This window comes from Pseudomonas sp. GW822-FHT01E03 (assembly GCF_058802985.1).
On the sequence record NZ_JBXAOQ010000010.1, the window covers coordinates 227380 to 283707 of the forward strand.

57 protein-coding genes (2 of these 57 cut by a window edge) are annotated in these 56328 nt (G+C 60.5%); 10 read left to right on the forward strand and 47 right to left on the reverse strand.

Going from position 1 to position 56328, the window contains the following annotated elements; translation table 11 throughout:
* Both AC1RP7_RS20910 and AC1RP7_RS20915 read left to right on the forward strand, forming a co-directional pair.
* Positions 1 to 961 carry the 3' portion of an MFS transporter gene (locus AC1RP7_RS20910; RefSeq protein ID WP_493181068.1) on the forward strand. The gene continues 245 nt to the left of window position 1, outside the view, so the window shows 961 of its 1206 coding nt (coding positions 246–1206); its start codon lies beyond the left edge, outside the window; the stop codon is at positions 959 to 961.
* An 81-nt stretch (positions 962 to 1042) separates the two neighbouring features.
* Positions 1043 to 1366, forward strand: a complete 324-nt coding sequence (locus tag AC1RP7_RS20915; RefSeq protein ID WP_150812216.1) for a hypothetical protein — start codon at positions 1043 to 1045, stop codon at positions 1364 to 1366.
* A gap of 146 nt (positions 1367 to 1512) precedes the next feature.
* Here the strand turns inward: AC1RP7_RS20915 and araH are convergent, their stop codons facing one another.
* The 22 genes from araH to AC1RP7_RS21025 form a co-directional block, all read right to left on the reverse strand.
* Positions 1513 to 2481: an L-arabinose ABC transporter permease AraH gene (araH, locus tag AC1RP7_RS20920; protein WP_493181069.1), complete on the reverse strand. Its 969-nt coding sequence runs from the start codon at positions 2479 to 2481 to the stop codon at positions 1513 to 1515.
* 12 nt (positions 2482 to 2493) lie between these two features.
* The gene (gene araG, locus AC1RP7_RS20925; protein ID WP_493181071.1) at positions 2494 to 4038 is read right to left on the reverse strand and encodes an L-arabinose ABC transporter ATP-binding protein AraG; all 1545 of its coding nucleotides are present in this window, start codon (positions 4036 to 4038) and stop codon (positions 2494 to 2496) included.
* A 64-nt stretch (positions 4039 to 4102) separates the two neighbouring features.
* Entirely contained in the window at positions 4103 to 5107 is a 1005-nt protein-coding gene (locus AC1RP7_RS20930; protein WP_429520553.1) for a substrate-binding domain-containing protein, read from the reverse strand.
* 142 nt (positions 5108 to 5249) lie between these two features.
* Positions 5250 to 6068 (reverse strand): SDR family oxidoreductase, encoded by an 819-nt coding sequence (locus tag AC1RP7_RS20935; RefSeq protein ID WP_340313674.1) that lies wholly within the window; start codon positions 6066 to 6068, stop codon positions 5250 to 5252.
* A 272-nt stretch (positions 6069 to 6340) separates the two neighbouring features.
* A complete protein-coding gene (locus AC1RP7_RS20940; protein WP_493181073.1) occupies positions 6341 to 7216 on the reverse strand; it encodes an SMP-30/gluconolactonase/LRE family protein in 876 nt (291 codons plus the stop codon).
* A gap of 127 nt (positions 7217 to 7343) precedes the next feature.
* A complete protein-coding gene (locus AC1RP7_RS20945) occupies positions 7344 to 8060 on the reverse strand; it encodes a FadR/GntR family transcriptional regulator (protein WP_493181075.1) in 717 nt (238 codons plus the stop codon).
* A 125-nt stretch (positions 8061 to 8185) separates the two neighbouring features.
* Positions 8186 to 8746, reverse strand: coding sequence for a DUF1285 domain-containing protein (locus tag AC1RP7_RS20950; protein ID WP_493181076.1), 561 nt, complete (start codon positions 8744 to 8746; stop codon positions 8186 to 8188).
* 16 nt (positions 8747 to 8762) lie between these two features.
* Complete coding sequence (locus tag AC1RP7_RS20955) at positions 8763 to 9371, reverse strand: DUF4823 domain-containing protein (RefSeq protein ID WP_057713723.1); 609 nt, start codon at positions 9369 to 9371, stop codon at positions 8763 to 8765.
* A 168-nt stretch (positions 9372 to 9539) separates the two neighbouring features.
* Positions 9540 to 10508 carry a GTP 3',8-cyclase MoaA gene (locus AC1RP7_RS20960; RefSeq protein ID WP_090457196.1) on the reverse strand — a complete coding sequence of 323 codons (969 nt, stop codon included), beginning with the start codon at positions 10506 to 10508 and terminating at the stop codon, positions 9540 to 9542.
* A gap of 137 nt (positions 10509 to 10645) precedes the next feature.
* Complete coding sequence (locus AC1RP7_RS20965) at positions 10646 to 11284, reverse strand: TetR/AcrR family transcriptional regulator (protein ID WP_007977040.1); 639 nt, start codon at positions 11282 to 11284, stop codon at positions 10646 to 10648.
* Between the two features lie 342 nt (positions 11285 to 11626).
* Positions 11627 to 12412, reverse strand: a complete 786-nt coding sequence (locus tag AC1RP7_RS20970) for a TatD family hydrolase (RefSeq protein ID WP_492624782.1) — start codon at positions 12410 to 12412, stop codon at positions 11627 to 11629.
* 67 nt (positions 12413 to 12479) lie between these two features.
* A complete protein-coding gene (locus AC1RP7_RS20975) occupies positions 12480 to 13466 on the reverse strand; it encodes a DNA polymerase III subunit delta' (RefSeq protein WP_493181077.1) in 987 nt (328 codons plus the stop codon).
* Positions 13459 to 14091 carry a dTMP kinase gene (tmk, locus tag AC1RP7_RS20980; RefSeq protein WP_057713719.1) on the reverse strand — a complete coding sequence of 211 codons (633 nt, stop codon included), beginning with the start codon at positions 14089 to 14091 and terminating at the stop codon, positions 13459 to 13461. The genes AC1RP7_RS20975 and tmk overlap by 8 nt, the downstream gene beginning before the upstream one ends.
* 19 nt (positions 14092 to 14110) lie before the next feature.
* Positions 14111 to 15343: an endolytic transglycosylase MltG gene (mltG, locus tag AC1RP7_RS20985; RefSeq protein ID WP_493181079.1), complete on the reverse strand. Its 1233-nt coding sequence runs from the start codon at positions 15341 to 15343 to the stop codon at positions 14111 to 14113.
* Positions 15344 to 15346: 3 nt separating this feature from the next.
* Entirely contained in the window at positions 15347 to 16162 is an 816-nt protein-coding gene (gene pabC, locus AC1RP7_RS20990; RefSeq protein ID WP_493181080.1) for an aminodeoxychorismate lyase, read from the reverse strand.
* Positions 16162 to 17406 carry a beta-ketoacyl-ACP synthase II gene (fabF, locus tag AC1RP7_RS20995; RefSeq protein WP_057713716.1) on the reverse strand — a complete coding sequence of 415 codons (1245 nt, stop codon included), beginning with the start codon at positions 17404 to 17406 and terminating at the stop codon, positions 16162 to 16164. Before fabF ends, pabC begins: the two co-directional genes overlap by 1 nt.
* Positions 17407 to 17515: 109 nt before the next feature.
* On the reverse strand, positions 17516 to 17752 hold the full coding sequence (gene acpP, locus AC1RP7_RS21000) for an acyl carrier protein (RefSeq protein WP_003175607.1): 237 nt from the start codon (positions 17750 to 17752) through the stop codon (positions 17516 to 17518).
* A 196-nt stretch (positions 17753 to 17948) separates the two neighbouring features.
* Complete coding sequence (gene fabG / locus AC1RP7_RS21005; protein ID WP_090457205.1) at positions 17949 to 18689, reverse strand: 3-oxoacyl-ACP reductase FabG; 741 nt, start codon at positions 18687 to 18689, stop codon at positions 17949 to 17951.
* Between the two features lie 16 nt (positions 18690 to 18705).
* Entirely contained in the window at positions 18706 to 19644 is a 939-nt protein-coding gene (fabD, locus tag AC1RP7_RS21010) for an ACP S-malonyltransferase (protein WP_008050436.1), read from the reverse strand.
* Positions 19645 to 19769: 125 nt separating this feature from the next.
* Positions 19770 to 20780 (reverse strand): phosphate acyltransferase PlsX, encoded by a 1011-nt coding sequence (gene plsX / locus AC1RP7_RS21015; RefSeq protein WP_493181082.1) that lies wholly within the window; start codon positions 20778 to 20780, stop codon positions 19770 to 19772.
* Between the two features lie 4 nt (positions 20781 to 20784).
* Positions 20785 to 20967, reverse strand: a complete 183-nt coding sequence (gene rpmF, locus AC1RP7_RS21020; protein ID WP_003179396.1) for a 50S ribosomal protein L32 — start codon at positions 20965 to 20967, stop codon at positions 20785 to 20787.
* Positions 20968 to 20980: 13 nt separating this feature from the next.
* The gene (locus tag AC1RP7_RS21025; protein WP_007942001.1) at positions 20981 to 21508 is read right to left on the reverse strand and encodes a YceD family protein; all 528 of its coding nucleotides are present in this window, start codon (positions 21506 to 21508) and stop codon (positions 20981 to 20983) included.
* A 105-nt stretch (positions 21509 to 21613) separates the two neighbouring features.
* On the opposite strand from AC1RP7_RS21025, the gene AC1RP7_RS21030 reads away from it, so the two are divergent.
* Positions 21614 to 22192 carry a Maf family protein gene (locus AC1RP7_RS21030; protein WP_493181084.1) on the forward strand — a complete coding sequence of 193 codons (579 nt, stop codon included), beginning with the start codon at positions 21614 to 21616 and terminating at the stop codon, positions 22190 to 22192.
* A gap of 54 nt (positions 22193 to 22246) precedes the next feature.
* On the opposite strand, the gene AC1RP7_RS21035 is transcribed toward AC1RP7_RS21030, so the two are convergent.
* From AC1RP7_RS21035 to rluC, 3 genes are read right to left on the reverse strand one after another with little or no spacing between them, the layout of a single operon-like run.
* Positions 22247 to 23236 (reverse strand): S49 family peptidase, encoded by a 990-nt coding sequence (locus tag AC1RP7_RS21035; protein WP_493181085.1) that lies wholly within the window; start codon positions 23234 to 23236, stop codon positions 22247 to 22249.
* 24 nt (positions 23237 to 23260) lie between these two features.
* The gene (locus AC1RP7_RS21040) at positions 23261 to 23923 is read right to left on the reverse strand and encodes an HAD-IA family hydrolase (protein WP_493181087.1); all 663 of its coding nucleotides are present in this window, start codon (positions 23921 to 23923) and stop codon (positions 23261 to 23263) included.
* On the reverse strand, positions 23910 to 24872 hold the full coding sequence (rluC, locus tag AC1RP7_RS21045; protein WP_007977058.1) for a 23S rRNA pseudouridine(955/2504/2580) synthase RluC: 963 nt from the start codon (positions 24870 to 24872) through the stop codon (positions 23910 to 23912). Before rluC ends, AC1RP7_RS21040 begins: the two co-directional genes overlap by 14 nt.
* A 702-nt stretch (positions 24873 to 25574) precedes the next feature.
* Between rluC and rne the strand changes: the two genes are divergently transcribed.
* Positions 25575 to 28838: a ribonuclease E gene (gene rne, locus AC1RP7_RS21050; RefSeq protein WP_493181089.1), complete on the forward strand. Its 3264-nt coding sequence runs from the start codon at positions 25575 to 25577 to the stop codon at positions 28836 to 28838.
* A 187-nt stretch (positions 28839 to 29025) separates the two neighbouring features.
* On the opposite strand, the gene AC1RP7_RS21055 is transcribed toward rne, so the two are convergent.
* The 12 genes from AC1RP7_RS21055 to AC1RP7_RS21110 all read right to left on the reverse strand — a co-directional run bounded on the left by AC1RP7_RS21055 (position 29026) and on the right by AC1RP7_RS21110 (position 40486).
* Positions 29026 to 29622, reverse strand: coding sequence for a nucleotidyltransferase family protein (locus AC1RP7_RS21055; RefSeq protein ID WP_493181091.1), 597 nt, complete (start codon positions 29620 to 29622; stop codon positions 29026 to 29028).
* Entirely contained in the window at positions 29619 to 30602 is a 984-nt protein-coding gene (locus tag AC1RP7_RS21060) for an XdhC family protein (protein WP_493181318.1), read from the reverse strand. Before AC1RP7_RS21060 ends, AC1RP7_RS21055 begins: the two co-directional genes overlap by 4 nt.
* Entirely contained in the window at positions 30602 to 32923 is a 2322-nt protein-coding gene (locus tag AC1RP7_RS21065; RefSeq protein ID WP_493181092.1) for a xanthine dehydrogenase family protein molybdopterin-binding subunit, read from the reverse strand. The genes AC1RP7_RS21060 and AC1RP7_RS21065 overlap by 1 nt, the downstream gene beginning before the upstream one ends.
* Entirely contained in the window at positions 32920 to 33390 is a 471-nt protein-coding gene (locus tag AC1RP7_RS21070; RefSeq protein ID WP_015096391.1) for a (2Fe-2S)-binding protein, read from the reverse strand. The genes AC1RP7_RS21065 and AC1RP7_RS21070 overlap by 4 nt, the downstream gene beginning before the upstream one ends.
* Positions 33391 to 33631: 241 nt before the next feature.
* Entirely contained in the window at positions 33632 to 34651 is a 1020-nt protein-coding gene (murB, locus tag AC1RP7_RS21075; RefSeq protein ID WP_090457214.1) for a UDP-N-acetylmuramate dehydrogenase, read from the reverse strand.
* A complete protein-coding gene (locus tag AC1RP7_RS21080; RefSeq protein ID WP_090457215.1) occupies positions 34648 to 35112 on the reverse strand; it encodes a low molecular weight protein-tyrosine-phosphatase in 465 nt (154 codons plus the stop codon). Before AC1RP7_RS21080 ends, murB begins: the two co-directional genes overlap by 4 nt.
* Positions 35112 to 35876 (reverse strand): 3-deoxy-manno-octulosonate cytidylyltransferase, encoded by a 765-nt coding sequence (kdsB, locus tag AC1RP7_RS21085; protein ID WP_090457217.1) that lies wholly within the window; start codon positions 35874 to 35876, stop codon positions 35112 to 35114. Before kdsB ends, AC1RP7_RS21080 begins: the two co-directional genes overlap by 1 nt.
* Positions 35873 to 36058: a Trm112 family protein gene (locus tag AC1RP7_RS21090; protein ID WP_003179363.1), complete on the reverse strand. Its 186-nt coding sequence runs from the start codon at positions 36056 to 36058 to the stop codon at positions 35873 to 35875. The genes kdsB and AC1RP7_RS21090 overlap by 4 nt, the downstream gene beginning before the upstream one ends.
* Positions 36059 to 36082: 24 nt before the next feature.
* Entirely contained in the window at positions 36083 to 37093 is a 1011-nt protein-coding gene (gene lpxK / locus AC1RP7_RS21095) for a tetraacyldisaccharide 4'-kinase (RefSeq protein ID WP_493181094.1), read from the reverse strand.
* Positions 37093 to 37521 carry an ExbD/TolR family protein gene (locus AC1RP7_RS21100; RefSeq protein WP_493181096.1) on the reverse strand — a complete coding sequence of 143 codons (429 nt, stop codon included), beginning with the start codon at positions 37519 to 37521 and terminating at the stop codon, positions 37093 to 37095. Before AC1RP7_RS21100 ends, lpxK begins: the two co-directional genes overlap by 1 nt.
* Positions 37518 to 38153 carry a MotA/TolQ/ExbB proton channel family protein gene (locus AC1RP7_RS21105; protein WP_057713700.1) on the reverse strand — a complete coding sequence of 212 codons (636 nt, stop codon included), beginning with the start codon at positions 38151 to 38153 and terminating at the stop codon, positions 37518 to 37520. The genes AC1RP7_RS21100 and AC1RP7_RS21105 overlap by 4 nt, the downstream gene beginning before the upstream one ends.
* Before the next feature lie 98 nt (positions 38154 to 38251).
* Positions 38252 to 40486, reverse strand: a complete 2235-nt coding sequence (locus AC1RP7_RS21110; RefSeq protein WP_493181098.1) for a DNA internalization-related competence protein ComEC/Rec2 — start codon at positions 40484 to 40486, stop codon at positions 38252 to 38254.
* Positions 40487 to 40621: 135 nt separating this feature from the next.
* Between AC1RP7_RS21110 and AC1RP7_RS21115 the strand changes: the two genes are divergently transcribed.
* Positions 40622 to 41137, forward strand: a complete 516-nt coding sequence (locus tag AC1RP7_RS21115; protein WP_057713698.1) for a DUF2062 domain-containing protein — start codon at positions 40622 to 40624, stop codon at positions 41135 to 41137.
* Positions 41138 to 41292: 155 nt separating this feature from the next.
* On the opposite strand, the gene AC1RP7_RS21120 is transcribed toward AC1RP7_RS21115, so the two are convergent.
* From AC1RP7_RS21120 to AC1RP7_RS21135, 4 genes are all read right to left on the reverse strand, one after another.
* Positions 41293 to 42072 carry an ABC transporter permease gene (locus tag AC1RP7_RS21120; protein ID WP_057713697.1) on the reverse strand — a complete coding sequence of 260 codons (780 nt, stop codon included), beginning with the start codon at positions 42070 to 42072 and terminating at the stop codon, positions 41293 to 41295.
* Complete coding sequence (locus tag AC1RP7_RS21125) at positions 42069 to 43001, reverse strand: ABC transporter ATP-binding protein (RefSeq protein WP_057713696.1); 933 nt, start codon at positions 42999 to 43001, stop codon at positions 42069 to 42071. The genes AC1RP7_RS21120 and AC1RP7_RS21125 overlap by 4 nt, the downstream gene beginning before the upstream one ends.
* A 132-nt stretch (positions 43002 to 43133) precedes the next feature.
* Positions 43134 to 43757, reverse strand: coding sequence for a glutathione S-transferase family protein (locus AC1RP7_RS21130; RefSeq protein WP_154860330.1), 624 nt, complete (start codon positions 43755 to 43757; stop codon positions 43134 to 43136).
* Between the two features lie 43 nt (positions 43758 to 43800).
* Positions 43801 to 44460, reverse strand: a complete 660-nt coding sequence (locus AC1RP7_RS21135) for a transglutaminase-like domain-containing protein (protein WP_493181101.1) — start codon at positions 44458 to 44460, stop codon at positions 43801 to 43803.
* 249 nt (positions 44461 to 44709) lie between these two features.
* Here AC1RP7_RS21135 and AC1RP7_RS21140 point away from each other — a divergent pair, with 249 nt between their 5' ends.
* The 5 genes from AC1RP7_RS21140 (at position 44710) to AC1RP7_RS21160 (ending at position 50585) form a co-directional block, all read left to right on the forward strand.
* A complete protein-coding gene (locus AC1RP7_RS21140) occupies positions 44710 to 47157 on the forward strand; it encodes an acyl-CoA dehydrogenase (protein WP_493181102.1) in 2448 nt (815 codons plus the stop codon).
* A gap of 74 nt (positions 47158 to 47231) precedes the next feature.
* Positions 47232 to 47639, forward strand: coding sequence for a PA2817 family protein (locus tag AC1RP7_RS21145; protein ID WP_007972361.1), 408 nt, complete (start codon positions 47232 to 47234; stop codon positions 47637 to 47639).
* A 595-nt stretch (positions 47640 to 48234) separates the two neighbouring features.
* Positions 48235 to 49458, forward strand: coding sequence for a type II and III secretion system protein family protein (locus AC1RP7_RS21150; RefSeq protein ID WP_493181104.1), 1224 nt, complete (start codon positions 48235 to 48237; stop codon positions 49456 to 49458).
* A gap of 119 nt (positions 49459 to 49577) precedes the next feature.
* Complete coding sequence (locus AC1RP7_RS21155) at positions 49578 to 50291, forward strand: tetratricopeptide repeat protein (protein WP_493181105.1); 714 nt, start codon at positions 49578 to 49580, stop codon at positions 50289 to 50291.
* Positions 50292 to 50309: 18 nt separating this feature from the next.
* Positions 50310 to 50585, forward strand: coding sequence for a DUF3613 domain-containing protein (locus AC1RP7_RS21160; protein ID WP_493181107.1), 276 nt, complete (start codon positions 50310 to 50312; stop codon positions 50583 to 50585).
* Between the two features lie 199 nt (positions 50586 to 50784).
* Here the strand turns inward: AC1RP7_RS21160 and AC1RP7_RS21165 are convergent, their stop codons facing one another.
* The 6 genes in view from AC1RP7_RS21165 to AC1RP7_RS21190 are tightly spaced (at most 29 nt apart) and all read right to left on the reverse strand, a layout consistent with a single transcriptional unit that may run on beyond the window.
* Positions 50785 to 51750 carry a type II secretion system F family protein gene (locus AC1RP7_RS21165; RefSeq protein WP_493181109.1) on the reverse strand — a complete coding sequence of 322 codons (966 nt, stop codon included), beginning with the start codon at positions 51748 to 51750 and terminating at the stop codon, positions 50785 to 50787.
* 29 nt (positions 51751 to 51779) lie between these two features.
* Positions 51780 to 52766, reverse strand: a complete 987-nt coding sequence (locus AC1RP7_RS21170) for a type II secretion system F family protein (RefSeq protein WP_493181111.1) — start codon at positions 52764 to 52766, stop codon at positions 51780 to 51782.
* Positions 52763 to 54205, reverse strand: coding sequence for a TadA family conjugal transfer-associated ATPase (locus AC1RP7_RS21175; RefSeq protein ID WP_493181113.1), 1443 nt, complete (start codon positions 54203 to 54205; stop codon positions 52763 to 52765). Before AC1RP7_RS21175 ends, AC1RP7_RS21170 begins: the two co-directional genes overlap by 4 nt.
* Positions 54206 to 54208: 3 nt before the next feature.
* On the reverse strand, positions 54209 to 55429 hold the full coding sequence (locus AC1RP7_RS21180) for an AAA family ATPase (protein ID WP_493181115.1): 1221 nt from the start codon (positions 55427 to 55429) through the stop codon (positions 54209 to 54211).
* Positions 55423 to 55917, reverse strand: a complete 495-nt coding sequence (locus AC1RP7_RS21185) for a TadE/TadG family type IV pilus assembly protein (protein ID WP_493181117.1) — start codon at positions 55915 to 55917, stop codon at positions 55423 to 55425. The genes AC1RP7_RS21180 and AC1RP7_RS21185 overlap by 7 nt, the downstream gene beginning before the upstream one ends.
* Positions 55917 to 56328 carry the 3' portion of a TadE/TadG family type IV pilus assembly protein gene (locus tag AC1RP7_RS21190; protein WP_493181118.1) on the reverse strand. It continues 68 nt past the right edge of the window, so only the last 412 of its 480 coding nucleotides appear in the window; the start codon falls outside the window, past its right edge; the stop codon is at positions 55917 to 55919. Before AC1RP7_RS21190 ends, AC1RP7_RS21185 begins: the two co-directional genes overlap by 1 nt.

Sequence of the window (56328 nt, forward strand, 5' to 3'; positions counted from 1 at the left end):
TGTATTGCTGGTAGCCGCCAGCCTGGGCTTCGCCCTGACCCCGGGCTTCGGTCACCTGTTGTTGTTTTTCGGCCTGCTGCTGGGCTTGGGCTGGGGCGTGTTCTACACCCTGGGGCCGATCATCGTGGCAAGCCTGGTGACACCCGCGCAGCGCACCAGATACTTCGCCCTGTTGTCCGGAAGCATGATGACCGGGATCGGCAGCGGCCCTTTGCTCGGCCGCGCGGCGAGTGCGCTTGGCTATCCGGTGACCGCGGCGTTTTACCTGGCGGCGCTGGCCAGCCTGATCGGCGTATTGCTATTCTGGCGCCTGGATCGACAACTGAAACCGGCGCCCGCGCAATCTGGCAGCGTGTCGCGAATTTCCTGGCGTGCAGCGGGTCAGGTGCTGTCGTCCAGGGCCGTTTTCCCGATCATCATGGTTGGTCTCGGCGGCTGTGTGTTCGGTGGTCTGTCGAGCTTTCAAACCAGTTATGCCGCAGCGCGCTCGCTCGACTATTCGCTGTTCTTCCTCGGCTTCATGAGCGCGGCGATCAGCGGCCGCATGCTGGTTGCCGGTTTCGTGGTCAAGCGCGATCCATTGCGTGCATCGTGCCTGCTTTCGGGGCTGATGCTGGCATCGATCGTGATGTTCGGTTTTGTCGTCGACAGCAGCGTCAGCTACGTGCTCGCCGCAGTGATGCTCGGGATCGGTTACGGCCTGACCTACTCGGTGATCAACGGCCTGGCCGCCAATGAAGCGCCGAACGGCACCACCGCACAATCCTTGCTGCTGTTCAGCCTGTCGTACTTCATCGGCGTGTTCGGATTTCCATTGCTGGCAGGGAAAATCATCGTCGAGCAAGGCATGCCCACGCTGTTGCTCACGGTGTTGGCGGTTGCCTCGCTCAACTGGCTGATCACCGTGGGCCGCTTGATCTGGCGTAGAGCCACAGCGGTCAGGGCACTGCAGGAGGCCTGAGCCGTTCGTCGCTGACAATGCACCCATCCGGATCGAGGGCGGACTAATCAGGTAAGGACTCTACTCGCTGGAGACACCACCATGACCCTGTCCAGGTTGACCGCCCTCGTTCTCACTGCCCTTTTATCCGCCGCCTCCTTCGCCGGAACCATCGGCTCGAGCACCGGCCCGACCAATCCGGTGGAAAAACCCAGGGCTCCCGCCATCCAGAGTGCCCCCGGCATGAACACCGATGGCACGACGATCGACCATAACCTGCCGCCCGCCACCGGCACCGACCCGCGGATTCAAGGCAACGACGCGGGACGTCAGGGCGGGACGAACCTGCCCGACAAAAAAACACCCGGCAGTGGTGGCCTCGGTTCAAGCACCACCGAGGACGAGGAAAGCCATTTGAGAGAGTAATGAAGCCAGGAGAAATCCCATGCCTCGTGGAAGCAAAACCAAATACACCGCCGAGCAAAAGCGCAAGGCGGGTTAAGGCCAACTTTTTGTGCTGAAGCTGTTGGCCTCATCGCGAGCAAGCTCGCTCCCACAGGTGTAATGGGGTGTCAGCGCTGTTTCAGGCGGTCAATCACGACGGCCAGAAGCAAAATCGAACCCCGGATCACATACTGATAAAACGTATCGATGTTCTTCAGGTTCATCGCATTTTCGATGATCGCCAGAATCAACACCCCGGCGATCACGTGCCGGATCATCCCGATCCCGCCACTCAACGACACCCCGCCCAGCACGCAGGCCGAGATCACCGTCAATTCGAAACCCTGGCCGATCATTGGCTGGCCGGAGGTCATGCGCGAGGCCAGGATCACCCCGGCCAACGCGCCGATCACACCGTGTACGGCGAAGATGATGATCTTGGTCCGGTCGACATTCACGCCGGCCAGCAGTGCCGCTTCCTGGTTGCCGCCGATGGCCATGGTGTTGCGCCCGTAGGTGGTGTAGTTCAGCAGCCAGCCGAAGAACAGGAAGCAGACGATGGTGATCAGGATCGGTACCGGCACGCCAAACATCTGGCCGTTACCGAACACAAAGAACGATTCCTGGGACACCCCCACCGCTTTGCCGTTGGCGAAGATGTAGGCCAGACCGCGCACGATCTGCATGGTCGCCAGCGTGGTGATCAGCGCATTGACCCGCAGCTTGGCGATCACTATCCCGTTGATCAACCCGACGATCAGGCCCATCACCAGCGCCGCACCGACACCGAGAAACACGCTGTCGGTGTCGCGCATCACCACCGCCGCGACCACCCCGGCACAAGCAATCACCGAGCCCACCGACAAGTCGAAATGCCCGGACGCCAGGCAATACAACATGGTGCACGCAGCGATCCCGGTGGTGGAAATCGCCAGGCCCAGGCCACGCATGTTCAGCGGTGAAAGGAAGTTGTCGATCAGCAAGGTACAGGCGACAAAAATGCCGACCGCCGCCAGCAGCATCACCCAGTCATCAAGGAAGCGCCGCATGTCCAGCGGTTTGCGCGTGGTCGGCAGGGTGTTGTTTTGGGTTGTCATCATAGTCACCTCTCAGTTCGCCACGCCGTCGGCGCGTTGGCGCGGCAAAGCCAGTTGCAGCAGGTTGGATTCGTTGGCCTGTTCGCGGCTCAGTTCGCCACGCAGGGCGCCTTCGCACAGCACCAGGATGCGGTCGGAAATGCCCATGACTTCCATCAAGTCGCTGGACACCACAATCACCGCGATCCCCTCGGCTGCCAGGTTATGGATGATCTGGTAGATCTCGGCCTTGGCACCGATGTCGATGCCGCGTGTGGGTTCGTCGAGCAACAGCACTTTCATCGGCATCGACAGCCAGCGGCCGAGAATGGCCTTCTGCTGATTGCCACCGGACAGGTACATGATTTTCTGCGCCGCGTTGGGCGTCTTCACTTTCAGCGCCTTGATCTGCTGCTCGGCGTTGTCCTTTTCCCACAGGCCACGCAACAGGCAACCGAAGGTGGAGTGGGCGCCACGCGCACTGATGTTGATGTTCTCGGCGACGCTGGCCAGCGGCAGGATGCCTTCCTTCTTGCGGTCTTCGGGGCACAACAGGATCCCGGCGGCAATCGCGTCCCGGGGTGAACGCAGCTTCAGTTCATGGCCTCGAAGTTTCAGCTGTCCGGCGCTGTTGCGCGCCAGGCCACTGAGCAAGCGCAACAGCTCGGTGCGACCGGCCCCAACCAGCCCGAACAGCCCGAGGATTTCGCCTTTGTGCACCTCGAAACTCACTGGCTCGCGCAACCCCGGCCCGAGCAGTCCGTCGACCTTGAGTGCCACCGCGCCGCGCTGGCGCGGGCGGTAATCGTAGATGTCCTGGATGTCGCGCCCGACCATGCAGGTGACCAGTTGATCGTGGGTCAGTTGGCTCATGTCATCGAACGTGCGCACGTAGCGCCCGTCCTTGAACACCGTCACCGCGTTGCAGATGCGAAACACCTCTTCCATGCGATGGGAGACATAGAGCACCACTTTGCCTTCGTCCCGCAGCCGGCCGATGATCGCCATCAAGCGGTCGATCTCCCTTGCCGAAAGGCTGCTGGTGGGTTCGTCGAAGGCAATCACGTGGGCGCCACGGGACAAAGCCTTGGCGATTTCCACCAGTTGCCGCTGGCCGAGGGACAGGCGCCCGACCTTCTCCTGCGGGTCGATTTCATCGGCCAGGCCTTTGAGGCAGGACAGTGCCTGCTGGCGCAGGGTGCTGCGATTGATCAGGCCGAAACTGGCTGGCAGATGCCCGAGAAACAGGTTCTCGGCCACGGTCATTTCCGGCACCAGATGCAACTCCTGGTGGATCACCGCGACGCCACTGCCGATGCTGTCGGCGGTGGACTTGAAGTCCATCGTCCGCTCGCCGATCTGCAAGGCACCGCTGCAAGGCGTGTAGGCCCCACCGAGAATTTTCAGCAACGTCGACTTGCCGGCGCCGTTCTCGCCCATCAAGGCGTGAACCTGCCCCGGATGGGCGACGAAGCTGATGTTGTCCAGCGCATTCACCCCGGGAAAGGTCTTGCCGATCCCGTTGAAGCGCAAGCTGCCGGTAAGGCTGTGTTCGTGTTGGATTGTTTGCGCGTGCATAACCACCTCTTCACACCGATCAGGCGACCCCGCCGCCGAGGCCGCCGCTGAAGTCAAACGGCCGTCAGTTCCACAGGCCGATCTTTTCCAGTTCCTGCTTGAAGTTGTCGCGGGTGATCAGCGTCACGTCATCCATGGCGGTGTACTTCGCCGGTTCTTTGCCGGTGGTGACCCACTCGTACATCATGCTGGCGGTGTTGTAGCCCTCGATGTGCGGGCTCGGCAGCATCGAGCCGTAGAAGCCGCTGTCGGGTTTCTTCAGCTCGCCGATGGCGTCGGTGCCGTTGATGCCGATGCCGATCACGTTGGCCGCGGCGAAACCGGCGCTCTCGGTGGCGCGCACACCGCCGAGGACGGTGTTGTCGTTCATGCCGCCGATGATCAGGTTTTTCGCCGCCCCCGGCAGTTTCACCAGGGCCGAGTTGGTGGCGTCCATGCTGCCCGGCACGTCGAGGGTCTTGAGGGCCGCGAACAGGATGTGGTCTTTCGGCATGCCGGCATCCTGCAGCGCTTTCACCGAACCGTCGGTGCGCTTTTTGCCGGTGTCGAGTTCGTTGTAGGTGTTGATCACCGCATAGGTGTCTTTCCAGTCCCAGCCGCGTTTCTTCGCTTCGGTCGCCATGGCATTGCCTTGTTTCTGGCCGACTTCGAAAGCGGCCATGCCGAGGTACGGCACGTCTTCCATGAACTTGCCGCTGGCATCGACGAAACGGTCATCGACGGCGATCACTTTCAACCCGTTGAGTTTGGCCTTGGCCATGATCGCCGGGCCAAGGGACACGTCCGGCGGGCAGATCACGAACCCCTTGGCGCCATTGGCCGCGAGGCTGTCGATGGCAGAAAGGGTTTTCTCACCGTCGGGCACAGCGATCTTGATCAGGGTGAAGCCTTTCTCTTTCGCGGCCTTTTCGGCAAAGGCCCACTCGGTCTGGAACCAGGGTTCTTCGGCCTGCTTGACCAGGAAACCGATCTTCACTTCCTCGGCTGCCAGCAGCGTGTTGCTCAGGCTGAACGCCGAGACCGCCAACGCGGCACAGCACAGGGAACGGATAGCATGACGACGATTCATAAGCTGACTCCTTGTTATTTTTCTTGAGCACTCGTTGAAAGCGTTCTTTGTTAACCAACGGGCGGTAAAAACATACTGCCAATAGTCATATCGTATGATGATTGGATTTCAGGCGAAGCAAGGCGCCGGAAAGCCCGATCACTCAGTCGTGGTACATCACCGAGCGACCACCATCGATGGTGATGCACGAGGCATTGATGAACGGCGCTTCATCACTGGCCAGGAACACGGCGGTCATTGCCACTTCGATCGGCTGCCCGATGCGGCGCGGCGGGTGCAGGTCAAACGCGCGCTGGCGTTCGGCGTGGGGGTCGGCAAAACCGTTCCAGTAATCGACGTTCAACTGGGTTTCGATGTAGCCCGGCGCAATCGCGTTGACGCGCACACCCTTGGGCGCATATTCGATGCCCAGCGCGCGGGTCAGACCGAGCAGGCCATGCTTGGCCACCGGGTACGGGAAGCAGCCAGGAATGATGTGGGTGGAATGGGTGGACGCGATATTGATGATGCTGCCGACGCCCTGCTCGATCATCTGCGGCAGCACTGCCTTGCAACCGTACCAGGCACCATCGAGGTCGATGGCAAAGCAGCGACGCCAGTCTTCCTCGGTCATTTCCAGCGGATCGCGGAATACGTTGACCCCGGCGCAGTTGACCAGCACATCGATCCGGCCGTGCAGGTCGATCGCCAGCCGGGCCATGGCGTGCAGGTCCTGCTGACGCGACACGTCGGCCTTGATCGCCACCACATCGGCGCCCTGGTCTCGCCAATGCGCCGCGACCTTCTCGACTTTCTCGCCCTGAATGTCGCTGATGATCAGCCTGGCCTGCTGGGACGCGAAGGTCGCCACAATCGCTTCGCCAATACCCTGGGCGGCACCGGTCAGCAATACGACCTTGTTTTTCAGGCGTTCGCCCTTGGGCGGTTCGGGCACCGGTGGCAATGACAGTGGTTCAGCCATGAATCAAGACTCCTGTTCGAAAACACGACGAAAACCGGGCATCTGTCGATGTCCGGTCAAAAGGCGCTGGGTAGGAAACAGGTGAGCGCGAAACGTTTCAGCCTGGAAACGTTCTGAGGCACAGGCTCCGCAAGGGAGCACGGGGGAACTTCGCTGCATCACTTCACCTGTTTTGTTTTTTTAAGTGTGAGTGCATGTAACTGGTGAGGCCGACTATAAACCTGGCCTGCAATAAATCTCAATATATATATTTACATCCCATATTCTGGGATTTAACCAGCAAAGCGCGTGCAATGTTTTCCAGGCACATCTACTGCGATCGACAACACAGCCCCATCCAACGGATGGCCCAGCGGACTGGCCGCGCTGGTGATGTACAGAGTTTTGAGGTCTGAACCGCCGAACACGCAACTGGTGGGACGACTGACCGGCAGTTCGATGATCCGATCGACTTTACCGTCCAGGCTCAACCTGAGCAGGCAGCTGCCGTCCCAACGGGCATTCCAGATAAAACCTTCGGCATCCATCGCTGAACCATCCGGGCCGCCACGCTCGTGCGGACCAAACCAGACCTGCGGCGCATCGAGGGCTCCGTCGGTACGGATGAAATGTCGATACAAGGTGCCGTCGAGGCTGTCGCCGAAATACACGCTGGTGGCGTCATCGCTCCACAGCAGCGTGTTGGGAATGCCCAGATTGCGCAGCAACGGCGCAACCCGCCCGGCGCGATCGATGCGGAACAGTCCACCGGAACGGTGGACGATGGGCAGGTCTTCGCCGTTTGCGCCGATGTTGTTTTGCATGGTGCCGAGCCAGAGCCGGCCTTGGGCGTCGCAACGGGCTTCATTGGGGCGGTTGCCCGGTTGCGGATCCGCAACGCAAAACAGTGTCAGGCGCGGCGCCAGGCCCGGTGAATCGAGATCGAGCCGATACACGCCGCTGCTCAATGCCACCAGGGCATCGCCGCTTTCGCAGGGAATGAACGCCGACACGTGCTCCGGCATCTGCCAGATCTGCACGTTGGCGCCGATCAACCGCAACGCCTGCTTACCGGCGATATCCACCCAGTACAGGGCTTGGGTGGGCGCATCCCAGAATGGGCCTTCGCCCAGTTGTGCCCGATGCCCGGTAACCACGCTCCACGTCATGAAGCCTCCTGCGTTGTTCTTGTTTTTATTGTGTAGGAGCCAGCTTGCTCGCGAAGGTGTGCCAGTCAACCTGGTGGTAGCTGATACACCATCGCGAGCAAGCTCGCTCCTACAGTGGTTCGAGCTGTCAGCTGGCTTTTTTATCGGCCATGACTTGCGGGTAGTAACGCTTGATCGCAAGGGCCGCGTTATCGATCAGGGTCATGCAGGCCCAGACACCCCGGGCGGTATCCCGGGCCGCGATAGCCTCGGCCAGGTCCCGGTGAATCGGCAGGGTGCGACGCAGTTCATCCGGGTCGGCGGCGGACACTTCAAAGGCCACCGCCAGCAACGCGCCGAGGGCGGGAACCATTTGTTCAATGAATTGATTGTGGCTGGCGGCGAGGATGCACTCGTGGAAGAACTGATCGGCGCGGTTGTAATCGATGCCGCTGTCCACCGCCCGTTCCAGCGCGTTGCAGGCCAACAGGATCTCGTTCACCTGTTCGCCGGTTGCGCGCTCGCAGGCCCAGCGCACGGCCATCGGTTCGATGGTGCGGCGCAGGTCGAGCAGATCGTCGACGAAGTTTTCCGGTAAGCCGCTGCGCGACAACCAGCCAACGACTTGTGGATCGAAGAGGTTCCAGCGCCGCACTGGCAATACCCGCGTGCCGACTTTCGGCCCGACCTCGAGCATGCCTTTGGCAACCAGGGTCTTGATGGCTTCACGGATGACCGTGCGGCTCACGCCGAGTTGTTCGCCGAGGTCGGCTTCGACCTTGAGTGACTCACCTGGCTTGACCTGCCCCGTGGCGAGCCAACAACCCAGCCAGTCAACCGTCGATGCATGAAAGCTGCTGGACATGGACACCTCAATGCCGTTCGCGATGGAGGCCCACGCTAATCATCATATGATTGGATGTCAATTTGATTTTTTGAGTGTTCGCAGAAACCACTGTGGGAGCGAGCTTGCTCCCACAGGGTTATGGGTCAGGGTTCGAGACCGATAGGGAAGAACTCGCCGCCACTCCATACACCGAGCCAGCGCTGGCCGTCGATCTCGCGACTCACCGCCAGCTCCACCAATTGATAGAACACGTTGCGATGGATCAACGCTTCGAGATTGCTGCGCACATGCACGTAAGGGGCAGGCTCTTGCGTTAGCGGGTCGATGACCACACGCAGGAGGTGCTCGGCGCCGGCCTCGGTGGTTTCATCGACGTTGGTGGTAAAGCGCAACACCTGCGCCTCGCCCTCGCCTTCCACGTCCACCGCGATCGCCACGAACGGCGCATCGTCAACCTTGATCCCGACCTTTTCCACCGGAGTGATCAGGAAATAATCATCGCCGTCGCGGCGAATGATAGTGGAGAACAGTTTGACCATCGGCTTGCGCCCGATCGGCGTGCCCAGGTAATACCAGGTGCCGTCCCGGGCGATGCGCATGTCGATGTCGCCGCAGAAATCGGGATTCCACAGGTGCACCGGCGGCAAGCCTTTGGTCTTGGGGATTTGCCCCAGCAAGTCGTTGGCTTTTTGCGGGCCACTCATGGCGTTCTCCTTGAAATTACTGGTCGCTGAGCCCCAGCAGGCTGCGCGCGTATTGCTCCAGCGGCGGGCCCATCAGGTCTTCGGGTTTTTTATCGTGGAACGTCAGTAAACCGCCACGACTCTTGATGGTTGCAGTATCAATCAAATACTGGGTGCTGGTCTCGATCAACATGATCTGAATCATACCGCTGTCGATGCCGAGACGATCCAGGGCTTCCTGGTCCAGCCACTCGTCCGAGTTGCCGATACGGTCGTCAGACTTGGCAAACCGGGTGTAGAGCAGATAGTGCGCACCGGCCGCACGGGCTTCACCCATGGCCTGGTCGAGGCCTTCCGGCGTGCGAGCACGGCGGACCATCGGGAAATATTCGACGAAGCCGTCGAACGCGACTTCGGCAATCACGTTGGGCCGCGGATAAACGGCGCTGCCCGGCGGCATGAAAGCGCCCTGGGCGATGTAGACGAACGAGTCCGGCTGAATGCGCAGGTTGTTTACGCGACGGCTGTCACTGTGATCGAGCAGCCCCGCATCGCTCATATGGTAACGAGTCCCTTCGGCCATATCGCTGACGTTCATGCAGCCACCAAGTGCCAAAACGGCCAGCAGCAAAACCAGGCTACGCATCCTATCCTCCAGAGGCCGGTGTCGGAAAACCGGCGAATGGCCGTAGGATGCAGCTTTTGCGCCAGCTCATGAGCAGTGGCATCAGACAGTCCGAATCGCGAGCAAGCTCGCTCCCACAGGGAATTGCATATCACCTGTGGGAGCGAGCTTGCTCGCGATTGCGGAAGATCAGCCGCCGATAATCTTCATGACAGTCGCGCCGCCAGAGAACGCCACTTCCTGCTTGTCACCCAAGGCTTTCACCAGCAGCCGCTGCAAGGCCGGCAGGGCCTGATGGCGTGGCTTGTCCAGCAGATCACCGATGTAATGGCGATTGCTCGACGACAGGCAGCCATGCAGCCACCCGGTGGAAGACAAACGAAGTCGCGAACAGGTGCGGCAGAAAGGCACGCTCTCGTTGGCGATCACGCCGAAATAACCCTGGCCGGGAATTTCATATCGAACGGCCGTCGCATCGACCGGGGCATCGGCTTGCAGGTATTCGTAGCGCTCGCCGATCAGGCTCAGCAATTGCTGGAGACTGACGAACTGCTGCAGAAAGGCATTGGAATCGTTGGCCAGGTGGCCCATGCGCATCAGTTCGATGAAGCGCAGCTCATAACCGCGCTCCAGGCAGTAGTCGAGCAGCGGCATCACTTGATCGAGGTTCTGTCCGCGCAGCGGCACCATGTTGACCTTGATCTTCATGCCGGCCGCACTGGCCTCGCTCATGCCGTCGAGCACGGTGGCCAGGTCGCCGCCCCGGGCAATACTGCGGAACGCACTGGCGTCGAGAGTATCGAGGGAGACGTTGAGGCGCCGGATACCGGCGTTCACCAGCAGCGGCAGTTTCTTCGCCAGCAACTGGCCATTGGTGGTCAGGCTGATGTCTTCCAGGCCCATCTGCCCGACCGCCGTCATGAACGCCTCGAGTTTCGGGCTGACCAACGGCTCGCCGCCGGTAATGCGCAGACGCTCGATGCCCGCCGCTTCAATCAGATAAGCCACGCCGCGCGCCATGGCTTCGGCCGACAATTCATCCTGCGCAGCCACCAGCCGCTTGCCGTTGGGCACGCAGTAGGTACAGGCGTAATTGCAGGCAGAGGTCAGACTGATTCGCAAGTTGCGAAAACGCCTGCCTTGACGATCAACGATCATGGTCACTCCGGCGGAAGAATATCGGGCCGCTAAAACTTGACTCAGAAATCAAGTTTTAGCAAGTCCTCTACCTGAGTATATTCCTGCGCTACTGCGCCATGTAGCGAAATCATGGCGCAATAAGGCAACTGAATGGCTCAGCTGCCGGAAGTGTCGGTGTCACGCTTGCGCTTGTTGCCCATGCGCACGCCGATGTCCATCAGGAACTGGAAGAAACCTTCCTGATCTTCCAGCACATTGCTCCAGAACGGCGAGTGATACAGCGCGACGGCACCGTGCACCAGCGCCCAGGACGCGCAGTAGTGGAAGTAAGGTGGCACGTCTTCCAGCTTGCCTTCGCTGATCCGGCCCTTGATCAGCAAGGTCAGGCGTTCGAAGTTCGAGGCACGGATCTTGTGCAGCTCCTCGATCATCTCCGGCACCTGGTTGCCCTTGACCACTTTCTCTTCGAGGCGGTCGAACAGGCGATAGCGTTGTGGATCGCGCATGCGGAATTCGAAGTAGGCCCGGGACAGGGCTTCCTTGTCCTTGTCGACATCGGCCGAATGCAGCAGAGCGTTCAAATCGCGCTCGTAGTCGAGCATCAGGCGCAGATAGATTTCCGCCTTGGATTTGAAGTGCTTGTAGATCGTGCCTTTGCCGATACCGACGGCATCAGCAATCATCTCGACGGTGACACTGTCTTCACCTTGTTCGAGGAACAGCTTGAGCGCGGTATCGAGAATTTCCTGCTCGCGGCGACGGAATTCACGGACCTTACGAGGTTCTTTATGCATAAGAAAAGGTCTGTCGGGGTCAAAATTCGAAGCCGCGTATTATGCCTAACTTACGCAAAAATGCACGGATCATCCGACCATATCTGCGCTTTCTGGTCATTCCGCGTACGTTTACAGGGTGATGAGAACTCTTCCGAAGCGCACGTATTCCAAATTTGTTTAAAAACCCGGACCGGTAAACTGGACGAGGCGCAATCCTGATCAATACTTGAACTGTCGGCGGGGCATCTCCCCCAAGTGTCACGCCGATATTGGTACCAACGGACCGCGTGCCATTGTTTTACTCCTAATGGTCTTAACCCGGATTCACCCCCCAGAACCCGGGTTTTTTTTGCCTGCGATTTAACCTTTTACGTGTGCCAGCGGGAACAGTCGCTTGAAATTCGCCGTGGTTTGCTCAGCAAACCGCTCGTAGGGCTCACCGCGCAACATTGACAGAAATTCCGCAACTTCACGCACGTACTGCGGCAGGTTTGGTTTGCCGCGATAGGGGATCGGTGCCAGGTACGGCGAGTCGGTTTCCACCAGCAATCGGTCGGCCGGCACCTTGCTGGCCACATCACGCAATGCGTCGGCATTGCGAAAAGTGACAATCCCGGACAGGGAAATGTAATAGCCCATGTCCAGCGCGGCCTTCGCCATCTCCCAGTCTTCGGTGAAGCAATGCAACACGCCTGCCTGGGGCAGCGCCGCGTCCCGCAGCAAGTCCAGGGTATCGGTGCGGGCGCCACGGGTATGGATGATCACCGGTTTGCCGGTCTGCTGCGCTGCTTGCAGGTGCAGGCGGAACGATTCCTGCTGCAACTCTGCTGCTTCCGGCTCGTAGTGGTAATCGAGGCCGGTTTCGCCAATCGCCACCACCCGCGGGTGATTGAGTTCCTGCAACAGCCAGTCCAGCGCCGGCGCGCCCCCCGGCTGCACATCCAGAGGGTGCACGCCCACCGAGCAGTCGACATCGTCATAACGTTCGGCCAGGGCCTTGACGTCGGCCGCGTTGTCCGCGCTGACACCGATACACAGAAAGTGCCCCACCCCACGCTGCCGGGCAGCTTCCAGGGCAGCATCCAGGGAGCCCTCGTGGGCGGTCAGGTCAAGGCGATCAAGGTGACAATGGGAATCTACGAGCATAAAGGGCTGCAACTTGTATGGGTGGGACGGTCGGATGTTCTGATACTCAGAGTCTAGGCGCAGACAGTCATCGTTGGGCAGGCAACGACACCCATTGCACCAGCAATGCTTCCAGCAACAAGGCCGGGTTGAGGTTGGCCTTGCTCAGGACTTTCTGCCGCTGGGCGAGGATCCAGTCCTGAATATCGAGGACTTTGCCCTGGGCGCTTTTCTGCGCCAGGTATTGCACGACCTTGCGCATGTCGGTCAGGCCGAGGCCGGCTTCATCCTGAGTCAATTGATAGCGCAGGATCAGGCTCGACCAATCGCAGAACCAATCGAACAGGCGCAACATCGGAATGTTTTTCCATTCTTCGGCCAGTTGCGTCGGCGACTGCTGTTGCTTGAGGAGTTTTTTCACCCCTTCCACCACTTGCGCGCGCTGTTCACGCACGCCCTGAGCCTGGAGATTGACCGCCGCCAGCGGCGAACCGGCGGCCAGCGTCAGCAGTTCGACGCGCTCATCTTCGGAGGATTCCGGCAACGCCTGGGCCAACCACTTCAAGCTCATGGCCTCGCCCGGCAGCGGACAGGCCTGCTGCACGCAGCGACTCTTGATGGTTGGCAACAAGCGGCTCGGCTGATGGCTGACCAGCAACAGAACGGTATCGCCGGACGGTTCTTCAAGGCTTTTGAGCAAGGCGTTGGCGGCGTTGATGTTCATCGACTCGGCCGGCTCGATCAGCACCACTTTGCGCCCGCCCAACTGCGCGGTCTGCACCACGAAACCGACCAGGTCGCGAACCTGGTCGACCTTGATCGCCTTGTCGGCTTCTTCCGGCTCCAGGATGTAGTTATCCGGATGGCTGCCAGCCTTGAGCAGCAGGCAGGATTTGCATTCGCCGCAGGCTTGCAGCGCGTTCGGGCGCTGGCACAGCAAGCTGGCCATCAAGCGCTCTGCCAGTGCCCGCTTGCCGATTCCGGCGGGGCCATGCAGCAGGTAGGCGTGCGCATGCTGGGTGCGACCGGCCAGTTGCTGCCAGAGGTTTTCCTGCCACGGATAGGCCTCAGCCACGGCTCAACTCCAGCAGGCGCGGCAGCAAGGCATCCAGCGATTGCTGAACCTGTGCCAACGGCTGGGCAGCATCGACCAGCACATAACGCGCCGGATCCGCCTTGGCCCGCTTGAGGAAGGCACTGCGTACCGCGTCGAAAAAGGTCCGGCCTTCGAGCTCGAAGCGATCCAGACGACCACGAGCGCTGGCGCGGGCCAGGCCGACCTCGACAGGCAGATCGAAAATCAGCGTGAGATCCGGGCGCAGATCGCCCTGGACGAAGGTTTCCAGGGTCGCGATGCGCTCCAGCGACAAGCCGCGACCGCCGCCTTGATAGGCGTATGTCGAGTCGGTAAAACGATCACACAAGACCACGGCACCGCGGGCCAGCGCCGGGCGAATCACCTCGGCCAGATGCTGGGCACGCGCCGCGAACACCAACAGCAACTCGGTATCCGGGTTCATGACTTCATCGACCGGGGCCAGCAGCACTTCACGAATGCGCTCGGCCAACGGCGTGCCACCCGGCTCGCGGGTCAGCACCACCTCGATGCCGGCGGCGCGCAGGCGCTCGGCCAGGTATTCGCGATTGGTGCTCTTGCCGGCGCCTTCCGGGCCTTCCAGAGTAATAAACAAGCCAGTCACAGGCAGTCCTTAATCAGAGTCATTGCGGGCTTTTCGGTGCGCTTGCATCGGGTTCGGGCGTTTCAGGGGCTGGCGCAGGATCTTGCGCCGGTACTTGCGGCAGCCCCTCGGGAGCCGTGTTCGGTGAAGCGGCCGGGATCGGCGCCTGCTCCTGCGAAGACCTGGCCTCCTGCATACCGTTTTGCTCAGCCTGGATTGGCGGCATCTCGGGCGTAGTAGCGGGAGCCGGGCTGGAGCGGTAATCGGCGCGGCGCTTGATCTGGAACTCCTTCACGGCATTGTTGTGGGCATCCAGGTCGTCGGAGAACACATGGGTGCCATCGCCACGCGCCACGAAGTAAAGGCTGTTGCCGTCCACCGGATTGAGTGCCGCATGGATGGCTTCGCGACCGACCATCGAAATCGGCGTCGGCGGCAATCCCGCATTCATGTAAGTGTTATACGGCGTCGATTCCTTGAGGTGAGCCCGGGTCAGCTTGCCGCTGTAGCGGTCGCCGAGGCCGTAGATCACCGTCGGGTCGGTCTGCAGCAGCATGCCCATCGCCATGCGCCGCACAAACACGCCGGCAATCTGCCCGCGCTCCTGCGGTACGCCGGTTTCCTTTTCCACCAGCGAAGCCATGATCAGCGCCTGGTAGGGTTCGGTGTACGGTGTATCTGCAGCGCGCTTCTCCCACTCCTTGGCGAGCACTTCATCGAGGCGGTCGTAAGCGGTTTTCAGCACCTCGACATCGGACATGCCCCGCACGTAGCGATAGGTGTCCGGGAAGAAGCGCCCTTCCGGAAAAATCCCGGTGTGGCCGAGCTTGTCCATGACCTGGCTATCGCTCAAACCGTCGAGGCTATGTTCGAGCTTCTCTTCCCTGGCCAGCGCTGCGCGGACCTGACGGAAACTCCAGCCTTCGACCAGGGTCAGGCTGTACTGAACCATTTCCCCGCGTTTCCACAGGTCGATCAGGCCTTCGACGGTCATGCCGGGCTGAATGCGGTATTCACCGCTGTGCAGGGGTTGTCTGGCGAGGTTGAAGCGCCAATACACCCGCAGCCAGAATGCGTCCTTGATGACGCCGTTGGCTTCGAGTCGGTAGAGGGTGCGGGTCGGCGTGGTGCCCTTGGGCACATCCAGCAATTGTTCCTGGGTAATGTTCAGCGGCTGTACCAGCGCCGAATGAATCTTCCAGGCTGAAGCACCCATCAGCAGCCCTGCCAGAACCACACCGGTTTCCAGCAGCAGCAAGAGTTTACGTCTCACGTATCAAGCATCCAGTAGCACACGGGCAATGGTTTGGAGTTTACGGGTGAGCGGCCCAACCGGCCAGTGAAGAGCAGCATAGGCGCGCACCGGCCAGACACCATACACGCTGTTGCAGACAAAGACTTCGTCAGCCCATTGCAGCTGTTCGAGGGGGATATCGGTGATTTGCGTGGGGATTCCCAGCGACTTGGCCTGAAACAATATTTCTGCGCGCATCACGCCTGCCACGCCGCAGCGCTTGAGGTCAGCGGTGATGAGCACGCCATCACGCACCAGGAACAAGTTGCTGAACACACCCTCAATTACGCGCCCGGCCTGATCGAGCATCAAGCCTTCGGCATGCTCGGTGTCCTGCCATTCGGCACGGGCGAGGACTTGTTCAAGACGATTGAGGTGTTTGAGGCCGGCCAGTAATGGCTGCCTGGACAATCGCGTGGCGCAAGGAAACAAACGAACACCCTGTTCACCATGCGCGGCAGGGTAAGCCGCAGGTGGACTGCCTTGCACAATGCGTCGGGCCTGGGCCGAAGGATCGGGGGCATAACCGCGCAGACTGTCGCCACGGGTGAGAATGAGCTTGAGCACCCCGTCACCCAGTGCCGCGGCGTAGGCCAGCAGTTCGTTGCGGATCAGCTCCTGCTCGGCCGTTATCGCCAGGCGCGAACAGCCGTCCGCCAGACGCGACAGATGCCGGTCCAGCAACACGGGCTGACCGCTGCGCACGGCGATGGTCTCGAACAGACCATCGCCATAAGCCAGGCCGCGATCCTTCAGCGACAAAGCGTCAGCCGGCTGACCGTCGACCCAGCTGTCCATCAGCCTGCGAACCGACGGAACACCAGCGAACCGTTGGTGCCGCCAAAACCGAAGGAGTTGGAAACGACCACATCGATATCCATGTTGCGCGCCGTGTGCGGCACAAAATCGAGATCGCAGCCTTCGTCCGGCTCATCGAGGTTGATGGTCGGCGGCGCTACCTGGCTGTTGATTGCCAACACGCTGAAGATCGCCTCGACCGCGCCCGCCGCACCCAGCAGGTGACCGGTCATGGACTTGGTGGAACTGACGGCCAGCTTGTAGGCGTGCTCGCCGAATACCGACTTGATCGCATTGACTTCGGCCAGGTCGCCTGCAGGAGTCGAGGTGCCGTGGGCGTTGATGTACTGCACTTGATCGCCATTGATTTTGGCATCGCGCAGCGCATTGGTGATGCAGCGCGCAGCACCCGCACCATCGGCTGGCGGCGAGGTCATGTGGTAGGCATCACCACTGGTGCCGAAGCCGATCAGCTCGGCGTAGATGGTCGCGCCACGCGCCTTGGCGTGCTCGAGCTCTTCCAGTACCAGCGCACCGGCACCATTGGACAACACGAAGCCATCGCGGCCCTTGTCCCATGGACGGCTGGCGCGGGTCGGCTCGTCGTTGCGGGTCGACAGCGCGCGGGAAGCACCGAAGCCGCCCATGCCCAGACCGCAGGCCGCCATCTCGGCGCCGCCGGCAATCATCACGTCAGCTTCGTCGTACATGATGTTGCGGGCAGCCATGCCAATGCAGTGTGTACCGGTGGTACAGGCCGTGGCGATGGCGTAGTTGGGTCCCTGTGCACCGAGGTGGATGGACAGGAAACCGGAAATCATATTGATGATCGAGCCTGGCACGAAGAACGGAGAGATCCGTCGTGGGCCGGTCTCGTGCAGCGTGCGGGCGGTTTCTTCGATATTGGTCAGACCGCCAATACCCGAGCCCATGGCCACGCCGATACGCTCACGGTTGGCGTCAGTGACTTCCAGACCGGCATTGCGTACCGCCTGAAAACCTGCGGCCAGACCGTATTGAATGAACAGGTCGAGCTTGCGGGCTTCCTTGACCGACAGGTATTCCTCGACATTGAAGTCCTTTACCGAGCCGCCAAAACGGGTGGAATAGGCAGAAAGGTCGGTGTGTTCGATCAGACCAATGCCACTGCGGCCAGCCAGAATGCCCTGCCAGCTGCTCGGCACATCCGTGCCTAGTGGCGACAACATACCCATACCGGTGACTACGACGCGTCTACGCGACACAGCACTCTCCTTTTTTCAAATGACGACTTTGCATCAGGCCTAAAGAAAAAACCGCACGCCATGATGGCAGTGCGGTTTTTCCATGACAGCGAGCAACGATTACAAACTATTACGCCTGGTGGCTAGTAACGTAGTCGATTGCAGCTTGTACAGTAGTGATCTTCTCGGCTTCTTCGTCAGGGATTTCGGTCTCGAATTCCTCTTCCAGAGCCATCACCAGCTCAACGGTGTCAAGGGAGTCGGCACCCAGGTCTTCAACGAAGGAAGCAGTGTTGACCACTTCTTCTTCTTTAACGCCCAGTTGCTCAGCAACGATTTTCTTGACGCGCTCTTCGATGGTGCTCATACCTTGTTTTCACTCCTAATGGACAAATTCAGGCAGCTGGCCAGTGGGTAAGTGTATAGAAAGGCTTTTCAGCTTTTCAACTGAAAGCTTCACTCCTCGAACCCGGTGACCCTCTGCCTATAAATAGATTGCAGCTTTATAACGGATTTTAGACAGCTCGTATGACATTTTTTTGAAGCAATCCGTCACATTTGAATTACATGTACATCCCGCCGTTCACCGGGATTGTAGCTCCGGTAACGTAAGCCGCACCGTCCGACGCAAGAAAAGCGACCACGGACGCGATCTCTTGAGCCTGCCCCAGACGACCCAGCGGAATCTGCGACTGCAAGGCTTCACGCTGTGCCTCGGGCAGTTCACGGGTCATATCGGTATCGATGAACCCAGGAGCCACCGAGTTTACCGTAATCGAACGCGAACCGACTTCGCGCGCCAGAGCACGGCTGAAACCTTCCAGACCGGCCTTGGCGGCAGCGTAGTTTACTTGGCCTGCGTTGCCCATGGCACCCACAACCGAGCCAATACTGATAATTCGGCCCCAACGAGCTTTGGTCATGCCGCGCAAAACGCCCTTGGACAGGCGGAACAGACTGTTCAGATTGGTATCGACAACGTCGTGCCACTCGTCGTCTTTCATGCGCATCATCAGGTTATCGCGGGTGATACCGGCATTATTGACCAGAATCGCCGGCGCACCGAATTGCTCCTGAATGCTCGCCAGAACACTTGCCACGGACTCGTCGCTGGTGACATTGAGTTCCAGGCCAGTGCCCTGAATACCGTTTTCCTTCAGGGTCGCAGCAATGCGCTCAGCACCCGACGCGGAGGTCGCGGTACCAACAACGATGGCGCCCTGACGACCCAGTTCCAGGGCGATAGCCTGGCCGATGCCACGGCTGGCACCGGTGACCAGTGCAACTTTACCTTGCAGACTCATGCAAGCTTCTCCTGATTCAGGCCAACGCTGCACGGGCGGCAGCGAAAGCGTCTGGGGTATTGAGGTTGGATGTCGACACGCCTTCGGCGCAACGCTTGTTCAGACCGGCCAGCACTTTACCCGGGCCACACTCGACCAGGTTGGTCGCGCCCTTGGCGGCCAGTGCCTGGACCGATTCAACCCAGCGTACTGGCTTGTACAGTTGCTCGAGCAGATCGCGCTTGAGGGTTTCCAGATCGGCCGGCACCTGGGCACTGACGTTCTGCACCACGGGAATCTGCGGTGCCTGCCAGTCGATCGCCGCGATCGATTCGGCGAAACGCTCAGCAGCCGGGCGCATCAGCTCGCAGTGCGACGGCACGCTGACCGGCAAAGGCATGGCACGCTTGGCGCCACGCGCCTTGCAGCCTTCGATGGCGCGCTCGACGGCAGCCTTGGCACCGGCGATGACCACCTGGCCCGGTGAGTTGAAATTGACCGCGCTGACCACTTCGCCTTGCGCCGCTTCGGCACAGGCTGCCAGTACGTCGGCATCGTCCAGACCCAGGATGGCGGCCATGCCGCCCTGCCCAGCCGGAACAGCTTCCTGCATCAGCTGGCCACGACGCTCGACGAGCTTCACCGCATCGCCCAGGCTCAGACTGCCTGCCGCGACCAGCGCGCTGTATTCACCCAGGCTGTGCCCGGCAACGTAAGCCGGGCGCGCACCACCTTCGGCCAGCCACAAACGCCACAGGGCGATAGAGGCGGTCAGAATGGCTGGCTGGGTTTTATCGGTTTGATTGAGTTGCTCTTCCGGCCCTTGCTGGGTCAGTGCCCACAGGTCGTAACCCAGTGCATCGGAAGCTTCTTTGAATGTTTCAAGGACAACCGGATGTTGCGCGCCCAGCTCGGCCAGCATGCCGAGGGACTGCGAACCCTGTCCTGGAAAGACGAATGCGAGGGAAGCAGACATGTAACAAGCCCCTAATGATCTTGTCGTCGGAGAGTTGGCGCCCCGCTTTGGGGACGCAAGAAACTGACAGTTGGATGGCCCATCGAACCAAGCGGTCACATTTAAGCATTGTCCGACGAAAACGCCTAAAGCAACAAATCCTCCAGACGACCGTGCAGGCGCTCGGGAAGATTCTCCTGAATCTCGATCAAGGCGCGCTGAATGGCACTCTGAAACCCCTGAACCCCGGCAGAACCGTGGCTTTTTACCACAATGCCCTGCAAGCCGAGAAAGCTCGCACCGTTGTGCCGGGCAGGTGCCAGATCGGCCTGCAGGCGCTTCATCAACGGTAGTGCAAGCGCACCGACCACGCGAGAGGCCACGCTCTTCCTGAACAACGCTTCGATGCGCCCGGCAATCATGGTCGCCAGACCTTCGCTGGATTTGAGCAGGATGTTGCCGACAAAACCGTCACACACCACCACATCCGCTTCGCCACGGTACAAACCGTCGCCCTCGATAAAGCCGATGTAATTGATACCACGGGCGCCTTGCAACAAAGTCGCCGCCAGCTTGACCTGTTGATTGCCCTTGATGGCTTCGGTGCCGATGTTCAGTAACGCCACCCGAGGACGCGCTATGCCCAGGGTCTCGGCCGCCACCGAGCCCATGACCGCAAACTGCAACAGATGCTCGGCACTGCAATCGACGTTGGCGCCCAGGTCGAGCAACTGGCAATAGCCCTTTTGTGTCGGAATCGCCGCCACCATGGCCGGACGATCAATGCCGGGCAAGGTCTTGAGCACGAACCGCGACAACGCCATCAGCGCACCGGTATTACCGGCACTGACACAAGCCTGGACCTTGCCGTCACGCAACAACTCAAGCGCCACGCGCATCGACGAGTCGGGTTTGCCGCGCAAGGCCTGGGCAGGCTTGTCGTCCATGGTGATGACTTCGGACGCTGGCATTATCGACAGGCGCGCGCGATCCACAGCCGGATGGCCAGCGATCAGTTCTTCAAGAAGGGAGGGTTGACCGACGAGGGTCAGGTGCAGCGAGGGTGTAGCAGACAGACAAGCAAGGCTGGCCTGGACAATGCTGCGGGGACCGAAGTCCCCGCCCATTGCGTCAATCGCGATGACTTGAGCGGACAAGTGATTACTCGTCAGCGCCCTTGTCGATCACTTTACGACCACGGTATACGCCTTCTGGCGATACGTGGTGACGCAGGTGAACTTCACCGGTGGTTTTTTCTACAGACAGGGTGCTAGCCTCGAGAGCGTCGTGCGAACGGCGCATGTCACGGGCAGAGCGGGATTTTTTGTTCTGCTGAACAGCCATAATTGATTAACTCCTAAACGTTTGGGTCACGCTTTAACTGCGCCAATACACTGAACGGGTTGGACCGCGTTACCTCGTCCTCGCTCGGTTCGGGCTCATCTGCTCCCGCCGGCTGCTGGCATTCTTCCGGATGATGAGCAGGCACAATGGGCAAGGCGAGCAGAAGCTCCTCCTCGATCAGTGACTGCAGATCCAAAGGATCTTCGCCCAGTTCCAGCACGTCATAACCTTTCGGCAACGACTGGGTATTCGCACCCTCCTTCACCACAGCGTAACTGCATTCGCTATGGATCGGCAGGGTGACCAGCTCAAGACAACGCTGGCAAACCATTTTGACTTCAGTGTCGATAAAGCTGTGGATGACCACAGATTTACGTTCATCTCGTTCAAAAACGAATTTAGCCTGCACCGTACCGACATTGTCGGAAAGCGGGTCGCAGAGTCTCTCCAAATCGGCCAGCAGCATTTCACCTTGAAGGGTGGTGCCACGATCAGCCAATTTGCGCGGGTCAACGTGAGGTGGAATCGGGTCATTCAACATAGGCGCAGCATTATAGGGATGCACCCGCCCATGTCAAAGGAAATTCAGCCCTGTCCGTCACTTGGAAGCCTCGCTAGAATTCGCACACGCCTTATGGAGTTGTGCATGCTGCCTTTATTACTCGCTTCCAGCTCGGCCTATCGCCGGGAATTGCTGACCCGCCTGCAGCTGCCTTTCACTTGCAGCTCGCCGGATATCGACGAAAGCCATCGCCCGGATGAGTCCGCCATCGAGCTGGTCAAGCGCCTCGCCGAAGAGAAAGCGCGCGCCCTGGCCGACAGCCATACCGCTCATCTGATAATCGGCTCCGACCAGGTCGCCGTGCTGGGAGAGCGGATTATCGGCAAACCCCACACATTCGAAAAAGCCCGGGAACAACTGCTGGCCGCCAGCGGTGCCAGCGTGACGTTCCTCACTGGCCTGGCCCTGCTCAACAGCCAGACCGGGCACTGCCAGGTCGATTGCGTGCCGTTCACCGTACACATGCGCACACTCGACGCACCTCGCATCGAACGCTACTTGCGCGCCGAACAACCCTACGACTGCGCAGGCAGCTTCAAGGCCGAAGGCCTGGGGGTCAGCCTGTTTCGCAGCACCGAGGGACCTGACGCCACCAGCCTGATCGGCCTGCCGCTGATTCGCCTGATCGACATGCTGCTGACTGAAGGCGTACAGGTTCCCTGAATCCCGACACCAAAAAACCGGCCACGCAGGCCGGTTTTTCATGTCACATCAGAATCAGCGCAGCGACGGACCGTTAAAACCCATCCACATCGCCAAATGCTCAGCAACGCTGGCGCCGAGTTTTTTCGAAAAGCGATCGAATGGCGATTCCTGAACGGTGAAGTCCACCAGCTCTTTCTCACCGACCACATCCCGCGCAACCGAACTGGCATTACCCAGCCCATCGATCAACCCCAATGGCAGTGCCTGCTCGCCGGACCAGACCAGACCAGAGAACAGCTCCGGATGCTCCTTGTCCTTCAGGCGGTCGCCACGACCCTGCTTGACGCTATTGATGAACTGCTTGTGGGTCGTATCGAGCACGCCCTGCCAGAAGGCGGTTTCTTCCGGCTTCTGTGGCTGGAACGGATCGAGGAACGACTTGTGCTCGCCAGAGGTATAAGTACGACGCTCGACGCCCAGCTTCTCCATGGTGCCGACAAAGCCATAACCGGCTGCCGTCACACCGATGGAGCCGACCAGGCTCGCCTTGTCGGCGTAGATCTGATCCGCCGCACTGGCGATGTAGTAAGCGCCGGAAGCCCCCAGATCGGAAATGACCGCATAGAGTTTGATGTCCGGGTGCAGACCGCGCAGACGCTTGATCTCGTCATAGACATAACCCGACTGCACCGGACTGCCGCCCGGGCTGTTGATGCGCAGGATGACGCCCTTGACCTTCTTGTCCTCGAAAGCCGCACGCAAGCTGCCAACGATATTGTCTGCACTGGCCGACTCCTTGTCGGCAATCATGCCTCTCACATCGATCAACGCCGTGTAATTTGCACTAAGGGTGCCGGCCTTTTCCATATCCATCAGAGGCGAAAACAGGGCAATGGCGCCGAACAGATACACAAAAATCAGAAACTTGAAGAATATCCCCCAGCGACGGGACCGGCGCTGCTCCTGTATGCCGGCCAGCAGGGTCTTTTCCAGCAGTTTCCAGCTTTTGTCGTCACCGCTCTCTGCGCTTGCCTTGGCGGGCGCCTTCCATTCGTCGGTCATGCCATCCACCCCAAAAACAACCGGTTAAGCCCGCTGATTCAGCCAGGCATGCAATTCTGAAAAACGGTCGATGGCCAGTCGCGGCTCATACAACCTCAACGCATCGATCGATTGAGCGCCATAACTGACGGCCACCGAACCCATGCCGGCGTTGCGCGCCATCTGCAAATCAAATGACGAATCACCCACCATCAACGCCTGTTCCGGGCGAACCTCGCAATGAGCGAGAATTTGTTCGAGCATCAGCGGATGGGGCTTGCTGGCGGTTTCGTCGGCGGCGCGAGTGATATCGAAGTAATTCTCCCAGCCATGGGACTTCAACACCCGATCCAGCCCGCGACGGGCCTTGCCGGTCGCCACAGCCAGATGATAGCCCTCGGCACGAAATGCCTCGAGCGACTCGACCACACCCTCGAACAGCGGCGAAGGCACAGCCTCCGACGCAATGTAATGCTCAGCATAGCGCTCGCGGAACGCGATCAGCTCGGCGTCGCCGATTTCGGGGTACAGGGTGCGGATCGCTTCCGGCAAGCCCAGGCCAATGATGCCCTTGACGGCCAGATCATCGCGCAGCTCAAAACCGGAACGCTGCGAGGCAACGTGCATCGCCTCGACAATCCGACCAATGGAATCGGCCAGAGTGCCGTCCCAATCAAAGATCAGCAGCTTGTAGTCAGATGGGCGCACTCAATCGCTCCACGGTTTTGGCCCACATCTCGTCGACCGGCGCTTGCAGCTTCAGCTCACCACCATCGGGGAGCGGCACCGTCAGCATGTAGGCGTGCAGGAACAGGCGCTTGCCGCCCAGATCGCGGATTTCCTTGCTGAAACCTTCGTCGCCATACTTGGTGTCGCCAGCGATGCAATGCCCGGCGTGCAAGGTATGGACGCGGATCTGGTGAGTCCGGCCGGTAATCGGCTTTGCTTCGATCAGGGTGGCAAAGTCGCCGAAGCGGCGCAGGACCTTGAACACGGTCACGGACTCCTTCCCCTCCTCCTCGTCGACCTCGACCATGCGCTCGCCGGAGCGCAGATTGCTCTTGCCCAGCGACGCACGGACTTGCTTGATCGAGCTCGCCCAGTTACCGCGGACCAGCGCCATGTAGCGCTTGTCGACGCCATCACCGCGCAATGCGGTGTGCAAGTGGCGCAACATGCTGCGCTTCTTGGCGATCATCAACAGGCCGGACGTATCACGGTCGAGACGGTGAACCAGTTCGAGCTCTTTGCAATCGGGGCGCAACTGACGAAAGGCTTCGATCACCCCGAAAGTCAGGCCGCTGCCACCATGAACAGCAATGCCCGCGGGCTTGTTGATCACGATCAGCGCCTTGTCTTCGAAGACAATCGAGGCCTCGAGCCGCTGCAACAGGCCTTGTGCCAGCGGCACCGGTTCGTCGCGCTCAGGCACGCGAACCGGCGGCACGCGCACGATATCGCCCGCCTGCAGCTTGTACTCGGGCTTGATCCGACCTTTGTTCACGCGCACTTCGCCCTTGCGCAAAATGCGATAAATCAAGGTCTTGGGCACGCCTTTGAGTCGGGCGAGAAGGAAATTATCAATGCGTTGGCCGGCATATTCCGGCGAGACCTCAAGCAGTTGTACGCCTGGAGTCGGGGGGGTAGTCGTCGTCATGGCGCGGATGATAACAATTTTTTATGGAATTGAAGCACTTAATCATTGCTGCTATAGTCGCGAACGTCGCCAAAAGCGGCCTGGACAGCGGACCAACGGTCAAAAACCGGCCCTGACCAACGCAATTCACCAGGACGCGAGGCCGTCCTACGGGGCTTTCGCTACGTAACGGTGGAGTTTGCAGGTGTAACGAGCGCAGGTGACATGAGGCCTGAATCACGCCACAAAGCAGAGTTTTCCACTCGTTTTGCGAGCCATATTCACGGCCAGTTCACAAAGTGCAGTCAGCTGCGAATGACCCCGAGCGAAGGCATCGGAAACAACGCCTAAATTAGCCATGATGCGTGACCTCCCCTTTCGGAGCTCACGGTAAATGCCAACCCGCTGCGGATTCTGCGCGCGGCAGCACCCGAATTATCAGGGATACGTGTAGGGTGGAGATGCACAACCGCCGGACTGTGTAGCAACAGGCTTTCTCAAGACGCTTCATCTCGTCCACAGCCGCTGGTTGATTCCTCCTCCTGACTGAGTGCTTAAGTAGCCACAGCAAGCAGGACGCGTACGTCGCGATGAAGGCCCACATTGGCCGGACTTCGCTGGACACGGGAAATGGCCAACCACTCCCGACGCACCTGACACCGACCGTGAGAAGTCGTGTGTGCCGAACGCCGTTTCCGGCAGCCCGGAAACCGACGGTACTACATGAAAAGAATGCTGATTAACGCAACTCAACCCGAAGAGTTGCGTGTTGCACTGGTAGATGGCCAGCGCCTCTACGACCTGGACATCGAATCCGGTGCACGCGAGCAGAAGAAGGCCAACATCTATAAAGGCCGGATTACTCGCATCGAACCAAGCCTCGAGGCTGCCTTTGTCGATTTCGGCTCTGAGCGCCACGGCTTCCTGCCCCTCAAAGAAATCTCCCGCGAATACTTCAAGAAAGCCCCGGAAGGTCGCGTCAACATCAAGGACGTCCTGAGCGAAGGCCAGGAAGTCATCGTTCAGGTCGAAAAAGAAGAACGTGGCAACAAGGGCGCCGCCCTGACCACCTTCATCAGCCTGGCCGGTCGTTACCTGGTGCTGATGCCGAACAACCCGCGTGCCGGCGGTATCTCCCGTCGCATCGAAGGCGAAGAGCGCAACGAACTGCGTGAAGCCCTGAACGGTCTGGTTGCCCCGGCCGACATGGGCCTGATCGTGCGCACTGCAGGCCTTGGCCGCAGCAGCGAAGAAATGCAGTGGGACCTCGACTACCTGCTGCAACTGTGGACCGCCATCAAGGAAGCTTCGCTGGACCGCGCCGCGCCATTCCTGATCTACCAGGAAAGCAACGTGATCATCCGCGCGATCCGCGACTACCTGCGCCAGGACATCGGCGAAGTGCTGATCGACAGCGTTGAAGCCCAGGACGAAGCCCTGACCTTCATCCGCCAGGTAATGCCGCAGTACGCCAGCAAGATCAAGCTGTACGAAGACAGCGTTCCGCTGTTCAACCGTTTCCAGATCGAAAGCCAGATCGAAACCGCTTTCCAGCGCGTTGTCGAACTGCCTTCCGGCGGTTCCATCGTGATCGATCCGACCGAAGCCCTGGTGTCCATCGACATCAACTCGGCGCGCGCCACCAAAGGCAGCGACATCGAAGAAACCGCGCTGCAAACCAACCTTGAAGCGGCCGAGGAAATCGCCCGTCAGTTGCGCCTGCGCGACATCGGCGGCCTGATCGTCATCGACTTCATCGACATGACCCCTGCCAAGAACCAGCGCGCCGTGGAAGAAAAAGTCCGCGAATGCCTGGAAGCCGACCGCGCTCGCGTGCAAGTCGGTCGCATTTCGCGCTTCGGCCTGCTGGAAATGTCCCGTCAGCGCCTGCGTCCATCCCTGGGTGAAAGCAGCGGCATCGTCTGCCCGCGTTGCAACGGCACCGGCATCATCCGTGACGTTGAATCGCTGTCCCTGGCGATCCTGCGCCTGATCGAAGAAGAAGCCCTGAAAGACCGTACCGCCGAAGTTCGTGCACAAGTGCCGATCCCGGTGGCGGCGTTCCTGCTCAACGAAAAACGCAACTCGATCACCAAGATCGAACTGCGCACCCGTGCCCGCATCGTCATCCTGCCGAACGATCACCTCGAAACGCCGCACTTCGAAGTACAGCGCCTGCGTGACGACAGCCCGGAAGCCGCGACCAACCAGTCCAGCTACGAAATCGCCGCTGCCGCTGCCGAAGTCGAAGAAGTCCAGCCAGCCGCTGCGACCCGCACCCTGGTTCGCCAGGAAGCTGCGGTCAAAACGGCCCCGGCCCGTGCCAACGCTCCGGTGCCGACCGAAGTGGCCGCTCCAGCCCCTGCCCCGGCCGCCGTACCGGAGCCAAGCCTGTTCAAAGGCCTGGTGAAGTCGCTGGTGAGCCTGTTCGCCACCAAGGAAGAGCCTGCCGCACCGGTTGTGGTTGAAAAACCTGCCGCCGAGCGTCCGGCCCGCAACGAAGAGCGTCGCAACGGTCGCCAGCAGAGCCGCAACCGTAACGGTCGCCGCGATGAAGAGCGCAAGCCTCGCGAAGAGCGTGCACCGCGTGAAGAACGCGCACCACGTGAGCCGCGTGAAGAGCGTCAGCCACGGGAAGTGCGTGAACCTCGCGAAACCCGCGAAGAAACGCCAGCGGTAGCCCGCGAAGAACGCGCACCACGCGCGCCTCGTGAAGAACGTGCACCGCGCGCTCCGCGTGAAGATCGCAAGCCACGTGGCGAGCGTGAAGAACGCGTTCGTGAACTGCGCGAGCCTCTGGATGCCGCTCCGGCTGCTCCGGCCGCCGCTGCTACCGCTACGGCTGCTACCGCTGAAGAACGCCCGGCTCGTCAGCCACGTGAAGAACGCGCGCCACGCCCACCGCGTGAAGAACGTCAGCCACGTGCCGAACAAGCTGCCGCAGCCGCAACTGAAGAAGAACTGACCACCAACGAAGAGCAACTGTCGGAAGACGGTCAGGAAAGCGCCGAAGGCGACCGTCCACGCCGCCGCTCCCGTGGTCAGCGTCGTCGCAGCAACCGTCGCGAGCGTCAGCGTGACGCCAACGGCAACGTGATCGAAGGTTCGGAAGAGTCCGAGTCCGGCGAAAACGCTGAAGCGCCAAGCACTGCCGATCTGGCCGCCGGCCTGGCTGTCACCGCAGCTGTTGCCAGCAGCGTGATCAGCGCTCCAGCAGAAGCTGAAGCCAATGTGCAAGCCGAACGCGCCACTACCGCGACCCTGGAAGCAGCTCCGGTTGAAGCGCCAGTCGTTGAAGCGACCACACCGGTCGAAGTCACCGCCTCGCCGGAAATCGAAGTGGCGCCAGCGCCAGAAGCTCAGCCTGCTGTTGAAGCGGCTGCCGAGCCAGCGCCAGTGGTAGAAGCACCTGCCCAGGCTGCAGAAGCGGTTGTTGAAACCGTGACTGACACCGTGCGTGAAGTTCGCGAAGAGCAAACCGCATTCAACTGGGTTGCCGAGCCAGCCGTCGCTGAAGCCGCTGCACCTGCCGCTGAAACCCAAGTGGCTGAAACCATGGTTTCCGAGCCGGTGGTTGCCGCAGCAGAACCGGCTCCAGCACCGGTGGTTGAAGCGCCAGTCGTTGAAGCACCAGTCGTTGCCCAGGCACCTGCTCCGGTAGTCGAAGCCGCTCCTGCCAGCGCCCTGACGCCAAGTGGCCGTGCGCCTAACGACCCGCGTGAAGTGCGTCGTCGCAAGCGTGAAGCCGAGCGTCTGCAGAAGGAAGCTGAACTGGCTGCCGCTGCGGCTCCAGCTGAAGCGGTTGTCGCCGCCGAGCCTGCACCGGTTGCTGCTGAAGTGGTTGAGGCAGCTCCTGCCCCGGCTGCCGAAGTGGCTGCCGAGCCGGTTGAGTCGGTGATCCACGAAGCACCGCGCTCCGTTCAGGAAGCGGTAGAACAACACGAGCAGGCCCAGGAAAAAGAGCACGAGCCTAAACCTCTCGTCTGATTCCATCGGCCACTAAAAAGCCCCGCCTGGTGATCCCAGGCGGGGCTTTTTTTACATCTGTGAAATCACACCATTCCCCTGTGGGAGCAGCCGGTCGACGCTCGATTGCTCGCGATGGCGGAATGACATTCAACATTGGTGCTAGCTGATCCACCGCTATCGCGAGCAAGCTCGCTCCCACAAGGATCTATGCTGGCCTGAAGGTTAGTGCTTCAGGCACATCCACATCCCACACCACACCAGAATCATCCACGCTCACTTCAACCACCCGTCCTTGGGTGAACAGCGGCTTGGCGCCGCGATCACCCGATAACGCCATCAACCCCGCCGCGAAGTCCCGTCCGAAACCGACCGGATGCCCGTACCCGCCGTCCTGCACTGGCACGCTGATACTGTCATCGCCAATCCCCGCCACCACTTGCTCGATACTCGATGGCAGGATGAACGGCATATCCCCCAGCACCATCAGCCAGCCATCGAGTTGCTTGCAGGCAGCGACTCCCGCGGCAATGCTGTCGCCCATTCCCGTCGATTCGATCAGCACAATCTCGCAGCCATAGGCCTGAGCCATGCGAATCACTTGCGGGCGGTCAGCAGTGGTCACCAGTACGCGCTTGTCCAGCCTCGCCGGCAGGTTGACCAATGTGTGCTCGATGACGGACCGCACCACGCCGTCACGCCCGGTGCAATCGGCCACCAATTTATCCTTTTCGGCACCCGCCACCTGACGAAACCGGCTGCCCTGCCCCGCCGCCAACACGATAACGCCGATGGATTTGCTCATACGCTCTCCCGCAGGACTTTCTTCTGCTTCAGTTCGATGCCGTTTTTGACCGCCACGATTTCCGCCATGAGCGACAAGGCAATTTCCGCTGGATTATGACTGCCGATGTGCAAACCGATCGGACCATGCAAGCGGTCAATCGCCGATTGCAACAACCCCAGTTGAGCCAGGTTTTCCCGGCGCTTCTGGCTGTTGACCCGCGATCCCAGCGCTCCGACGTAAAAAGCCCTGGAATCCAGGGCCGTGAGCAGCGCCATGTCATCCAGACGCGGATCATGGGTCAAGGCCACGATAGCCGTGCGTTCATCGGTCTGGATATTCAATACCGCCTCATCCGGCATGCCCGAAACAAATCGTCCGTGCTGCTGCTCCCAGCCGTAGACGAACTCGCTACGCGGGTCGCAAATCAGCACCTCGAAATCCAGCAGCCGGGCCATTTCCGCCACATAGCGCGACAGCTGCCCCGCGCCGATCAGCAGCAAGCGCCAGCGCGGGCCATGGATCACCCGCAAGGTCTGTCCATCGAACGTCAACACGTCAGTTTTACTGGCTGGCTGCAAAAGTACTGCGCCGGTGGTCAGGTTCAGTTCACGCGCAACGATTTCATGGGCCTCGCAACGGGCGAGCAATTGCTCGACCCAATCCCCATCGTCGATACGCTCCTCGGTCAAGCGCAAGGTGCCACCGCAGGGCAAGCCGAAACGTGCGGCTTCCTCGCGGGTCACGCCGTAGGTGATCAATTGCACCGGCGGCCCGTCAAGTGCGAGGCGTCCGTCGTGCAGCCGGGCAATCAAGTCATCTTCGACACACCCGCCCGAGACCGAACCAATCACCATGCCGTCTTCGCGCAAAGCCAGCATGGCGCCGGGTGCCCGGGGCGCAGTGCCCCAGGTTTCGACCACGCTGTACAACACCACCCGCTGACCGGCGCGATGCCATTGCAACACGCTGCGCAGGACGTTCAGATCGGCACTGTCCATCAGGCGCCAGCCTTCTGCCATCCCGACAGCTGATAACGAACCGGCAGATTGCGGATGCGTTTGCCGGTGGCGGCGAAGATCGCGTTGCACAGTGCCGGCGCAATCGGTGGCACGCCCGGTTCACCCACACCACCCAACGGAACATTGCCCGGCGGCGTCACCAGATGCACCGCCACTTCTTTCGGCGCCAGGGACATGCGCGCCACTTCGTACATATGGAAGTTATCCTGCTGGACCTTGCCGTCCTTGAAGCTGATTTCCCCCAGCACCGCATTACCCAGGCCCATGACACAGGCGCCTTCGAATTGCGCGCGAATCCGCTCGGGGTTGATCTGCGGCCCGCAATCGACGGCGATGTCAGCCTTGTGCACCACCAGCGTACCGTCGTCCTTGACCTCCACCTCGATCACCGCCGCCACATAGGTCACGAAGCTGTAATGCACTGCCAGGCCCAGGCCGCGTCCCTTGGGCAACTCACGCCCCCAACCGGCGGCTTTGGCGGCGGTCTCCAGTACCGTGCGCAGGCGCGCGGTGTCGATCGGATAACGCTCGGGGGATTCGCCGTAGTTCCACTCTTCACTCAAGGTACGCGGATCGATCTGACGGTCCGGGCCGAGCAATCTGATCTGGTACTTCAGCGGATCCTGCCCGGCCTTGTGCGCCAGTTCATCGATAAAACTCTGGATCGCGAAACCATGGGGAATGTTCGACACCGAGCGATACCAACCTACCCGGGTATGCACCGTTGCCTCGGGGTTTTCCAGGCGAATGTTGGGGATCGCATACGCCATGTTGGTGAACCCCATGCCCAGTTCGAACGCCGCCTCATGGTTCATGCCCGGCGCAAACAACGCGGTGATGCTCGGCGCCACCGTACGGTGCAACCAGCCGGATGGCAGGCCATCCTTGTTCAGGCTGGCCTTGAGGTATTCGGCCGACACGGTGTGAAAATAGGAACAGTGGATGTCGTCTTCGCGGGTCCATTGCACCCGCACCGCTTTACCGGGGAATTCCTTGGCGAGGATGGCGGCCTCGATGATGAAGTCAGGCTTGGACTTGCGCCCGAACCCGCCCCCGAGCAGGGTCACGTTGAACGTGACCTTGTCGAACGGCAGGCCCAGGCGCTCACCGATCCGTTCCCGGGTGACCTGCGGCGCCTGGCTTGGCCCCCAGGCTTGGCACGCACCGTCCTTGAACCGCGCAATGGCGACCATCGGTTCCATCGGCGACTGTGACAAATGCGGCAAGTAGTAGGAGGCTTCCAGCGTGCTATCGGCGCTGGCCATGGCCTCATCGAGGTTGCCGGTATTGCGCACCACCTTGCCGGGCTTGAGCGAGGCGGCTTCGAGTTCCTTGCGATAGGCAATCGAGTCGTAGCTGGCGTTGGGGCCGTCGTCCCATTCGATTTTCAGTGCCTCGCGGCCCTTGATCGCCGCCCAGGTATTGCTCGCCACCACGGCGATGCCGCCCAGGGGTTGGAACTCCGAAGGCAACGGGCGGCTTTCGATCTGTACCACTTTGACCACGCCTGGGACTTTCATCGCCGCACTGCCATCGAAGCTTTTGACCTTGCCGCCATACACCGTGGGTCGCGCGATGGTCGCGTACAGCATGCCGTCGAAATGCACGTCGGCGCCGTACACCGCACGACCATTGACGATGTCCTCACCGTCGATGGCCTTGGTGCCTTCCTTACCGATATATCGAAATTCCGAAGGTTGCTTGAGTCTCAGGCTTTCTCGCGCAGGCACGGCCAAAGCGCCAGCGGCGGCGGCCAGCGCGCCATAGCCCAGTTCGCGGCCCGACGGTTTATGAATGACTTTATGAAGTTGCGCCTGGCACTCGCCGACTGACACTTTCCACTGGTCAGCCGCGGCTTGTTCCAGCATGGCCCGTGCGGCGGCGCCGCAACGACGCATCGGCTCGTACCAGTGACGCATGCTGCGCGAGCCGTCGGTGTCCTGGTTGCCGAAGCGCGCTTCATCGCCGGGGGCCTGCTGTACCTTGACCATCGCCCAGTCGGCTTCCAGTTCATCGGCCACCACCATGGTCAAGCTGGTGCGCACGCCCTGGCCCATCTCCGAGCGGTTGCAGATAACGGTCACCGTGCCATCGGCGGCGATGCTCACATAGACTTTCGGATCGTCGACCCAGCCGTGGGGCATGCCGTCGGCGCCGAACTTCTTCTCTTTCTCTTCGGCAAACGCGTCTTGCCAACCCCAACTCGCGGCGACCACCAGCGCACCGGTCGCCCCCACACCCTTGAGAAAACCACGGCGACTGAGGTTGCTCAGGGCGAAATCATTCGGTAACCGGCTCATGCCTTGGCCTCCTTCAGGTGAGTGGAAGCCTGACGGATCGCGGTCTTGATACGGTTATAGGTGCCGCAGCGACAGATGTTGCCGACCATGGCTTCTTCGATCTGCTCGTCGCTCGGGTTCGGATGGGTCTTGAGCAGTGCCGTCGCCGACATGATTTGCCCGCCCTGGCAGAAGCCGCATTGAGCCACTGCCGTGTCGAGCCAGGCTTGCTGCACGACTTTGCCGATCGGATCGGCGTGCAGGTTGTCGATGGTGCTGACATTCTGCCCGACGACTGAACCGATGGGCGTAATGCAACTGCGTGCCGGAGCCCCTTCGATATGAATGGTACAGGCGCCGCACAGGCCCATGCCGCAGCCGAATTTGGTGCCGTTGTAACCGGCCACGTCGCGGATCGCCCAGAGCAGCGGCATGTCCTCGGTGACGTCGAGTTGATGGTCTTGACCATTGAGTTTCAGGGTAATCATGGGCACGCCCGCATAGGTCTTGAGTTATGGGGTCGAGCAATCTGCCGCTGGATCTCGGTGGGTCGCACGCAGATCGACTCAGGCTAATGGGCTCTCTTATGCTGACTCAAACGGTCTGCACCGGGCCTTTGGTGGAGCAAGAGTGTGCATCGTTAGCTGACTAAGTTAACCGAGCATTAACAAAAAAGCCCTGCACAATAAACATTGTGCAGGGCTTTTTGATCCGTCCTGAAAGCTTAGCTCAATACCGGTTCGGCTCCATTTCCAGATCGACATGGAAACGCTCGAGAATGTCTTTCTGGATGCGCTGCGCCAGGTTCAACAGTTGCAGGCCCGTCGCGCCTCCATAGTTGACCAGCACCAGCGCCTGCAATTTATGCACGCCAGCATCAGCTTCACGGAAACCTTTCCACCCTGCCCGCTCGATCAGCCAACCGGCGGCCAGTTTCATCTGCCCGTCGGGTTGCGCATAGGCCACCAGGTCCGGGTATTCACCCTTGAGCCGTGCAGCCAGCGCCGACGACACCAAAGGGTTCTTGAAAAAGCTGCCGGCATTGCCGAGTACGGCCGGGTCCGGGAGTTTTTCGTTGCGGATGCTGCAAATGGCCTGGCTGACATCGCTGGCGGTCGGATGCTCGATGCCTTGTTCGGTCAGGCGCTGGCGCACCGGGCCGTACTCCAGGTGCAGATGCGCGGCGCGGTCGAGGGCGAAACGCACACGCAGAATCAACCAACGCCCCGGCTCCTGCTTGAACAGGCTGTCGCGGTAGGCGAAGTTGCACTCTTGCAGGGTAAAGTCGCGCAGTTCGCCGGTCTGGCGATCGAGGGCGGTCAGGCCGGCGAACACGTCCTTGATCTCGACGCCATAAGCGCCGATGTTCTGCATCGGTGCCGCACCGACAGTGCCGGGAATCAGGCTGAGATTTTCCAGGCCGGACAGCCCCAGGGACAGTGTGTGTTGCACAAATGGATGCCAGGGCTCGCCTGCCTCGGCCTCGATCACCACTTTGCCGCCCTCATCGCTCAGCACGCGAATCCCGCGCGTGGCCATGCGCAGAACCAGTGATTCGATATCTGCCGTCAGCAACAGGTTGCTGCCGCCGCCGATCACCAGCACCGGGACCTTGTGCTCCAGCCCGTAGGCCAGAGCCTCGCGCACATCGGCGTCGCTATGGGCCTGGGCAAACAGCCGGGCCTGGACATCCACGCCAAAACTGTTGAACGGCTTGAGCGAAACCTGTGATTGAACCTGCAAACTCATAACCGTCCCTTCAATTCGATCACCAGCAAATCACTGGCGTGCTCGATCAGGTCCAGCACCTGCTCGAAGCCTTGTTCGCCGTCGTAGTACGGGTCCGGCACTTCATCGACTGGCGACTGGTAGCGACGCAGGAACAGGTCCAATTCGGCCTTGCCCTTGGCCGGCTGCAAGGCCTTGAGGTTGCGCAGGTTGCTGTTGTCCATCGCCAGGATCAGGTCGTAGGTGGCGAAATCGGCACGACTGACTTGCCGGGCGCGCTGGGCGGACAAGTCATAACCGCGCAGCTTCGCCGCGGCCTGACTGCGCTTGTCCGGCGCCTTGCCGACATGCCAGTCACCGGTGCCGGCGGAAGCGACTTCGACCTGATCGGCCAAGCCGGCCTCGCGCAGCTTATGCCGCAGCACGCCTTCGGCCGTGGGCGAGCGACAGATGTTGCCCAGGCAGACAAACAAAACCCGCATCACGCCTCCAGCAGGCGACGAACGCGCTCAAGGTCTTCAACGGTGTCGACACCGGGTGGCGGCGCGATCAGTGCATCGGCGACGTGAATTCGTACGCCGTGCCACAGCGCACGCAGCTGTTCCAGACACTCGGTGTTTTCCAGCCAGCATGGACCCCAGCTGACGAAATCCTGCAGGAATCCGGCGCGATAGGCATAAATGCCGATATGGCGGCGGTATGGCACACCTTCGGGCAACTGCTCACGGTTCACGGCGAAGGCATCCCGCGCCCAGGGCAAGGTAGAACGGCTGAACGTCAGCGCCAGGCCATTGAGGTCGCTGACGACCTTGACCACGTTGGGATTGAACAGGGTGTCCACGTCTTCGATCGGTTCGGCCAGGGTGGCCATGCGCGCTTCGGCGTGGGCTGCCAGGTTGGCGGCCACCTGATCGATCACGTTCGGCGGGATCAGCGGCTCGTCGCCCTGGACGTTGACCACGATAGCGTCGGGCGCCAGGCCCAGCTTCATCGCGACTTCGGCCAGGCGATCGGTGCCGGAGTTGTGATCCTCACGGGTCAGCACCACTTCGGCGCCAAAGCCATTGCAGGCCTCGACGATGCGCGCGTCGTCCGTGGCCACTACCACCCGCTCGGCGCTGCTTTTGCTCGCCTGTTCCCAGACGTGCTGGATCATCGGCTTGCCGGCGATCAGCAGCAGCGGCTTGCCGGGCAGGCGTGTGGAGGCGTAACGCGATGGAATGACGACGGTAAAGGCTGTGGTCATTTATCCAGGCGCTCGTCGGTGGTCAGGGTGCGCGCTTCGGATTCGAGCATCACCGGGATGCCGTCGCGAATCGGGTAGGCCAGGCCTGCGCCCTTGCTGATCAGCTCGGTCTTGTCGGCGCTGAGCTTGAGCGGGCCTTTGCAGACCGGGCAAGCGAGGATATCGAGCAATTTGGTGTCCATGAGCATTCCCTGGAAAAAACGGAGTTAAGGCAACAAACGAGCCGGCAGCAGGCGCATCAACTGCGTGTCGAACCAGGCCACGAAGGCCGGCGACGGCACAGCATCGACCGCCAGGTACCACCAGTCAGCGGCGGCAAAGGCACGGCATTTCACCGCGTCCTTTTCCGTCATCACCAACGGCAATGACGGCGTGAAATTCAACGCCTCCACGCTGTATTCGGCGTGGTCGGCAAACGCATGTGGAACCGGCTGCCAGTGTAGCGTTTCGAGGGTCTTGAAGAAACGTTGTGGATTGCCGATGCCGGCCACCGCGTGCACGGCCTGGCCTGCGCCAAAGTGGTCGAGGGGACGACGTTCGCCGCTGCGCAGGTTGACCAGCGCGGTGGGTTGCAACTGGAAGGCAAATCCATCATCGCGGTCGGCCACGGCACCGTTGTAGAGGACCGCGTCGACGCTTTGCAGGCGCTCGACCGGCTCACGCAATGGCCCGGCAGGCAGGCAACGGCGATTGCCCAGGCCACGGGCAGCGTCGATCAGCACCAGTTCGAGGTCACGGGCAATGCGGTAGTGCTGCATGCCGTCGTCGGACAGGATCAGGTCCAGCGGCTCACTGGCCAACAAGGTTTTGACGGCGTTGCTGCGACTGGGGTCGATCATCAGCGGGACGCCCGTGCGCTGGACGATCAGCAACGGCTCGTCACCGGCGACGTCGGCGCTTTGCTCGGCCTCGACTCGCCATGGCAGTTGCGGCGGTTTGGCGCCGTAGCCGCGGCTGACCACGCCGACCCGCAGGCCGCTGCGCTGGCAGTGCTCAATCATCCACAGAATCAGCGGTGTCTTGCCGGTGCCACCCACGGTGATGTTGCCGACCACGATCAGCGGCACCGGTGGCTGATAGATCTCGCCCTCTCCGGCCAGAAAGCGCTTGCGCTTGTTCATGACCACGCGCCGGTACAGCCATTCCAGCGGCTGCAACAGTTTCAGGGCCGGATGACCTGCGTACCACGCGGCGAGCAATCGATCGGACATGGCCATCAGGACGCGGGGGGCGCCGCTTCGACAGTGGTCATGCGCAAATGGCTGAAACCGAGCTTGCCGGCCGCATCCATGGCGGTGATGACGGACTGATGCTGTGTCTTGCCATCAGCGCTGATCGACAGTGGCCGGCTGGTGTCGCCATTGGCTTCCTTCTGCAGCGCGTCCATCAGCGAAGCCAGGTCACTTTTCGGCAGGATCTGGTTGTTCACCGAGAACACGCCGTCGGCACTGATGGCGATGTCCAGAGGCTTGTTCTGATCGTCGGCCGGCGCGCCGCTGACCGCTTCCGGCAGATCGACGCGCAGCTGGGTTTCACGGGTGAAGGTGGTGGTCACGACAAAAAACAGCAGCAGGATGAACACCACGTCGATCAGCGACGCGAGGTTGATGTCCACCGTTTCCCGTGGTTTGCGGCGGAATTTCACGCTTTGCTCCCGGCCAGGTCCACATCGCGGTCGCCCTGCACTACCTCGACCAGTTTGATCGCTTCCTGCTCCATCCCTACCACCAGTTCATCGATACGGCGTTGCAGGAATCGATGGAAGAATACCGCCGGGATACCAACCATCAAACCGGCAGCCGTGGTGATCAGGGCCTTGGAAATACCACCGGCCAGTACCGAGGCGTTGGTGGTCATGCCTGAGCCTGTGAACGCGCTGAAAATATCGATCATGCCCAGCACGGTACCGAGCAAGCCCAGCAACGGGGCCATGGCAGCAATGGTGCCCAGGGCGTTGACGTAGCGTTCGAGCTCATGGATGACCCGTTGAGCGGCCTCTTCGATGCACTCCTTCATGATCTCGCGACCATGCTTGGAGTTGGCCAGGCCAGCCGCCAGGATCTCGCCCAAAGGCGAATTGGCGCGCAGTTCCTTGAGCTTTTCCTTATTGAGCTGTTTGTCCTTGATCCAGACCCATACCTGCCCGAGCAAGTGCTCCGGGGTCACGCGGCTGGCCCGCAGGGTCCACAGACGCTCGGCAACGATCGCCATGGCCGCGATGGAACTCAAAATGATCGGCAGCATCATCCAGCCGCCGGATTTGACCAATTCCCACACAGTGACAGCCCCCTCGAAAAAGTGCGCCACTCTAACATAGGGGGTGGACGCACCGAAGACCGTGATGTCGCATCCGGTCGGGCTTTGATAACGCTCGGTTATGGGTTCAAGGGCGGCGGATCGCGCCAGAAACGCCGTTCCTGGCGCATTGACCACGGCGGCTCGAAGCGTCCCAGTTGCAGACGAATGGCACCCTGTTCGACGCTGTCGTAGATCGCCATTCCACGTTTTTGATAACGGGCGATGACCGTGGGATGCGGATGGCCAAACGAATTGCCCTGCCCGCGGGAGATCAGCGCACCTTTGGGTTGCAGGACATCCAACAGGGCATTGGACGACGAGCTGCGACTGCCGTGGTGTGGCGCCTGCAGCCAATCGGTGGGCCGGGCCAACGGACTGTCCAGCAGGGCTCTCTCGGCGGCGGCATCGATGTCGCCACTCAACAGCAGCCGTTCGCCATTGGCCTCGATCAGCAAGACACAAGAGTTCTGGTTGCTGTCGCCGGCCAATGGCCAGTGCCAAAGCTGGAAATCGACTTCATCCCAGGTCCATCGCCGACCGCTCTCACATCTCCCGGCCTGCAGTTGCGCAGGCAAGTCTGACGGTTCACCACTGACCACCTGTTTCACCGGCAACCCCCTGGCAATCGCCGGGGCACCGCCGGCATGATCGGCGTGGGCGTGGCTGATCAGCATCAGGTCTATGCCCTTCACCCCCAGTTTGCGCAATGTCGGCAGCACCACCCGTTCCCCCTGGTCGAGTTCTCCGAAACGCGGTCCGGCGTCATACAGCAACGTGTGATGCCGGGTGCGCACCAGGATCGCCAGGCCTTGACCGACATCCAGTTGCCAGACTTCCGCCATGCCCTCCTGCAACATCGGCCTGGGCGAAAAAACCAGCATCAACAGCATGGGCCACCCTAACGGGCGCATCGGCAAGCCTCGCGGCAGCAAGAGCAAAAAGGCGCCAAAAGCACCGATTGCCCAGGCCCATAGCGGGACCGCCGCGGGCACCCACGCAGGAACCTGACCGGAGACGAACCCCAATCCGCTGAACCAACCGTCGATCAGACCGCCCGCCAGCCACAGCAATTTCTCACCCACATAAGGCATCGGTAGCAACAGCGTCCCGAGCAACGCCGGTGGCAGTACCACCAGACTGATCCAGGGCACCGCAAACAAATTGGCCAGCGGCCCGCTCAGACTGATGGGCAACCCCAGTGCCAATAACAACGGGCACAGCCCGATTGCAATCAGCCACTGGGCACGGGTCCAGGTCTGCCACCAACGCCACGGCCCCAAACGTCCGCCGAAGGTCAATATCAAGACTGCCACGGCCGCGAAAGACAGCCAGAAACCAGGCTGGAGACTCGCCAGCGGCGCCAGCAGCAAAATGCCGTTGAGTGCCAACAACAGTGGCCACCACGCACCGAGATGACGGAACCCCAGACGCCACAACAACACCAGACCAATCATCAAGCAGGCCCGTCGCACCGGCACCTCGAAACCGGCCAGCATCCCGTAACCGAGCGCAGCGGCGAATGCCAGGCCACACGCCCAGGGCAGCCATGGCAGACGGTTCGGCCATAACCCAAAGCGGGCCAGGCCGGCGATCAGCAGATACACGACGCCCGCCAGCAATCCGATGTGCTGCCCGGAAATCACCAACAGATGAACCGTGCCGGTGTCCTGCAATACCTGCCAGTCTTCGCGACTCAACCCGGCGCCGTCCCCGAGCACCAACGCCGTCAACGCGCCGTTTCGCCCTTGGGCATCCACCGCCAGCAAACGCTGACGGATTGCATCGCGCCAGGCCCACTGGGCTGGCGCAAGGCGTTCGCCCTGCTTGATCGTCCCGGTCGCCCCGATGCGTTGTGCCAGCAACCAGGCCTGGTAGTCGAAGGCCTGCGGATTGAGCAGCCCGACCGGACGCTTCAACTTGACTGCCATGCGCCAGCGCTCGCCACTGTTCACCGGCGGCCCCCCATACCAGGCCAGACGCATTTGCTGCGGCAGCCGGGTACGTCGGGACTGGATGTCGGTCAACTCGAAACGCACGACACCGTCGTCATGCCGGGGCAAGCCAGTGACCCGCCCTTCGACCCAACGGGTTTCTCCGTCCAGCGCCGGCGGTAACCGGTCATCCAGCGCCCATTGCGCAATCGCGCAGGCCCAACTCAAGCCGAACAAGTAAAACGCCACCGGATAAGTCCTGAACGGCAGCAACATCAAACCCGCCACTGGCATCGCCAGCCATAACCAGACCGGCGGTAATGCCGGTAAAAAACGCAAGGTCAAAAGACCCAACGCCAGCGCCATCATCCCTGTGCGCATAAGCCCGTCCTTGAAAGTCCCCTTCAAGGCTTAGCCCGCTCGTCGCATGGGCGCCGTCAATAATTGTCACAAAATCTGAATAGGCAGTTCATGGAATCCAGACATACTTGCCGCCCTGACCGACCGAGAAGCCTTATGCCCCGGCGCTTATTCAAACGCTACATGCCAGACCCGATGAGCATCAGGGAACACAAGTCCTTACGCTTTCTCGGCACGCTGTTGCATGACCCGAACCTGTGGCACCTCAACCGCCACTCCGTTGCCCGCGCCATGGCGGTGGGGCTGTTCGCCGCGTTCCTGCCGATCCCGCTACAGATGCTGCTGGCGGCAATCCTCGCCATCATCGTGCGCGGCAACATGCCGATTGCCGTGAGCCTGGTCTGGCTGACCAACCCGATCACCATGCCCGCCGTGTTCTTCTGCACCTACCAGACCGGCGCCTGGCTGATGGACGTTCCCGCCCGGCAGTTGCCGGACTCACTGAACTGGGAATGGATCACGGGTGAAATCTCGACCTTGTGGCAACCGTTTCTGTTGGGCTCAGTGGTAACGGGGCTGGTACTCGGCGCACTGGCCTACTTCCTGGTGATGATGTATTGGCGCTGGTGGGTGGCCAGGCAGTGGAAGCGGCGCAAGAAGAGCCGGATGTGAGAATGCAAAACGGCCTCCACTTGGGAGGCCGTTTTTTTTTGCGGTGTCCGGGCTGACGCCATCGCGAGCAAGCTCGCTCCCACAGGGATCTTCAGTGCTACATGGATCCATGTGTGGGAGCGAGCTTGCTCGCGATGCAGGCGACGCGGTATTCCTTAAGTCCGCATCCCGCGCCCGCTGACCAGCAACCTTGCACTACCGAAATACAGCACCGCGGTCGCAACCAGCATGAAGGCGATGGCCACGCTGATGCGGATATCCGATACGCCAAGGATGCCGTAGCGGAACGCGTTGACCATGTGCAGCACCGGGTTGGCCAAGGACACGGTCTGCCAGAACGGTGGCAGCAAGGTGATCGAGTAGAAGACCCCGCCCAGGTAGGTCAGTGGCGTCAGCACGAAAGTCGGGATGATCGAAATGTCATCGAAGTTGCGCGCAAACACGGCGTTGATGAAGCCCAGCAACGAGAAGATGGTCGCGGTCAGCACCACCACCAGAATGGTCACGCCCAGGTGATGCACCTGCAAGTGGGTGAAGAACAGCGACAGCAGGGTCACGATGATCCCCACCATCAGGCCACGCAGCACGCCGCCCAGGGTATAGCCAATCAGAATGGTGTGCGGCGACAACGGCGAGACCATCAATTCTTCAATGGACCGCTGGAACTTGCTGCCGAAGAAACTCGACACCACGTTGCCGTAGGAGTTGGTGATCACCGACATCATGATCAGCCCCGGCACGATGTACTCCATGTAAGTGAAGCCACCCATGTCGCCGATCTGCCGACCGATCAGATTACCGAAGATCACGAAGTACAGGACCATGGTGATGGCCGGCGGCAGCAGGGTCTGCGGCCAGATCCGGGTGAAACGCCGGACTTCACGGTAAACGATGGTGTTGAGGGCAACGAGGTTGGGGCGCAGCTCGGAACTCATACCGCCACCTTCGACAGATTTTTCTCCACCAGGGACACGAACAACTCCTCGAGGCGATTGGTTTTGTTACGCAGGCTCAGCACTTCGATGTTCTGCTGCGCCAACTGGGTGAACAGCGCGGTGATGCCCATGGACTTTTCCACCTGGACTTCCAGGGTGTGGCTGTCGATCAGCCGGGACGGATAGCCGAGCAACTGCGGCGCAGCCGGCAGGTCGCCCTTGAGGTCCAGCAGGAATGTTTCGACATGCAACTGGCTGAGCAACTGCCGCATGCTGGTGTTCTCGACGATGGTGCCGTGGTCGATGATGCCGATGTTGCGGCACAGCTGCTCAGCCTCTTCCAGATAGTGGGTCGTGAGGATGATGGTGATGCCTTTCTGGTTCAGCTCGGTGAGGAAGCTCCACATCGAACGACGCAGCTCGATGTCCACCCCGGCGGTCGGCTCGTCGAGGATCAGCAGACGCGGTTCATGAACCAGCGCGCGGGCGATCATCAGGCGACGCTTCATACCGCCGGACAGCGAGCGCGATGGCACGTCCTTCTTGTCCCACAGGCCGAGCTGGGTCAGGTACTGCTCGGCGCGTTCCTTGGCGATTTTCGCCGGGATGCCGTAGTAGCCGGCCTGGGTCACGACGATGTCGAAGGTCTTTTCGAACTGGTTGAAGTTGAATTCCTGAGGCACCACGCCGATGGAGCGCTTGAGCTGCGCAGGATTCCTGTCCAGGTCGTGACCGAAGATGTTCACCGTGCCGCTGGTCTTGTTCACCAGGGTCGAGAGAATGCCGATGGTCGTGGACTTGCCGGCGCCGTTCGGGCCGAGCAAGGCGAAAAAGTCACCTTCGGCGACATCCAGATCGATACCACTCAAGGCCTGGAAACCGTTGCCGTAGGTTTTGGTTAGCTGCCGGATGGACAGAGCGGAACTCATATCTGATTTACGCACCAAGAAGGGAAGAAAAGGATAAGTATGGGCGGCGGCGAACAATACAACCGCAGCGGAGTGGCACAATGGTGCTTGTCGCCGCCACACAAGTACAGTCAAGCGTGTCGATAGTGAGTATTAAGTCAACGCGGTCATGACCGCCTTTTGATACGCCGGACGCTGCTTCAACCGGCCATACCAGGCCTGCAGATGCGGTTGTGGCGCACGGTCGATCGGCATCTCGAACCAGGCATAAATGAAACTGCCCAGGGGAATATCGCCCATGCCGATCTCGTCTCCGGACAGGTAGGGCTTGTTCGCCAACGCCTGATCGGCCATTGCCAGCAGCGTGTCGCACTCCTTGATCGCCGCCTTGATGGCGGGCCAGTCCTGCTGGTCTGCCGGGGTACGCAGCACACCCCAGAACACGGTACGGAACGGGCCGGCAAAGCTTGAGGTGGTCCAGTCCATCCACTTGTCGGCAGTGGCCCGGGCCTTGGGACTATTCGGGTACCAGGCCGTGCCGTCGGCATGCAAGGCCATCAGGTAACGCACGATGGCGTTGGACTCCCACAACACAAAACCGTCGTCTTCAATGACAGGCACGCGACCATTGGGATTCATGGCGCGGTATTCGGGTGTATCGACGACACCAAAGGCGCCACCGGCATCGATCGCCTCGTAGGCCAGTCCCAGTTCTTCGGCGGCCCACAATGGTTTTCTGACATTCGACGAGTTTTTCCGACCCCAGATCTTCAGCATGACCGCCTCTTTTTCGGTAAGTGGGCAGGCAGCATACGCCGGATCAGGCGCGACTCAAATCGCTCTGCATGTCGCCCAATAGTGGTTGCTGTTGCTCACCGAACAGGTGCGGATAGCACTTTTCCAGGTGTTCGAAAAAGAACGCTTCAGGTACGTCGGCGAACTGGCCGTGATCGACCAGGTACTCCATCAGCTTCGCGCCATCGCGGTTGAAGGGATGAAAAACGCTGTCGTTGACCCCGTCGAATTCCAGCGGCGCCACATTGAACAGGTCGCAGAGTTTGCGGTTGAACGCGGGTGTCGCCTTGACCCAGCGATCCTGCAAGTAAAACTCGGTGTAGCCGTGCATGGCGAACATGTCGCTCTTGAGCAATTCGAGCAGCCGTGGTGTCGACAAATGATTGCGCACATCCGCCAGGCCGATCCGCGCGGGAATCCCGCAATGCCGCGCTGCACCTGCCAGCAACGTGGCCTTGGGCACGCAATAACTCTCCCCGGCCGCCAGCGCATAACTGCCGCGCAGGGTCTGCGGGTCGCGACTGAACGTGTACGGGTTGTAGCGCACCGCTTCGCGCACGGCGTAATAGAGACTGATCGCCTGCTCTAGCGGATCGCGACTGGCGCCACGGTGCTTTTCGGCGAACTCCACCACGGACGGATGGTCACTATCGATGAAGCGGCCGGGACTCAGATACTCGCGCATGAAAATAATCTCCTGGGGAAGCTCCGAGTCTAGCGAGAGCTTCAGCACAGAGATAACGACGTTTCGGCCAAACATGGCCGCTTTGCCGCTCGCTCAATGAACGTATTTCCCACGTGTGCGGCCCATTTGTCGCACGAAAATCATCCGGGGTTTCCCACGATTCGAATCACATCGCTCCAACCAGCCTGTTTCGCGGATGCCGTCTAAGCTCTGTGGGCTGGTTCGCCCTGGTTTCACGGAGGAATGAATATGCTGTTGTTGTGGATACTGGTTTTGCTGGTCGGGATTGCTTATTTGGCCCACCGCCGCATCGCCCCGCTGCCCGCCTTGGTCATCGTGGCCATCTATGTTGTGGCCATGGGCGCTTTCAGCCGCGCACCGGGCTGGCTGCTGCTGGTTTTCTGGGCGTTGATCGCCGCCGTCGCCGCGCCTTTGCTGCTGCCCGACCTGCGCCGCAAATTGTTCAGCGCGCCGATGTTCAACTGGTTCCAGAAAACCCTGCCGCCGATGTCGCAAACCGAACGCGATGCCATCGACGCTGGCACGGTCTGGTGGGACGGCGAACTGTTCACTGGCCGTCCGGACTGGAGCAAGCTGCTGTCCTATCCCAAGGCGCAATTGAATGAAGAGGAACAGGCCTTCATCGACGGGCCGACCGAAACACTCTGCGCCATGGTCAGTGAATGGCAGCTCGGTCAAACCATGGACCTGCCGCCGCAAGCCTGGACATTCATCAAGGACAACGGCTTTTTCGCCCTGATCATCCCCAAGGAGTTTGGCGGCAAGGGCTTCTCCGCCTATGCCCACTCGCAAGTGGCGATGAAACTGGCGAGCCACAGCGGCGACCTTGCCTCAACCGTGATGGTCCCCAATTCCCTCGGCCCGGCCGAACTGTTGCTGCATTACGGCACCGACGAACAACGCAATCATTACCTGCCTCGCCTGGCGCGCGGCGACGACATCCCGTGTTTTGCCCTGACCGGTCCGCTGGCCGGCTCCGACGCCGGCGGCATGCCGGACTCAGGAGTGATCTGCAAAGGTGAATGGGAGGGCCAGGAAGTCCTCGGCTTGCGCCTGAACTGGAAAAAACGCTACATCACCCTCAGTCCGGTGGCCACCCTCCTCGGCCTGGCCTTCAAGGCCTACGATCCGGATCACCTGCTGGGTGACAAGGAAGACCTGGGCATCAGCCTGGCACTGATTCCGACCGACATCGCCGGTGTCGAGATCGGCCGCCGGCATCTGCCGTTGGGCGCGGCATTCATGAATGGCCCGAACTCGGGCAAGGACGTGTTCGTCCCGCTGGAGTTCCTCATCGGCGGCCAGGAGATGCTCGGCAAAGGCTGGATGATGCTGATGAACTGCCTGTCGGTCGGGCGTTCGATTTCCCTGCCGGCGGTGGGCACCGGCATGGCCAAGTTCACCAGTCTGGTAACGGGCCAATACGCTCAGGTTCGCGAGCAGTTCAATGTGCCGATTGCCTCGTTCGAAGGCATCCAGGAAGCCATGGCCCGCATTGGCGGCAACGCCTGGATGATGGATGCCGCCCGCATGCTGACCGCCAATGCAGTCGATCTGGGCGAGAAGCCGTCGGTGCTGTCGGCAATTCTCAAGTACCACCTGACCGAACGCGCCCGCGACTGCATTAGCGACGCCATGGATGTGCACGGCGGCAAGGCGATCATCATGGGGCCGAACAACTACCTCGGTCGCAAATGGAACGGCGCGCCGATTTTCATCACCGTCGAAGGCGCGAACATTCTCTCGCGCAACCTGATGATCTTCGGCCAGGGCGCGATTCGCTGCCATCCATTCGTGCTCAAGGAAATGGCCCTCGCCGGCCGTGAAGACAAGGATCAGGCGCTCAGAGAATTCGATGACCTGCTGCTCAAGCACATCGGTTTTGCCGTGGGCAACGCCGCCAGTACGCTGGTGCTCAATCTCGGTTTCGGGCATCTGGAACACACCCCGGGCGACAAACTCAGCCAAGGTTATTTCCGCGTACTCAACCGTCAGGCCGCTGCTTTCGCCCTGCTCGCCGACCTGAGCATGATGTTGCTGGGCGGCGCACTGAAACGCCGCGAACGCCTGTCCGCACGGCTAGGCGACGTATTGAGCAACCTTTACCTGGCGTCCGCCGCGCTCAAGCGCTACAACGACCTTGACTCACCGCAGTACATGACACCACTGCTGACCTGGGCCATGGAAGAAAGCCTGGGCCAGGCGGAACGGGCAATGGATGAACTGCTGAGCAACTTCCCGAACAAAGTCGTGGGCTGTGTGTTGCGAGTGATCGTGTTCCCGTTCGGGCGCCGGCACAAAGGGCCATCGGACAAACTCGGCGCCGAAGTCGCAGGGGTGATCGGCCGCGCCAAGGGCGACCCGGCACTGGAAGAAGTGCTCCTGGGGTGCTACCGCCCGCAAGCGAGCGACGATCCGGTCGGTGCACTGCAACACGCCTGCAATCTGTTGAGCGCCGCACAGCCGCTGCAGAAAAAACTGCATATGGCACTCAAAAGTGGCCAGGTCAAACCGGTGGCCGGCGAGTCGGTGATCGATGCCGCCCTCGAGGCTGGCGTATTGCAGCCGGTGGAGGCCCAAACCCTGCGAGAAGCCGAAGTGGCTCGGCGCAAGGTGATCGATGTCGATGACTTTGACCAAGAGGCCTTGGCACTGGCCAAGGGAAAAGTCCGCTGATCCCCTCAAACATGTAAAAACGGGCGCGGGCGCTTTATACTCCCGCGCCCGTTTTGCTCTTGAGGACTTATCTCGTGTCCAACATCGTTGCCGATCATCTCGTTTTACTCGACCACCTGCGCAGCATCCTGGTCGCCGTAGGTGAGGCCGAGCAGGTTCCCGACGAAAGTCATGCCTTGTTCCTTGAGCGCTTCGACGAACTGCTTGCGTTACTGCCTGTCGACCCGATCGAAAGCCAGTACCTGGGCCAGGACATCCTGTGCCAGGTCATCACTCGCTACCCGCAAATCGCTCACCTGGTCCCGCGCGACCTGCTGTGGTATTTCGCCGGCGACTGCCTGCACTACATGCCCGATGATGAAATCGACCTGTATCAGGCACTGGAAGAGCGCCGCTTCGAAGCCGAACAGAACGACGAACCCTTCGACTGGAACCAGGAAAAGCAGCTGCTGGCGCTGTCGAACCAGGACAGCAAGCACTGATTATCAATCAGTGATGCCAAAGGCCCGCATGCTTGAGCATGCGGGCCTTTTTTTTCCTTCAGCGCACCCCGTCAACTTCAGGCAACCGCACTGTGCTGCGACCTTTTCCGCAGCGTCCGCCTGCCTAGCTCCAGCCTTTGCACCAATAGTTTTCTCTCTATCTCATGGCACTTTGGTTTGATTGAACTACCTTCAAACTACAAGAAGTCATAACGGCTCGAGTTTTCACGTTAGCTTCAGTGATCAGATAGCGGATTGGCAAAAGGAGTTACCTCACCATGATCCTGGCAGGCGTTTTCCGGCTCTGTACCTGCATTGCCGATGACTTTCCGGGGGGACCAGGTCGAACCATAGGCGCGAGTATCGCTCCGACAGGCAGTCCAGGTCACCGGATCACTGAAAACCGTTTCAGCAATGGTCGCTCGCTATCCAGCCAGATCAGCGAATTGCGCCCGCTCATGTGTAGCACGCAAGGAATAACGCCAAGGCCGTGGATAAGTGGTCTGGCGCATTGGGAGAGGTAGTCCGGTCCCCGTGAGTGATCCGAGACAACTTAGTCAGCCTGAAGATGGCCTATCCAGCGAGGATGTCCTTAATGAGCTTTCGTACCGAGCCCGCTTTCAAGCGAATTATCCATGGCCTGTTCTGGATGGGCCTCAGCGTGGATGCGGCTCAGGCCGCGCCGGCCAATTGTTCACAACTGGACAATTGGCCGACAACGTACGAGGTCGGTCAGGGGCTGCAGAATGAACTGCGCAGCCCCGTTCCGGTGACGCAACTGGCGGTGGGTGACCCGAAAATTGCCGACGTGCAGCCCAGCGGCAGCAGCGCGTTCATACTCACGGGCATTGCGCCGGGGACCACCAGCCTGATGGTCTGGACCGCCTGTTCGAAAACGCCACGCCAAAGCATGGTGTTCGTCAAGGGTAGAGCCACATCGGCGCTGACCAGTGTGCCGTCGGTGCCCTCCGACGACCCGTTGCTACCGAGCCAGGTGCAGACCGATATCCGCTTCGTTGAAGTCAGCCGGACCAAACTCAAGGAAGCCTCCGCCTCGATTTTCGGCGTCCGTGGCAACTGGCTGTTCGGCTCGCCGAGAACCTTGCCCACCATCGGCGGCATTGTCACGCCGTCAATACCGGTGAACAACGACAACTTCAACCTCACGTTTGCTACCGGCAGTACCCTGGTGGCGCTCAATGCGCTGGAGGGCAGCGGCTTCGCCTACACCCTGGCACGGCCAAGCCTGGTAGCGCTCAGCGGGCAGAGTGCGAGCTTCCTGGCCGGCGGTGAAATACCGATTCCGGTGCCCAGTTCAGGCAGCGATAGCGTGTCCATCGAGTACAAGGAATTCGGTATCCGCCTGACCCTGACGCCGACCATCGTCGGGAAAAACCGTATCGCGCTGAAGGTGGCGCCGGAAGTCAGTGAACTGGACTTCACCAACGCCGTGAGCATCGCCGGCACGGTCGTCCCGGCCCTGAACGTGCGCCGGACCGATACCAGCATCTCCCTGGCCGACGGCGAAAGCTTCGTCATCAGCGGCCTGATCAGCTCCCGCAACAATTCCCAGGTGAACAAGTTTCCGGGGCTGGGCGATATACCGGTTCTGGGCGCGTTTTTCCGCGACAACACCATTAACCGTGAAGAGCGCGAACTGCTGATGATCGTCACCCCGCATCTGGTCCAGCCACTGGCTGCCAACGCACAACTGCCGTCATTGCCTGGTGAGCAGCTGCGCAATTACGACCCGAACTTCTACCGCATGTTCTTCCTGGAAAATGGCGACTTCGACAGTCGCAGCGGGCTCTCGCAATGAACCGGAGCCTGAACCAGACTGGCCTCGCCCTCACTCGTAACGGTGACGTTGAACGCTTGCCGGGCCAGCTGTATTGCCATTGGCCAGGCGCTCAACCTGTTGTCGCCAGAGGACCTTCGATGAAAGCAGTCATTGCAATTGCGGCGACATTGATGCTCGCCGGTTGTGCCAGCAATGGCCTGTCTTCGCGACCGGCCAGCTGTGCCAAGCCCGGTTCGGAGCAAGAACTGGCCCTGAACCTGGCCGACAACATGGCCGACGAAGGCCGTTTGTATGCCAGCCTGGCGAATCTGGAAGGATTGCCCGATAACCTGGTCCAGGTTCGCCTGCGCAAGGCTCGGGTACTGCGCTTGATGGGGCGTAGCGGCGACGCGCAGCCGTTGTACGAAGGCTTGCTAGGCACCTGTCTGGCGGCTGAAGGGGAACATGGCCTGGGCCAGTTGGCCGCCGCCAGAAATGATAACGCCAGCGCTGCCACTCACCTTGAGCGTGCGGTGAAGATGGCCCCCACCGACGACAGAATGCGAAATGACCTGGGGGTCGTCTACCTCAATCAGCGACGGATCCCTGAAGCACGCTTTGAGTTCATGACAGCCATGGAGCTCAAGCAGGCAAACACACTGGCGGCACTCAACATGGTGACGTTGCTGATCTATCAGGATAACTGGAAGGCGGCAGCCGAACTCGTGACCCGCGCCGACTTGAGCCCCAAGCAAGTCGTAGAGGCTCAAACCCGCGCGGAAAAACTCAAGACCTCCGCCAAAAAAGTGGTGGCTACCGATGGGAATCGCAAGACTGAGGTAGCCGATGCCTCTACCAGTGCGAACAAGTAGAACGTACGAGGAGTCGAGATGAATACCAAACGGCTGTTGATCGTGTGCACGGCTTGCCTGTCAACCACTGCCTGGGCCATTGAGCCGGGCCCCTCTTCGCCTTATCAACAAGGCACCGAACAGTGGTTGCAGCTGCAGATTCGCGGAGTGGTTGCCTCCCCTAAACTGCAAACCGCTTCGGCCACCGAACGTGACCTGGCCATGCAGCGCTGGCTGAATAGCTTCAACTACCCGATTCCGGAGTTTTATGACCAGGATGCAGCGGGACAAATGACCATCGGCGACGGCAACTGAGGCATGTCGATAGGGTGATCAGCCTCTGGCGTCGTCCAGAGTGGCCTGGCTGCAAAGCCGGGCTTGATGTCGTGCGCAGGAAAATACAGTCCAGGTACTACAAGGTGGAGCAAGCGTTGGAGTGAATGCACTCCGTTCGCCTGCTCCACCCCGCTCATATGTAGTACAGCCATCCTGTTCGACAGCAAGCCTCTCCTGCTCACTTACCGAATGCCTTGAATACCCCGATCATGGCGGGGCCAATGGCTATCAGGAAGAAGCTCGGCCACAGACAGAAAATCAGCGGGAATATCATCTTGGTGCCAATTTTCGCCCCCATCTCTTCGGCGGCCTGTGTACGCCGGTCACGGAACTCATCGGCATAGATGCGCAAGGTGTCGGCCACGCTGGTACCAAAACGGATACTCTGCGCCAACAGGTTGACCAGCCCTTGTACGTCATCCAGGCCAGTGCGCACAGCCAGTTGCTTGAGTGCCTCGGTACTGGAAATGCCCGCGCGGATTTGTGCATTGACCGTGGCCAGCTCTTCAGCCAGTTCGACCTGACTGACCGACATCTCCTCAGCCACCCGTTCGATGGTCGTGGGCAAGGCCAGGCCCGACTCCACGCACACCACCATCAGATCCAGTGCATCCGGAAACGCGGCACGCAGTCGGCCTTGTCGCAACTGCTTGCGCTTGGCGACATACAGAGCTGGCACCAGCCATCCGATAGCGGCCACTACGAACACCAACAGCAGCCCCATGATCAGGGAAACCTTGGGAATCATCGGCAACAGCAGCAACGCAATACCGATCAATAACAGCGGCAACATCAAGCGTACCGCCCAGTATATTTGCACCGCCGACGAGGAACGGTATCCCGCATGCATCAACAGGGTCTGGGTGACGGACGTCTGAGCCGATTCGGCCGAGGCAAAGCGCTGGCCGACCCGCTCCAGCAACAGTTGCAGGTTACCCGGAGCTTCCTGCCCGGTCGTGTTGCCTAAATGACCACGCTTGATCAGCGCCAGACGACGCTGCACCGGATCCTGAAGCCCCATCACCAGCAAGATCACGGCGACAACCGCAAGCACCGTACTCAAGCCGATCACGGCGAGGAACAACAGGCGCGCCATCTCCTCGTTTGCCGTGACCCGACTGAACAACCCGAGCAAAAAATCCATGACCTGTACCTCCCGCTAGCGAATAGCGCTTAAACCTGAATCCGGATGATTTTGCGAATCCAGAAAATCCCGGCCAACATGGAAAAAAAAGCCCCGATTATCAGCTTATGGCCCAACGGATCATTGAACAGCAACGGCATGTATTCAGGGGTCGTGAACACGATCACCGCCGCCAGCACGAAGGGAATGGCCACCAGTATCCAGGCTGACATTCTCCCCTCGGCCGAAAGGGTCTTGACCTTGCGCTGAAAGCGGAAGCGCCCGCGAATCAGCCGACTCAGACGTTCCAGCACCTCGGTCAGATTACCGCCGGTCTCGCGATGGATAAGGATCGAGGTCACCAACATCATGACCGTCATGCTCGGCATGCGCTCCAGCAAGCCGAGCATGGCCCGGCGCACATCGTTGCCATAGTTGATATCGGAGAAGGTCAGGCCAAACTCATGAGCCACCGGTCCCTTGTGCTCCTCGGCTACCAGGCGCAGGGTTTCGTTGAATGGGTGCCCGGCGCGCAAAGCGCGGCACATGGCATCCAGCGCGTCCGGCAGGCCTTCCTCAAACTCAGCGAAACGCTTGCCACGGTCGCGAGAGATTTTCAATATGGGTAACCAGAAGACCGCGAAGCCCGCGATCAGCGCCATCCACCAGACTGACGAGACCATCCAGATCAAGATGCCCGCCCAGACACCCAGCGCCAGCCCGAGCAGCAATACCCGATAGGCCCGGTATTCGTGCCCGGACTGCTCAATCATTTGCGTCAATGTTTCCATAAAGGGCAGCTGCTCAAGCCTGGCCTCCAGTGGCGACAAACGCGTCAGGTACTTCTGCCTCAATACCGTTTGCATGTTGGGCAAATTATTGGCTTTCTCCAGTACGTGCAGGCGGCCGCGGATGCGCTTGCGCATCTTGCCGGCCTCGCCGAATACCGGCACCGCCACGCCCTGGGACAGGAGGAAGACAGCGATAAACACCATGCCGAGGAACATCAGAATGTATTCACCAGGAATTTGGTTCATGACTGCCGTGCCTCCATCCATTCAGGCCTGAACATCGTCAGCGGCAACTCGATGCCGCGCTTGGCCAGCACATCGCGGAAGGCGGGGATCATGCCGCTGGGTCGATAATCACCCAGCACTTCGCCGTTTTCACCCATGCCATGGCGAGCGAAGGAGAATATTTCGGTCATGGTGACGATCTCGCCCTCCATGCCGTTGATTTCCTGCACGCTGACCAGCCGGCGCTTGCCATCCTCCTGGCGCTCCAGCTGGATCACCACATCGATGGCCGAAGCGATCTGCTGACGCATGGCCTTGATCGGGAAGGTCGCCCCGGTCATCGATACCATGTTCTCGATCCGCCCCAACGCATCGCGCGCGGTGTTGGCGTGGATTGTGGTCAACGAGCCGTCGTGACCGGTGTTCATCGCCGTCAGCATGTCCAGCGCCTCGACGCCGCGCACTTCGCCGATCACGATACGGTCCGGACGCATCCGCAGACTGTTGCGCACCAACTCCCGCTGGCTCACCTCGCCACGTCCCTCGATGTTCGAAGGCCGGGTTTCCAGACGCACCACGTGGGGCTGCTGCAGTTGCAATTCAGCTGAGTCTTCGATGGTGACGATCCGTTCGTTGTGCGGAATGAAACTGGACAGCACATTGAGCATGGTGGTCTTGCCGCTGCCGGTACCGCCGGAAATCAGCACGTTCAAGCGCCCACGGACAATCGCCTTGAGCAGTAGGGCAATGGCCGGGGTTAACGTCCCCACCTGGATCAGGCTATCGGTATTGAGCAGGTCCACCGCAAAGCGCCGGATCGACATGCTCGGGCCGTCGATGGCCAACGGCGGGATAATCGCGTTGACCCGCGAACCGTCCTTGAGCCGGGCATCCACCAAGGGCGAGGACTCGTCGATACGCCGACCCAGGCTGGAGACGATGCGGTCAATGATGTTCAGCAAATGCTGATCATCGCGAAAGCGCACATCGGTGCGTTGCAGTTTGCCAAAGCGCTCGACATAGACCGAGGCATGACCGTTGACCAGAATGTCGGACACGCTGTGATCAGCCAGCAACGGTTCCAGCGGGCCAAGGCCGAGCACCTCGTCGGTGATCTGCTTGATGATCAATTGGCGGCTGGAAGTACTCACCGGTGCCGAATGCTCATCGAGCAGGCGCTGGCAAATATCGCGAATCTGCCGTGCGGCCTCAGCCTGTTCAAGGGTGTCCAGCAAGGACAGGTCCATGACCTTGAGCAACTGCTGGTAGATCTTTTCTCGCCACTCGGCCTCCACCGGGGTGACCTGACTTCTGGTTTCGTAAAGAACGTCCGGCGTTGCACGCTCCCACGCCATTATTTCCTCAGCCGGATCCGGCAGGTCGTCACCCGGCTGGCTAGCCGGCGATGAGGCGGGTTTACCGGACTGTTTGCGCAAGCGGTTACGAAAGTCGCTGATCATGGGTCACCCCCCGAAAAAACGGTTGAAGGCGCGTTTGAGCACGCCTTTGTTTCCAGCCATCTGATTGCCGACCAGGTCATCGGCCACATTGCGCAGGGCAACGGTGATCGCCGCCTTCGGCGCATGCAGCCCCAATGGCACACCCGTATTCTGACTCTGGCTGACCAGGTTGAAGTCATTAGGTAATTTCGACAGATTCGTGCAGCGCAGCGCCTCGCCGATATCCTTGAGGCTGACCGCTGCTGTCTTGTCATAGCGGTTGACCACTATCTGCAATTGATCCCCACGCACGCCCAGGTCTTCGCGAAGAATCCGCACCAGGGCACTGGCATCGCGCAGGTGGCTGACGCTCTGCTGCACCACCACGTACACCCGATCCACCTGTTCCAGCACAGAGCCGGTGAGGTGGTCGATTTGCCGCGGTAGATCGATCACCACCCAGTCATAGCTGGCACGGGCCAACTGCATCAGGGTATCAAGTTGCTCGGGTTGAGCATCCTGCGGCAGACACAGCTCACCGGCCCGGCCCCCCAGCACATGCAAGGTCGGGCTGAAGTGGCTGCAAAAACCGCGTAACGCAACGCTGTCCATGCCGTCGATCTGATGCAACACCTCCAGATGGCTGTGCGCCTGCGCCACATCCAGATAATGCATCACGCTTCCAAATTGCAGGTCCATGTCCAGCAACAGGGTACTGCCGCCCTTCGTGCTGAGCTGCTGAGCCAGGTTGCAAGCCAGCATGGTGCCGCCGGATCCGCCCTTGGCGCTGATCACGGCGAGCAATTTCCCTTCTGTCCCGCTGCCGGTCCGAACCTCCATGACCAACCGATTCAAGGCGGCGACCAGTTCCGTCTCGGCGACAGGCTCCGGCAGCACGTCGCGGGCGCCGGCCTGCATCGCCAGGCGCATGCCTTCCTGTTCGCTCAGCAGCCCGCACACCAACATCGGCGGACGCTCATGGGCCGGGCGCTGCAACAGTGCCGCCAGCTCCTCGCGCCACAGGTGGCTGACGCGCAACAGCAAAAGATCGGGCATCCGGTCCAGGCCGTAGAGCGGGTCGACATGCCCATTGCTCACCAGGCGAGTACTCACCTCCAGGCTGGGCATGCGTTGGCAGACGCTCTGCAGGTCGCGCAACGACGTGGCATCACGGCTGCTGATCAGCAACCTGAGCCCGGCTTTACCGGTCGAACTGGAAAGTGGAGTGTCCTTGGTATTCAGCATGGCGTGATCTCCCCGGAATCGGAATGACGCCCGAGACTTTCGCGTGGCAACGTTGCTCTGAATGCAGGCAAGGTAATGGGCACGCCGAACCCGGGAATAAACAGATTGAATACGAAGTTTTGCAGGCTCAACCGGACATAGCGGATGGCACGGAATCCATTGACGCTGACCAGGTCAGCGGGGTTGGCCACCAGTGCACCGTTTACGTCCAGGTAGGTCAACGTCAGGTGGGTGGTGGCCAGATTGCCGATCAGCTGGCTCGTACCTGCGTCGGTCGCGGCATTGAAGATCGCCCGCCGCAGAACCACCGGATCGCTGATATTGCACACCGCCGCCAGGCGCGTACCACGCCGTACGGCTTCATCCAGAGCATTGACCGTAAAGTACAGGCGGCCCATTTCCACTACGCTGAACAACAGCGTGAACACCAGCAGACCAACAATGGCGAACTCCACCACATAGGTGCCGCGCATGTGTTTGCGATTCATCACAGTGCCCTCATCACGGTAGTGGCGACCAGCGGAATGCCCAGTGCAATCTGATTACCAAAAAAACCGGGAAGCGCTCCGGCGCAATTGCCAGCGCCAATCACCGGGCAAAACGTGTAAGTGATGGTGACCCGAACATGGTCGGTGCCCACCGCGGCAACGACCACGTTGCCAGTCGTCAACCCTGACACCACAGCGGTCCCGGTGTTGGCCGGCACGCCATACACCGCAACGTTTTTCGTCTGGTTCAGTAGCGTACTGCTCAGAGCGACCGCACCCAGCGTCGAGTCCCAGGCCTGGCTGGCGACGAAACGGTCGGCATCGCGACTGGCCTGCAGCAGCACGTTGTACTGATAGAGCATGCGGCCGAACTCACCGAAGGCCAGTAACATCAACAGCAACACCGGCAGG

Excerpts from the sequence above, each read along its gene's own strand:
- AC1RP7_RS21055 (WP_493181091.1), bottom strand. The coding sequence starts at position 29,622 with ATGAGCAAATCCATCGGCGTTATCGTGTTGGCGGCGGGGCAGGGCAGC.
- AC1RP7_RS21120 (WP_057713697.1), bottom strand. The coding sequence starts at position 42,072 with ATGAGTTCCGAGCTGCGCCCCAACCTCGTTGCCCTCAACACCATCGTT.
- AC1RP7_RS21065 (WP_493181092.1), bottom strand. The coding sequence starts at position 32,923 with ATGAGCCGGTTACCGAATGATTTCGCCCTGAGCAACCTCAGTCGCCGT.
- AC1RP7_RS21180 (WP_493181115.1), bottom strand. The coding sequence starts at position 55,429 with ATGCTGAATACCAAGGACACTCCACTTTCCAGTTCGACCGGTAAAGCC.
- AC1RP7_RS21070 (WP_015096391.1), bottom strand. The coding sequence starts at position 33,390 with ATGATTACCCTGAAACTCAATGGTCAAGACCATCAACTCGACGTCACC.
- AC1RP7_RS21115 (WP_057713698.1), top strand. The coding sequence starts at position 40,622 with ATGCCCCGGCGCTTATTCAAACGCTACATGCCAGACCCGATGAGCATC.
- AC1RP7_RS20965 (WP_007977040.1), bottom strand. The coding sequence starts at position 11,284 with ATGCATAAAGAACCTCGTAAGGTCCGTGAATTCCGTCGCCGCGAGCAG.
- AC1RP7_RS20935 (WP_340313674.1), bottom strand. The coding sequence starts at position 6,068 with ATGGCTGAACCACTGTCATTGCCACCGGTGCCCGAACCGCCCAAGGGC.
- AC1RP7_RS21155 (WP_493181105.1), top strand. The coding sequence starts at position 49,578 with ATGAAAGCAGTCATTGCAATTGCGGCGACATTGATGCTCGCCGGTTGT.
- rne (WP_493181089.1), top strand. The coding sequence starts at position 25,575 with ATGAAAAGAATGCTGATTAACGCAACTCAACCCGAAGAGTTGCGTGTT.
- AC1RP7_RS20915 (WP_150812216.1), top strand. The coding sequence starts at position 1,043 with ATGACCCTGTCCAGGTTGACCGCCCTCGTTCTCACTGCCCTTTTATCC.
- araH (WP_493181069.1), bottom strand. The coding sequence starts at position 2,481 with ATGACAACCCAAAACAACACCCTGCCGACCACGCGCAAACCGCTGGAC.
- AC1RP7_RS21060 (WP_493181318.1), bottom strand. The coding sequence starts at position 30,602 with ATGGACAGTGCCGATCTGAACGTCCTGCGCAGCGTGTTGCAATGGCAT.
- acpP (WP_003175607.1), bottom strand. The coding sequence starts at position 17,752 with ATGAGCACCATCGAAGAGCGCGTCAAGAAAATCGTTGCTGAGCAACTG.
- pabC (WP_493181080.1), bottom strand. The coding sequence starts at position 16,162 with ATGGACAGCTGGGTCGACGGTCAGCCGGCTGACGCTTTGTCGCTGAAG.
- AC1RP7_RS20930 (WP_429520553.1), bottom strand. The coding sequence starts at position 5,107 with ATGAATCGTCGTCATGCTATCCGTTCCCTGTGCTGTGCCGCGTTGGCG.
- AC1RP7_RS21110 (WP_493181098.1), bottom strand. The coding sequence starts at position 40,486 with ATGCGCACAGGGATGATGGCGCTGGCGTTGGGTCTTTTGACCTTGCGT.
- AC1RP7_RS21130 (WP_154860330.1), bottom strand. The coding sequence starts at position 43,757 with ATGCTGAAGATCTGGGGTCGGAAAAACTCGTCGAATGTCAGAAAACCA.
- AC1RP7_RS21140 (WP_493181102.1), top strand. The coding sequence starts at position 44,710 with ATGCTGTTGTTGTGGATACTGGTTTTGCTGGTCGGGATTGCTTATTTG.
- rpmF (WP_003179396.1), bottom strand. The coding sequence starts at position 20,967 with ATGGCTGTTCAGCAGAACAAAAAATCCCGCTCTGCCCGTGACATGCGC.
- AC1RP7_RS21175 (WP_493181113.1), bottom strand. The coding sequence starts at position 54,205 with ATGATCAGCGACTTTCGTAACCGCTTGCGCAAACAGTCCGGTAAACCC.
- lpxK (WP_493181094.1), bottom strand. The coding sequence starts at position 37,093 with ATGGCCATGTCCGATCGATTGCTCGCCGCGTGGTACGCAGGTCATCCG.
- AC1RP7_RS21170 (WP_493181111.1), bottom strand. The coding sequence starts at position 52,766 with ATGAACCAAATTCCTGGTGAATACATTCTGATGTTCCTCGGCATGGTG.
- rluC (WP_007977058.1), bottom strand. The coding sequence starts at position 24,872 with ATGACGACGACTACCCCCCCGACTCCAGGCGTACAACTGCTTGAGGTC.
- AC1RP7_RS21165 (WP_493181109.1), bottom strand. The coding sequence starts at position 51,750 with ATGGATTTTTTGCTCGGGTTGTTCAGTCGGGTCACGGCAAACGAGGAG.
- AC1RP7_RS21150 (WP_493181104.1), top strand. The coding sequence starts at position 48,235 with ATGAGCTTTCGTACCGAGCCCGCTTTCAAGCGAATTATCCATGGCCTG.
- AC1RP7_RS20940 (WP_493181073.1), bottom strand. The coding sequence starts at position 7,216 with ATGACGTGGAGCGTGGTTACCGGGCATCGGGCACAACTGGGCGAAGGC.
- AC1RP7_RS21090 (WP_003179363.1), bottom strand. The coding sequence starts at position 36,058 with ATGGACACCAAATTGCTCGATATCCTCGCTTGCCCGGTCTGCAAAGGC.
- AC1RP7_RS21080 (WP_090457215.1), bottom strand. The coding sequence starts at position 35,112 with ATGCGGGTTTTGTTTGTCTGCCTGGGCAACATCTGTCGCTCGCCCACG.
- AC1RP7_RS20955 (WP_057713723.1), bottom strand. The coding sequence starts at position 9,371 with ATGCGTAGCCTGGTTTTGCTGCTGGCCGTTTTGGCACTTGGTGGCTGC.
- fabG (WP_090457205.1), bottom strand. The coding sequence starts at position 18,689 with ATGAGTCTGCAAGGTAAAGTTGCACTGGTCACCGGTGCCAGCCGTGGC.
- AC1RP7_RS21160 (WP_493181107.1), top strand. The coding sequence starts at position 50,310 with ATGAATACCAAACGGCTGTTGATCGTGTGCACGGCTTGCCTGTCAACC.
- AC1RP7_RS21185 (WP_493181117.1), bottom strand. The coding sequence starts at position 55,917 with ATGAATCGCAAACACATGCGCGGCACCTATGTGGTGGAGTTCGCCATT.
- fabD (WP_008050436.1), bottom strand. The coding sequence starts at position 19,644 with ATGTCTGCTTCCCTCGCATTCGTCTTTCCAGGACAGGGTTCGCAGTCC.
- murB (WP_090457214.1), bottom strand. The coding sequence starts at position 34,651 with ATGAGTTTGCAGGTTCAATCACAGGTTTCGCTCAAGCCGTTCAACAGT.
- AC1RP7_RS20950 (WP_493181076.1), bottom strand. The coding sequence starts at position 8,746 with ATGAGTGGCCCGCAAAAAGCCAACGACTTGCTGGGGCAAATCCCCAAG.
- AC1RP7_RS21125 (WP_057713696.1), bottom strand. The coding sequence starts at position 43,001 with ATGAGTTCCGCTCTGTCCATCCGGCAGCTAACCAAAACCTACGGCAAC.
- AC1RP7_RS21135 (WP_493181101.1), bottom strand. The coding sequence starts at position 44,460 with ATGCGCGAGTATCTGAGTCCCGGCCGCTTCATCGATAGTGACCATCCG.
- AC1RP7_RS21030 (WP_493181084.1), top strand. The coding sequence starts at position 21,614 with ATGCTGCCTTTATTACTCGCTTCCAGCTCGGCCTATCGCCGGGAATTG.
- AC1RP7_RS20970 (WP_492624782.1), bottom strand. The coding sequence starts at position 12,412 with ATGCTCGTAGATTCCCATTGTCACCTTGATCGCCTTGACCTGACCGCC.
- AC1RP7_RS20945 (WP_493181075.1), bottom strand. The coding sequence starts at position 8,060 with ATGTCCAGCAGCTTTCATGCATCGACGGTTGACTGGCTGGGTTGTTGG.
- kdsB (WP_090457217.1), bottom strand. The coding sequence starts at position 35,876 with ATGACCACAGCCTTTACCGTCGTCATTCCATCGCGTTACGCCTCCACA.
- AC1RP7_RS21025 (WP_007942001.1), bottom strand. The coding sequence starts at position 21,508 with ATGTTGAATGACCCGATTCCACCTCACGTTGACCCGCGCAAATTGGCT.
- AC1RP7_RS20960 (WP_090457196.1), bottom strand. The coding sequence starts at position 10,508 with ATGATCGTTGATCGTCAAGGCAGGCGTTTTCGCAACTTGCGAATCAGT.
- AC1RP7_RS21035 (WP_493181085.1), bottom strand. The coding sequence starts at position 23,236 with ATGACCGACGAATGGAAGGCGCCCGCCAAGGCAAGCGCAGAGAGCGGT.
- araG (WP_493181071.1), bottom strand. The coding sequence starts at position 4,038 with ATGCACGCGCAAACAATCCAACACGAACACAGCCTTACCGGCAGCTTG.